This is a genomic window from Comamonas testosteroni ATCC 11996, assembly GCF_000241525.1.
Lineage (GTDB): Bacteria > Pseudomonadota > Gammaproteobacteria > Burkholderiales > Burkholderiaceae_C > Comamonas > Comamonas testosteroni.
In genome coordinates this window covers 56936-113564 of the sequence record NZ_AHIL01000033.1, presented here as the reverse complement: position 1 = coordinate 113564, position 56629 = coordinate 56936, and the positions used below count along the sequence as shown (strand labels likewise).

51 protein-coding genes (1 of these 51 only partly in view) are annotated in these 56629 nt (G+C 61.6%); 13 read left to right on the top strand and 38 right to left on the bottom strand.

Annotation, left to right across the window (positions count from 1 at the left end; translation table 11 throughout):
• The 6 genes from CTATCC11996_RS15180 to CTATCC11996_RS15155 all read right to left on the bottom strand — a co-directional run.
• Window positions 1-262 carry the 5' portion of a VOC family protein gene (locus CTATCC11996_RS15180; RefSeq protein WP_034349263.1) on the bottom strand. Its footprint begins 128 nt before the window's first position, so 262 of the gene's 390 nt are visible here — the first part of the coding sequence; the start codon lies at window positions 260-262; its stop codon lies off the left edge, out of view.
• Window positions 263-368: 106 nt separating this feature from the next.
• Window positions 369-1475, bottom strand: a complete 1107-nt coding sequence (locus CTATCC11996_RS15175) for a PepSY-associated TM helix domain-containing protein (RefSeq protein ID WP_003077704.1) — start codon at window positions 1473-1475, stop codon at window positions 369-371.
• Window positions 1476-1537: 62 nt separating this feature from the next.
• Window positions 1538-3760, bottom strand: a complete 2223-nt coding sequence (locus CTATCC11996_RS15170) for a TonB-dependent receptor family protein (protein ID WP_003077701.1) — start codon at window positions 3758-3760, stop codon at window positions 1538-1540.
• A 256-nt stretch (window positions 3761-4016) separates the two neighbouring features.
• On the bottom strand, window positions 4017-4877 hold the full coding sequence (locus CTATCC11996_RS15165; RefSeq protein ID WP_003077699.1) for a ParB N-terminal domain-containing protein: 861 nt from the start codon (window positions 4875-4877) through the stop codon (window positions 4017-4019).
• Between the two features lie 155 nt (window positions 4878-5032).
• Window positions 5033-6421 carry a prephenate-dependent tRNA uridine(34) hydroxylase TrhP gene (gene trhP / locus CTATCC11996_RS15160; RefSeq protein ID WP_003077698.1) on the bottom strand — a complete coding sequence of 463 codons (1389 nt, stop codon included), beginning with the start codon at window positions 6419-6421 and terminating at the stop codon, window positions 5033-5035.
• Between the two features lie 27 nt (window positions 6422-6448).
• Window positions 6449-7354 carry a LysR substrate-binding domain-containing protein gene (locus tag CTATCC11996_RS15155; protein WP_003077696.1) on the bottom strand — a complete coding sequence of 302 codons (906 nt, stop codon included), beginning with the start codon at window positions 7352-7354 and terminating at the stop codon, window positions 6449-6451.
• Window positions 7355-7499: 145 nt separating this feature from the next.
• Between CTATCC11996_RS15155 and CTATCC11996_RS15150 the strand changes: the two genes are divergently transcribed.
• Entirely contained in the window at window positions 7500-8258 is a 759-nt protein-coding gene (locus CTATCC11996_RS15150) for a sulfite exporter TauE/SafE family protein (protein ID WP_003077693.1), read from the top strand.
• Between the two features lie 130 nt (window positions 8259-8388).
• Here the strand turns inward: CTATCC11996_RS15150 and prfH are convergent, their stop codons facing one another.
• The 25 genes from prfH to CTATCC11996_RS15025 form a co-directional block, all read right to left on the bottom strand.
• The gene (gene prfH, locus CTATCC11996_RS15145) at window positions 8389-8976 is read right to left on the bottom strand and encodes a peptide chain release factor H (RefSeq protein WP_003077689.1); all 588 of its coding nucleotides are present in this window, start codon (window positions 8974-8976) and stop codon (window positions 8389-8391) included.
• Window positions 8967-10121, bottom strand: coding sequence for an RNA ligase RtcB family protein (locus tag CTATCC11996_RS15140; protein WP_003077686.1), 1155 nt, complete (start codon window positions 10119-10121; stop codon window positions 8967-8969). Before CTATCC11996_RS15140 ends, prfH begins: the two co-directional genes overlap by 10 nt.
• A 391-nt stretch (window positions 10122-10512) precedes the next feature.
• The gene (gene tolA, locus CTATCC11996_RS15135; RefSeq protein ID WP_003077684.1) at window positions 10513-11685 is read right to left on the bottom strand and encodes a cell envelope integrity protein TolA; all 1173 of its coding nucleotides are present in this window, start codon (window positions 11683-11685) and stop codon (window positions 10513-10515) included.
• Between the two features lie 76 nt (window positions 11686-11761).
• Window positions 11762-12193, bottom strand: a complete 432-nt coding sequence (locus tag CTATCC11996_RS15130; protein ID WP_003077683.1) for a biopolymer transporter ExbD — start codon at window positions 12191-12193, stop codon at window positions 11762-11764.
• A gap of 144 nt (window positions 12194-12337) precedes the next feature.
• Entirely contained in the window at window positions 12338-13042 is a 705-nt protein-coding gene (tolQ, locus tag CTATCC11996_RS15125; protein ID WP_003077681.1) for a protein TolQ, read from the bottom strand.
• Window positions 13039-13473 (bottom strand): tol-pal system-associated acyl-CoA thioesterase, encoded by a 435-nt coding sequence (gene ybgC / locus CTATCC11996_RS15120; protein ID WP_034349281.1) that lies wholly within the window; start codon window positions 13471-13473, stop codon window positions 13039-13041. The genes tolQ and ybgC overlap by 4 nt, the downstream gene beginning before the upstream one ends.
• A gap of 52 nt (window positions 13474-13525) precedes the next feature.
• Window positions 13526-14719: a pyridoxal phosphate-dependent aminotransferase gene (locus CTATCC11996_RS15115; RefSeq protein WP_003077677.1), complete on the bottom strand. Its 1194-nt coding sequence runs from the start codon at window positions 14717-14719 to the stop codon at window positions 13526-13528.
• A gap of 206 nt (window positions 14720-14925) precedes the next feature.
• The gene (gene nusB, locus CTATCC11996_RS15110; RefSeq protein WP_003077675.1) at window positions 14926-15462 is read right to left on the bottom strand and encodes a transcription antitermination factor NusB; all 537 of its coding nucleotides are present in this window, start codon (window positions 15460-15462) and stop codon (window positions 14926-14928) included.
• Window positions 15455-15928 carry a 6,7-dimethyl-8-ribityllumazine synthase gene (gene ribH / locus CTATCC11996_RS15105; RefSeq protein WP_003063913.1) on the bottom strand — a complete coding sequence of 158 codons (474 nt, stop codon included), beginning with the start codon at window positions 15926-15928 and terminating at the stop codon, window positions 15455-15457. The genes nusB and ribH overlap by 8 nt, the downstream gene beginning before the upstream one ends.
• Window positions 15929-15943: 15 nt before the next feature.
• Window positions 15944-17065 (bottom strand): bifunctional 3,4-dihydroxy-2-butanone-4-phosphate synthase/GTP cyclohydrolase II, encoded by a 1122-nt coding sequence (gene ribBA, locus CTATCC11996_RS15100; protein ID WP_003077673.1) that lies wholly within the window; start codon window positions 17063-17065, stop codon window positions 15944-15946.
• A gap of 360 nt (window positions 17066-17425) precedes the next feature.
• Complete coding sequence (locus CTATCC11996_RS15095) at window positions 17426-17731, bottom strand: 2Fe-2S iron-sulfur cluster-binding protein (protein ID WP_003077671.1); 306 nt, start codon at window positions 17729-17731, stop codon at window positions 17426-17428.
• 578 nt (window positions 17732-18309) lie between these two features.
• Window positions 18310-19731: an amidohydrolase family protein gene (locus CTATCC11996_RS15090; RefSeq protein WP_003077668.1), complete on the bottom strand. Its 1422-nt coding sequence runs from the start codon at window positions 19729-19731 to the stop codon at window positions 18310-18312.
• Between the two features lie 7 nt (window positions 19732-19738).
• Window positions 19739-20854, bottom strand: coding sequence for a BMP family ABC transporter substrate-binding protein (locus CTATCC11996_RS15085; RefSeq protein WP_003077666.1), 1116 nt, complete (start codon window positions 20852-20854; stop codon window positions 19739-19741).
• A 49-nt stretch (window positions 20855-20903) separates the two neighbouring features.
• Window positions 20904-21836 (bottom strand): ABC transporter permease, encoded by a 933-nt coding sequence (locus CTATCC11996_RS15080; protein WP_003077664.1) that lies wholly within the window; start codon window positions 21834-21836, stop codon window positions 20904-20906.
• A gap of 2 nt (window positions 21837-21838) precedes the next feature.
• Entirely contained in the window at window positions 21839-22870 is a 1032-nt protein-coding gene (locus CTATCC11996_RS15075) for an ABC transporter permease (RefSeq protein WP_080569882.1), read from the bottom strand.
• Between the two features lie 25 nt (window positions 22871-22895).
• Window positions 22896-24509, bottom strand: coding sequence for an ABC transporter ATP-binding protein (locus CTATCC11996_RS15070; RefSeq protein WP_003077660.1), 1614 nt, complete (start codon window positions 24507-24509; stop codon window positions 22896-22898).
• A 1-nt stretch (window position 24510) separates the two neighbouring features.
• The gene (locus CTATCC11996_RS15065) at window positions 24511-25902 is read right to left on the bottom strand and encodes a nucleobase:cation symporter-2 family protein (protein WP_034349261.1); all 1392 of its coding nucleotides are present in this window, start codon (window positions 25900-25902) and stop codon (window positions 24511-24513) included.
• 84 nt (window positions 25903-25986) lie between these two features.
• A complete protein-coding gene (locus CTATCC11996_RS15060) occupies window positions 25987-27384 on the bottom strand; it encodes a UbiD family decarboxylase (RefSeq protein ID WP_034349260.1) in 1398 nt (465 codons plus the stop codon).
• Between the two features lie 99 nt (window positions 27385-27483).
• Window positions 27484-28431 carry an amidohydrolase family protein gene (locus CTATCC11996_RS15055; protein WP_003077654.1) on the bottom strand — a complete coding sequence of 316 codons (948 nt, stop codon included), beginning with the start codon at window positions 28429-28431 and terminating at the stop codon, window positions 27484-27486.
• 20 nt (window positions 28432-28451) lie between these two features.
• Window positions 28452-29387, bottom strand: a complete 936-nt coding sequence (locus CTATCC11996_RS15050) for an amidohydrolase family protein (RefSeq protein WP_003077653.1) — start codon at window positions 29385-29387, stop codon at window positions 28452-28454.
• 34 nt (window positions 29388-29421) lie between these two features.
• A complete protein-coding gene (locus tag CTATCC11996_RS15045; protein WP_003077652.1) occupies window positions 29422-30534 on the bottom strand; it encodes a CobW family GTP-binding protein in 1113 nt (370 codons plus the stop codon).
• On the bottom strand, window positions 30531-32825 hold the full coding sequence (locus CTATCC11996_RS15040; protein ID WP_003077650.1) for a xanthine dehydrogenase family protein molybdopterin-binding subunit: 2295 nt from the start codon (window positions 32823-32825) through the stop codon (window positions 30531-30533). The genes CTATCC11996_RS15045 and CTATCC11996_RS15040 overlap by 4 nt, the downstream gene beginning before the upstream one ends.
• Window positions 32822-33310, bottom strand: coding sequence for a (2Fe-2S)-binding protein (locus CTATCC11996_RS15035; protein ID WP_003077648.1), 489 nt, complete (start codon window positions 33308-33310; stop codon window positions 32822-32824). The genes CTATCC11996_RS15040 and CTATCC11996_RS15035 overlap by 4 nt, the downstream gene beginning before the upstream one ends.
• Complete coding sequence (locus CTATCC11996_RS15030; protein WP_003077646.1) at window positions 33307-34176, bottom strand: FAD binding domain-containing protein; 870 nt, start codon at window positions 34174-34176, stop codon at window positions 33307-33309. Before CTATCC11996_RS15030 ends, CTATCC11996_RS15035 begins: the two co-directional genes overlap by 4 nt.
• A 16-nt stretch (window positions 34177-34192) precedes the next feature.
• Window positions 34193-34801, bottom strand: a complete 609-nt coding sequence (locus tag CTATCC11996_RS15025; protein WP_003077644.1) for a UbiX family flavin prenyltransferase — start codon at window positions 34799-34801, stop codon at window positions 34193-34195.
• A 26-nt stretch (window positions 34802-34827) separates the two neighbouring features.
• Between CTATCC11996_RS15025 and CTATCC11996_RS15020 the strand changes: the two genes are divergently transcribed.
• The 5 genes from CTATCC11996_RS15020 (at window position 34828) to CTATCC11996_RS15000 (ending at window position 41745) form a co-directional block, all read left to right on the top strand.
• A complete protein-coding gene (locus CTATCC11996_RS15020; RefSeq protein WP_157999247.1) occupies window positions 34828-35229 on the top strand; it encodes a TIGR02444 family protein in 402 nt (133 codons plus the stop codon).
• A 178-nt stretch (window positions 35230-35407) separates the two neighbouring features.
• A complete protein-coding gene (locus tag CTATCC11996_RS15015) occupies window positions 35408-36388 on the top strand; it encodes a LysR family transcriptional regulator (RefSeq protein WP_003077640.1) in 981 nt (326 codons plus the stop codon).
• A 792-nt stretch (window positions 36389-37180) separates the two neighbouring features.
• Window positions 37181-38092, top strand: coding sequence for an SDR family NAD(P)-dependent oxidoreductase (locus CTATCC11996_RS15010; RefSeq protein WP_034349259.1), 912 nt, complete (start codon window positions 37181-37183; stop codon window positions 38090-38092).
• 317 nt (window positions 38093-38409) lie between these two features.
• On the top strand, window positions 38410-39936 hold the full coding sequence (gene gshA, locus CTATCC11996_RS15005) for a glutamate--cysteine ligase (RefSeq protein WP_003077636.1): 1527 nt from the start codon (window positions 38410-38412) through the stop codon (window positions 39934-39936).
• A 156-nt stretch (window positions 39937-40092) separates the two neighbouring features.
• Window positions 40093-41745, top strand: a complete 1653-nt coding sequence (locus tag CTATCC11996_RS15000) for a methyl-accepting chemotaxis protein (RefSeq protein WP_034349254.1) — start codon at window positions 40093-40095, stop codon at window positions 41743-41745.
• A gap of 35 nt (window positions 41746-41780) precedes the next feature.
• Here the strand turns inward: CTATCC11996_RS15000 and CTATCC11996_RS14995 are convergent, their stop codons facing one another.
• Together CTATCC11996_RS14995 and CTATCC11996_RS14990 are read right to left on the bottom strand one after the other, a co-directional pair.
• Window positions 41781-41999, bottom strand: a complete 219-nt coding sequence (locus tag CTATCC11996_RS14995) for an oxidoreductase-like domain-containing protein (protein ID WP_003077632.1) — start codon at window positions 41997-41999, stop codon at window positions 41781-41783.
• Entirely contained in the window at window positions 41996-42220 is a 225-nt protein-coding gene (locus CTATCC11996_RS14990; RefSeq protein ID WP_003063898.1) for a hypothetical protein, read from the bottom strand. The genes CTATCC11996_RS14995 and CTATCC11996_RS14990 overlap by 4 nt, the downstream gene beginning before the upstream one ends.
• Window positions 42221-42343: 123 nt before the next feature.
• Between CTATCC11996_RS14990 and ylqF the strand changes: the two genes are divergently transcribed.
• Window positions 42344-43291, top strand: a complete 948-nt coding sequence (ylqF, locus tag CTATCC11996_RS14985; protein WP_003077630.1) for a ribosome biogenesis GTPase YlqF — start codon at window positions 42344-42346, stop codon at window positions 43289-43291.
• A 159-nt stretch (window positions 43292-43450) separates the two neighbouring features.
• Window positions 43451-45736, top strand: coding sequence for a GGDEF domain-containing phosphodiesterase (locus CTATCC11996_RS14980; RefSeq protein ID WP_003077628.1), 2286 nt, complete (start codon window positions 43451-43453; stop codon window positions 45734-45736).
• A 65-nt stretch (window positions 45737-45801) separates the two neighbouring features.
• Here CTATCC11996_RS14980 and CTATCC11996_RS14975 read toward each other — a convergent pair whose 3' ends face one another.
• Entirely contained in the window at window positions 45802-46998 is a 1197-nt protein-coding gene (locus CTATCC11996_RS14975; RefSeq protein ID WP_003077626.1) for a M20 aminoacylase family protein, read from the bottom strand.
• A gap of 338 nt (window positions 46999-47336) precedes the next feature.
• Here CTATCC11996_RS14975 and CTATCC11996_RS14970 point away from each other — a divergent pair, with 338 nt between their 5' ends.
• Window positions 47337-48356, top strand: a complete 1020-nt coding sequence (locus CTATCC11996_RS14970) for a DHH family phosphoesterase (RefSeq protein WP_003063891.1) — start codon at window positions 47337-47339, stop codon at window positions 48354-48356.
• Between the two features lie 54 nt (window positions 48357-48410).
• Here the strand turns inward: CTATCC11996_RS14970 and CTATCC11996_RS14965 are convergent, their stop codons facing one another.
• Window positions 48411-49181, bottom strand: coding sequence for a pseudouridine synthase (locus tag CTATCC11996_RS14965; RefSeq protein WP_003077624.1), 771 nt, complete (start codon window positions 49179-49181; stop codon window positions 48411-48413).
• Window positions 49182-49384: 203 nt separating this feature from the next.
• Between CTATCC11996_RS14965 and rarD the strand changes: the two genes are divergently transcribed.
• Window positions 49385-50275, top strand: a complete 891-nt coding sequence (gene rarD, locus CTATCC11996_RS14960; protein ID WP_003077622.1) for an EamA family transporter RarD — start codon at window positions 49385-49387, stop codon at window positions 50273-50275.
• A gap of 81 nt (window positions 50276-50356) precedes the next feature.
• Window positions 50357-51352, top strand: coding sequence for a diaminopimelate dehydrogenase (locus CTATCC11996_RS14955; protein ID WP_003077619.1), 996 nt, complete (start codon window positions 50357-50359; stop codon window positions 51350-51352).
• Between the two features lie 91 nt (window positions 51353-51443).
• Here CTATCC11996_RS14955 and CTATCC11996_RS14950 read toward each other — a convergent pair whose 3' ends face one another.
• A complete protein-coding gene (locus tag CTATCC11996_RS14950; RefSeq protein ID WP_003077617.1) occupies window positions 51444-52748 on the bottom strand; it encodes an MFS transporter in 1305 nt (434 codons plus the stop codon).
• Between the two features lie 344 nt (window positions 52749-53092).
• On the opposite strand from CTATCC11996_RS14950, the gene CTATCC11996_RS14945 reads away from it, so the two are divergent.
• Complete coding sequence (locus CTATCC11996_RS14945; protein ID WP_003053278.1) at window positions 53093-53440, top strand: MoaF-related domain-containing protein; 348 nt, start codon at window positions 53093-53095, stop codon at window positions 53438-53440.
• A 440-nt stretch (window positions 53441-53880) separates the two neighbouring features.
• Here CTATCC11996_RS14945 and CTATCC11996_RS14940 read toward each other — a convergent pair whose 3' ends face one another.
• Window positions 53881-54702: an META and DUF4377 domain-containing protein gene (locus CTATCC11996_RS14940; RefSeq protein WP_003077615.1), complete on the bottom strand. Its 822-nt coding sequence runs from the start codon at window positions 54700-54702 to the stop codon at window positions 53881-53883.
• A gap of 437 nt (window positions 54703-55139) precedes the next feature.
• Between CTATCC11996_RS14940 and CTATCC11996_RS14935 the strand changes: the two genes are divergently transcribed.
• On the top strand, window positions 55140-55598 hold the full coding sequence (locus CTATCC11996_RS14935) for a DUF2242 domain-containing protein (RefSeq protein ID WP_003077613.1): 459 nt from the start codon (window positions 55140-55142) through the stop codon (window positions 55596-55598).
• A 111-nt stretch (window positions 55599-55709) separates the two neighbouring features.
• Here CTATCC11996_RS14935 and CTATCC11996_RS14930 read toward each other — a convergent pair whose 3' ends face one another.
• Window positions 55710-56591: a M23 family metallopeptidase gene (locus tag CTATCC11996_RS14930; RefSeq protein WP_003077612.1), complete on the bottom strand. Its 882-nt coding sequence runs from the start codon at window positions 56589-56591 to the stop codon at window positions 55710-55712.
• Between the last annotated feature and the right edge of the window lie 38 nt (window positions 56592-56629).

The window sequence follows — 56629 nt, the reverse complement described above, 5'->3', positions numbered from 1 at the left end:
GCTCGGCGCAGTCTTCACAGACGAAATAGACCAGCGTGCCGCCGCCGCCAGAGGGGCATTCGGGCATGCGGACCAGCGCCCCGGTGGCGCCGGCATTATCTGGCTGTCCGGGAAATGTCCACATTTCCATATCGGGGTGCTCGCCGCCTTCCGGCATGGCCAGCGCTTGCAGCTGACAGCCCAGAACGGATTCGTAGAAGCTTCTGGCGCGCGACATGTCCTGCACGTAGATCTCGAACCAGCCAACGGGATTCATAGCCATCTTCAGCTCCTTGTCTGCTCATCGGTGGAAGTCCAGATGCTGAGGCCGCAGAGGCTGTGATGCAAGCAGACCCGACCCTGAACAGGGGCATCCGAGCGCGGATCCCTCAGGGCTTTCTCTGGGCCGCAAGCTTTCTGGCCTTGCGGCGGTGCCACCAGAGCCAGATTCCGCTGATTCCCAAGCCGCCCAGCACCAGACCGTTGAGGCCGGCCAGGATTTCCATCAGCACGCCCCCCAGCTCTCCCGTGTGCAGCGGATAGGCCACGGCCACTGCCGCAGCGCCGGTGTCGAGTTCATTCCAGCGCCTGACGTCCAGCACGGCACCGTTGCGCGGGTCCAGCCATACCGAGCTGATGCCGTTGGGGTGCGGCTCGCCGGGGGCGCGAAATCGGATGCGCACGGCCTGTTTGGCATTGGGCGGCAGCTGCACGAAGCTGGCCTGGGCATCGGGCATGGCCGCACGGGCCGAGGCCAGCATGGCGTCCACATTGGCGGGCAGGGTGCCTTCCTCTGCCAGTGCGGGCAGCTTGGGCGGCTTGATTGCCGTGCTGTTGCTGAGCACATTGAGCCAGTCGCCCAGCGGTCGCCAAGCCATATAGGCACCGGTGACGACCGACACCGCGATCAGCAGGCCCATGATCACGCCGCCGATGCGGTGCATGTCGAACAGGGCGCGCACCAGGCTTTTGTTGAGTTCTATGCGCCAGTTGCCTGGCCAGCGCTTGGGCCACCAGAGAATGACGCCCGTCAGCAGCAGCAGCACATAGGCCAGCGTGGTCCAGGCCAGTATGGCCTTGCCATTGGCGTCGAGCAGCAAGGTGCTGTGCAGCTTGAACAGCGTGTTGACAAAGCCCTCGGTCTCGCCGCGCCGGCCCTGCTCCTGTCCGGTGACGGGGTCCAGGTAAATGGTGCCGCGCCAGTTGGCCGCCTGAACGCGCAGCCACAGGCTGTCGAGCCTCTCCTGAGGCAGTCGGAAGCGCAAAGTGGCTTTGCTGCCGAACTCCTCATGGGCTCTTGCCAGTATCGGCGTCAGCGCTGCGGCCTGCTGCGCATGCGTCGTACGGGCCTGGAACAGCTCGGGGTGTGCCATGCGGTCCAGCGGCTGGCCGATGATGAGCAGGGTGCCGGTGAGCCCGGCCAGAATCAGGATCCAGCCCAGGCCCAGGGCAAACCAGCGATGCAGCCGCAGCCACAGAGAACGGAGCGAAGTCATTGCGCGTGATGGTGTGATGCCCCACGAGACCGGCCTTGAGGGTGGACTCGCGGGGCCGCCGCTTAGAACGGCAGGGTGGCCTGAACGTACAGGGTGCGTGGCATGCCAACGTATTTGCCGCCGCCGTTGTTGTCGGTGGAGCGGGTGAAATAGCGGCGGTCAAAAACGTTCTTCATGCCCACGGTCAGGCGCAGATTGTTCAGCTCCTTGCCCGCCTGGTAGCTGGTGCGCAGGCCCAGAATGGCAAAGCCGGGGATATCACCCAGATTGCCGTTGGCGTCTTCCTGCGTGATGTAGGGATTGGGCTTGGCGCTGGTGCCGGGCGTGCCGGGCGAGCGCTGCTTGGACTGGGCGTTCAGATCGGCATTGAAGGTCCAGCGCTCCATCGCGTAACGTGCCGACAGGCCGGCCGTGTGGCGCGAATAAAGCGGCAGGTCGCGGCCTGCGAAGGGGCCAGCCTGGCTGGTGGCCTGGGTGAAGGTATAGCTCATGCCCAGCGACAGGCCCTTGAGTGCCGGGTAGTTCTTGCCGAAGTCATAGCGCAGCGCCGATTCCAGACCACGGTGGCGCGTGGCACCCAGATCGGTCCAGATGCCGTTGCCGGTGCCGTCGCCCGGGCGATCCAGGAACAGCTCCTTGTTGAAGTCGATGTTGAACAGCGTCAGCTCGCCATTCCAGGTATCGCTCTTGTAGTGCGTGCCCAGTTCATAGGTCTTGGCCGATTCGGGATAGAGCTGGTTGTTGGACGACTGGGCCAGCTGTGCGTACTGCTGGGGCCCGAAGGACTTGCCGGCATTGGCGAACACCGACCAGTGGCTGTCGACGCGGTAGAGCACCGACAGCGTGGGCAGTAGTTCGTTGGCGGCCGCCGTCGGGTAGATGGCCGCTGCGGTCGCGCCCTTGTAGTCCACCACATTGTTGAAGGAGCGGATGCGCTCGTAGCGCACGCCGGGCGTGATGGTCCAGTTGCCCACATCGATGCGGTTGTCGATATAGAAGGCATTGGCCGTGGTGCCGCCCTGGCTGGTCTGGGTGGTGTTCAGCGGCAGGGCCATGGCATCGACCTTGCCGGGCACATAGAAGCCGGAAGTGGCCAGCGCCGTTTCGGAGCTCTTTTCCTTCAGGTAGCGATAGCCAACGCTGACTTCCTGCACCACGGAGCCGGTCTCGAAAATGCGCGAGTAGCGCGGCTCCACGCCGTAGTAGCTGTAGTCGCGCGGTGCGGCCGTGAGGCTGCGCTTGCCGGCATTGGCGCCGGTGGCGTCGCGTTCGATATAGCTGCCGCGGAAGGAGTCCACGTAGTAGCTGAGCACTTCGAAGTTGTTGCGACCGTCCTTGTAGCTGTACTTGAGCGAGCCGTCGGTGCGGCGGCCCGTGAACTGGTCATAGTTGCGCGTGCTCTGGAACGGGTCGGCTGCGTACTGGGCCGTGGTCAGGCCGCCGGGCATCTGGCCCTTGCCCTCGAAGTGGTGCAGCGAAGCGGAAATACTGCTGTTGTTGCTGAGCTTGTAGCTGCCCTTGACCAGCAGATCGTCGATGTCGGTCTTGTCGTTGCTGCTGCGCCAGCCCTTGCCGTGCGTGCCCGAATACAGCACGGCCAGGCCCAGGCCCGACTCGTTGGTGCCGCCCACAAAGAAGCTGGGCGTGGTCTTCACATTGCCGCCGTGGCTGTAGATCTCGGTGCCGATGGAGGCTTCGGCTGCAAAGGTCTTGGGAATGGCACGCGTCGTGAAGTTGATGATGCCGCCCACATTCTGCGGGCCGTAGCGCACCGAGCCCGCGCCGCGCACCACGTCGATGGAGTCCAGATTGCCCAGCGCCACGGGCGCCAGCGATAGCTGAGGCTGACCGTAGGGAGCGTAGGAGACGGGCACGCCGTCCTGCAGCACATAGGAGCGTGGCGACAGGCGCGCGGTCAGCCCGCGCACGCTCAGGTTCAGAGAGATATCGCTGCCGCCCGTGCCGTTGCTGTCCTGAACCTGCACACCGGGCACCAGGCGCAGCGCTTCGCGCAAGGTGGCCGCGCCGCTTTCCTGAATGCGCTCGCGCTCGACGATGGTGCGGGCACCTGGATGCTCCAGAACCTTCTCGGCACTGGACATATCGCCATCCAGCCAGTTGCCGGTGACGGTGACCGAGTCCAGGGCCGCTTCGGCAGCGGCGGCGGTGGCGCTGGCCGTTTGTGCATGAACGGGGCTGGCGAGCACGCCAAGGGCTGCGGCAACGGCAGCGGCGGCGCTGCTCAGGCGAAAAGCGGGGGAGTCGGAAAGATGGAGGTTAGCCATAGGTGTTGTAGAGGAAGGCACACAGCACCTGGCTGGCATGAACAGCGCGCTGCCCCAGCCTTGCGCTGGCGGCATCTCTTGTCTTCAGTCGGGGCCGGAGGGGTCTATGTGGCGTTTATTGGCAGGCGCGAATATTAATGAGAATGGCTGTCATTTGGCTGTGTGTGGTTATGTTGAGACACAAAAAAACAGCCTCCCCGTCCGGCAATCTGGCCGTCCGGGGAAGCTGCATGTGGGAGCCGGGCGAGAGGGCTACTTAACCCTGTTCTGCCAGCAGGTCCTGCAAGGTCTTGACCTGCAGGCGCAGGCGCTCGTTCTCGGCCTCAAGCTCGGTGACGCGGGCCTGCAGCTCTTCGGGGCTGGCGGCTGGCGCGGCCTCTGCCGATTCTTCGGCTTCGGGCTTGGCGGCCTTGGGCTTTTTCTTGGCATCGCGCACGCGCTTGGCGGCCTGCTTGAGCGCGTCGGCGCCTTCGGCGGCCACGGCCTGCTGCTCTTCCTCGGGCAGGGTGGCGACCACTGCTGCGGCATTGAGCGAGAGCTCACCAGCTTTGACCGCGGCCACGACTTCGGGCGCTGCCTTTTCCTGGATGGTCTCGATCATCTTGACCTGGCCGGCCGACAGGCGGGCGGCGCGGGCCAGGGCTTCACGCGTGTCCAGCGCTTCGTCGGGCACCTTGGCCACGCTGGCCAGAGCCTGGGCCACCACGGGGTCGGTCTCGCCTTCCCAGGGGGCTTCCTCGCTGGCCGGCTGTGCGGCCTTGGCGGCGTTCACGGCAGCGGCTGCCGCAGCGCGTCGCTCGGCAATGATCTCGCGCTTGCGCAGCGCCAGCACGCCGCGCTGGAAGTCGGAGACCGAGCGGCGGCCCAGATGCTGGTCGATCATCCACAGATGCACGTCGTCCATGTTCTTGAACTGCGTGGCCTGCACGGTGTTGAAGGGCAGGCCGTGCTTCTGGCAGATGCCGTAGCGGTTGTGGCCGTCGATGAGCAGATCGCCCCAGACCACCAGGGAGTCGCGGCAGCCTTCGGCGAGGATGCTGCGCTCCAGCGATTCGTGCTCGTCCGGGGTCAGAGGGTCGATATAGGCCTTCAGGCCTTCGTCAATCTTCAGTTCCATGTGTGTTCTTTAAATTGAGGAGCTACTTGCGCTTGTTGGTATTCGTTTTCAGCATGAAATCAATGTGAATTCAAGAGAGGGAGAGCGAAAGTAGCTATAGATAAAAGAGCAACGCCCCAGTGTATGGGGCGTTGGAAATGCAAAGCTGCTTGAGCTTACAGCAGACGCGAAATCAGCGCACCTTCCACAGGGCCTTCCAGCGGAATGCGCACGCGCACGGGGTTGCCTTGTGCGACTTCCACGGGCTGGCCTTCGAGGTTGAACATTTTCTCCAGCTTGACCTGTCGGTTGCCCTGGGGATGAATCACTTCGATGGTGTCGCCCACGGCGAAACGGTTCATGGTTTCAATCTCGGCCATGCCGTCGGCCCAGCCGCGCACCGCGCCCACGAAGTGGCTGCGCTGCAGCACGCTGTGGCCGGTTTCGTAGTTCTGGTAGTCGTTGGCAGGGCGGCGCTCCAGCAGGCCGCCGGTATAGCCGCGGTTGGCCAGGCCTTCGAGCTCGGTGATCAGATGCGGGTTGAACGGGCGTCCGGCCACGGCGTCGTCGATGGCGCGGCGGTAGGTCTGGGCCGTGCGGGCCACGTAGTACAGGCTCTTGGTGCGGCCTTCGATCTTGAGCGAGTCCACGCCGATCCTGGTCAGGCGCTCCACATGCTCCACGGCGCGCAGGTCCTTGGAGTTCATGATGTAGGTGCCGTGCTCATCTTCCATGATGGGCATCATCTCGCCGGGGCGGCCCTTTTCCTCGAGCAGATAGATGGCATCGGCCTTGGGGTGGCGCTGCTGGTCGCCGCAGGTACTGGTGAACTGGTTGTCCAGATCGTTCTTGGCTTCTTCGAAGTTGAAGCCGTTTTCCATGGTCTGGCCCAGGGCCTCGCCGGTGTTGGGGTCCACGGCCGCGTCATGCGTCTTGTAGTCCCAGCGGCAGGCGTTGGTGCAGGTGCCCTGGTTGGGGTCGCGGCGGTTGAAGTAGCCCGACAGCAGACAGCGGCCCGAGTAGGCGATGCACAGCGCGCCGTGCACAAACACTTCCAGCTCCATGTCGGGGCATTCCTGGCGGATCTTCTCGATCTCGTCCAGGCTCAGCTCGCGCGACAGGATGATGCGGGAGACGCCCATCTTCTGCCAGAACTTCACGGTGGCGTGGTTGGTGGTGTTGGCCTGTACGGACAGGTGAATTTCCTGCTCGGGCCATTTTTCCTTGACCATCATGATGAGCCCGGGGTCGGCCATGATCATGGCGTCGGGCTTCATGGCGATGATGGGCTCGATATCGCGGATATAGGTGCGCACCTTGTCGTTGTGCGCAATCAGATTGCTGGTCAGGAAGAACTTCTTGCCGCGTGCATGCGCCTCGGCAATGCCCTGGCCGATCTGCTCCAGGCGGAATTCGTTGTTGCGCGCGCGCAAGCTGTAGCGCGGCTGGCCGGCGTAGACGGCGTCGGCACCAAAGTCGTAGGCGGCGCGCATCTTGTCGAGCGAGCCGGCAGGCAGCAGCAGTTCGGGGGCTTTGAGGGTCATGATGGCGCTATTGTCCCGCATAGCGCTTTTCACCGTGGCTTGCTAAGGCTACGCGGTCTGTAGCAGTTGCGTGTGCAACTGCCGCGCAGGCAATGACAGGGAGGCCGTCGCGGCGGGCGTGCACAGCAGCAGCTGGCGCTGCGCCCAGGCGTCGGACAGCGGCACGGCCACCACGCCGGTGGCGGCGCCGTGGCGCTGCACGGCGGCCAGCGGCAGCACGGCAATGCCCACGCCCTGGCCCACGAGCTGGCACAGTCCCTCGAAATGCTGCAGCTGGACCTGGATGCGCAGAAGCCGGTCATTGATCTGCAAGGCCTGTTTCTGCAGCAGCTGCTGCAGGGCGGATTCGCGTGGCAGGCCGACCCAGTTCTCGTGCAGTAGCTCGGCCAGTTTCAGTTGCGAGCGTCCGGCCAGCGCATGGCCCAGCGGCAAGGCGGCGGCCAGCGGGTCCTGTCTCCAGGGCTGGCAGTGCGGGCCTGCCAGCGCCGCCGCGTCTTCGGCATCCCAGGCGGCCACGCCGATATCGCACAGGCCCTGGCGCAGTCCGGCCAGCACTTCGCTGCTGGGACATTCCTGAAGCTCCAACGCAATCTGCGGGTGCTGGCGCAGAAAGCCGCTGACGGCCAGCGGCAGGTGCTCGCGCACGGCCGAGGTATTGCCGCGCAGCCGGATCTGCCCGGCCAGGCCGGCGCCGAACTCGCCCATGGCTCCGCGCAGGAGCTGCATCTGGCTGAGCACCTGGCGCGCATGCTGGCCCAGGGTGTGGCCCGCAGCCGTGGGCTGCACGCCGCGTGCCTTGCGAATGAGCAGTGCCGTGCCCAGAAGCTGCTCCATGCCGCGCACGCGCTCGCTGGCCGAGGCCAGCGTGAGATGGCTGAGCTGTGCCGCTGCCGTCAGCGTGCCGCTGTCGAGGATGTGCACAAACAGCTGGAGGTCGGTCAGGTCAAAGCGCATGGGTTCAAGCCTAAGGTTTTTACGAAGTCTGGTTTTGGTAAATCCCGCTGGTCAAGCATCTTTCATCGCTGGATTATCAATGCTAGGCAAGAGAGCAATGATTCTTGCCGATGTTTGATGGTTCGGACAATACGAAGGATAGATGATGTGGAATGAAGGCTGGATGGCTGCGGCAGCCATTGCCGTGTTTGGACTGGCGGGCTGTGTCAAAGGCGTGGTGGGTCTGGGCCTGCCCACGGTTTCCATGGCCTTGCTGGCGGTGTTCATGCCGCCCGCGCAGGCGGCGGCCCTGCTGCTTTTGCCCTCGCTGGTGACGAATCTGGTGCAGATGCGGCCAGTGGCGGGTTTGCAGCCCTTGCTGCAGCGTCTTGGCTGGATGCAGCTGGGCATCGTGCTGGGCACGCTGGGTGGTGTGGCCCTCTGGGGCGGAGTCGGCAGCCTGCCTGCCGCCAGGCCGGCCTTGGGCCTGGCGCTGGTGATATACGCCCTGTGGGGGCTGTCGGGCCTGCGCTGGCAGACGCCGGCACCGCACCAGGCCTGGCTGGGGGCGGCATGCGGCCTGCTGACGGGCGCCATCACTGCGGTGACTGGTGTCTTTGTCGTGCCGGCCGTGGCCTTTTTGCAGTCGCTGGGCCTGTCCCGTCCCGCACTCATGCAGGCCATGGGTCTGTGCTTTACCACTTCCACGCTGGCCCTGGGGGCCGGCTTGCTCTGGCAGGGCCAAGGCCTGGGCGCGCAGGCGCAGGAGATGGGGCTGGGACTGCTGGCTTCGGCGCTGATGCTGATTCCGGCGCTGGCCGGCATGCACTGGGGCGAGCTGCTGCGCGAAAAGCTCTCGCCCGAGCTTTTCCGGAAGCTGCTGATGCTCAGTCTGCTGGCCCTGGGGGCCTACCTGTGCTTCTGAGTGGCCGGGCCGTAGTTGCAAGGGGTGCAGGCCCAGCCACAGGCTGCCGAGCAGCAGCCCGGTAGGCCGCTGCGACATTGCCGCCATCCCCGCGTTCGGGAGGAGGGACGACAATGTCCTCCCGGTGTGGTTACAGGCGGAAGACCTTGACGGCCTGACCGCGCTCGACTTCCCAATGCTGCTGGCTGCGCAGGCGCTGAGCCTGCCCCTGGCTGCGCGCATTGTGCTGCGCCAGCTTGATGGCCAGCAGCTCGCGTGCCAGCCGCTTGTTGGCATGCTGGCTGCGTTCGCTCATGACCTTGACAGCAATACCGCTGGGCACATGCAGGGCATGGACGGCCGAGTCCGTGGTGTTGACATGCTGGCCGCCCTTGCCTGAAGCCTTGCAGGACTGGAACTGGATTTCGCCGTCCATGGCCAGCTGGCGCGGCGGCTCGCAGCGCTGAACGGCGACGAACCAGTTCTTGCGCGGATGCCGGGGGCGGAAAGGGCTGGCGAAAATCCACTGGATGGTGCCCAGCCATTCACGCAGGGCCGGCGTCTCGCGCTCGCAGCGCAGCAGCACCGACCTGTAGCCGGCCGGGGTACAGGACTCCTCCAGCACCTCGACCGCGAGATCCTCGGCAGCGCAGGCCTGCAGCAGCTTGCGCAGAGTCAGCCGCAGCGCGTATTCACACTCGGCGGGGCCGTGGGCGGAGCTCAGTTGCATCAGCAGCATTGCATGGCTCCTTTCTTGTAGGTCAGCAGGGGTTTGAGGCGCGCGACCAGCTCCACCAGGCCGGCCTCCTGCAGGCAGGCGACCACGGAGTCCACATCCTTGTAGGCCTGGGGAGCCTCCTCGTAGACCAGCTCGCGGTCGGCGCAGACCACGGCGCTGCCGAAGCGCGTGCGCAGCAGCTCGTCCAGCGTGAAGCGGGGCCGCAGCCGGCCCATGCAGTCCGTGCGCGCCCATTTGCGGCCGGCGCCGTGAGCCAGCGAATCCAGGGCCTCGTGCCGGCCGGTGACGGGCCGCACCAGATAGCTGTAGTCGCCGCGCGAGCCCGGAATGACGACCAGGCCCCGGTCTGCCGGCGTGGCGCCCTTGCGGTGCAGAAAGCCGTCCTGGCCCTGCCAGTGGTGGGGCAGCACATGGTTGTGCGTGATGTCGAGCACGGCTTCTGCCTGGGTGCGGATCGCGCGCAGCAGGCGCTGGGCGATGCTGCGGCGGTTGAGCTGCGCATAGTCGATGGCGGCATCGTGCTGCAGCAGGTATTGCCTTGCGGCTTCGCTGCCGGCGGCCAGACCGTCGTGGCTGAAGCGCTGCACATGCTCGCGCAGTATGGAGCCGCCAAGGCCCCGCGAGCCGCTGTGCACCATGAGGTGCACGCGCTTTTTGTCGAGCGCGCCTTCCTCGTAGAGGGTCTCGATCTGCTGCAGTTCGGCAAAGTGGTTGCCGCCTCCGATGGTGCCCAGACTCTGCAGCAGATAGGCCAGATCGGCGACGCCGCTGGTCTGCGCGATCTGTTGCAGGTGCTCCATGTCCACTGTCTCCAGCAGTTCCTGAGGCAGAGGGCCGTCGATATTGCCCACGGCTTTTTCAAGCTTGGCGGCCGAGGTCTTGTGCACGGCGAGATCGGTGGCGTGCAGCGACATGCCGCAGCCTATGTCGCCACCGACCAGGGCCGGGTAGAAGCGTCCTGTCGAAAAGAAGGCCGCGCCTACGGGATAGCCCCGGCCCGGATGCAGGTCGGGCAGACCCACGGCGGCGCGGATGCCGTCCAGATTGGCGGCTGTGGTGTGAAGTTGCTGGATGGCAGCGTCCTCGATCCAGACGCTGCGGTTGGCGAACACCTTGATATAGGTGTCCGAAAAAGAATTGCCCATGAATGGCCCTTGGTCGAATGCATGAAATCAGCGATGGGGCAGTCGCGACATGCTCGGCCAAGAGGCATCCGGAAATTCACGCGCAGCGCAAAGCCTGACTCCATGTCATTCCATGGGCCGGCCAGGGTCTGCAGCGTGGCGGGAAGCGCTAGAAGGCTTTAGGCGTGCACGACTGCAAAGGGATTTGTCGTCTGGGACATGGCTCTCTCCTTTGCGTGAGTGGGTGAGGCGCGCAATCCTGCATGGAGTGCGGCAAAGAAAGGCATGCTATGGACTGGCGGGCGGCGGCGCAAGCCGTGCAGCTCGGTGCGTTGTGTATTGGCCACAGATATGAAAAAGCCCCGCAGGCCATGCCTGCGGGGCTTGGAGGGAAGCGCGGGCATGGCCTGCGTCAGTCCTGGGGTCTGAAGCCGATGACCAGATCGGAGGGCACCTTGCCGTCGATATCGCGCGGCAGCTTGTCGGTCTTGTGCAGGGCGCGGACCACGGCCTCATCCCAGGCCGCGTTGCCGCTGGACTTGGAGATCGTGGCACTGGTGATGGTGCCGTCCGGTGCCGTGCGCACGCGAACCTCGGCACGCGGATTGCCGCTGACCGCATCGGGGTAGACGATGTTGGGCTTGACGCGTGCGGCCACCTTGGCACCGTAGCCGGCCGATGGGCCGCCGCTGGCACTGCTGCCCGCACCGCCGGTGCGACTGCCGCCAGCGCCGCTGTGATCGCTGCCACCGCTGCCACCAGCATTGCCGGAGCCGCCGGCCAGCCCTTGCAGGCGTGCCAGCTCGGCCTTGCGGCGATCATCGGCTGCCTTGGCATCCCTGGCGTCCTTGGCTGCCTTCTCCTTGGCTTCCTTGGCCGCTTTTTCCTTTTCAGCCTTGTCCTTCTCGGCTTTTTCCCTGGCAGCCTTGTCCTTGGCTGCTTTCTCGGCTTTCTCTTTCTCAGCCTTTTCCGCTTTTTCCTTTTCGGCCTTGTCCTTGGCCGCCTTCTCGGCCTTTTCCTTTTTCTCGTGCTCGAGCTTTTCCTTGCGTTCCTTTTCCGCTTTTTCAGCCTTCTCGGCCTTTTGCTTTTCCAGCTGCGCCTTTTCGGCCTTTTCCTTTTCGGCCTTGTCCTTCTCGGCTTTTTCCTTGCGCTCCTTTTCCCGCTGTTCGCGGGCTTCCTGCTCGGCCTTTTCCTTCTTCAACTGCTCCTGCTTTTTCTTTTTGGCCAGGGCAATCTCGGCCTCATGATCGTCGTCATGGGCCTGAGCCTTGGGGGCCGGCGCAGGAGGAGGCAGCGGTGCCACCACGGGCTCCGGCGGAGGAGGTGGCGGCTCGGGAGCCGGGGCAGGCTCCGGCGTGGGCTCCGGAGCGGGAGGCGGCGGTGTCACGGCGGCTGCGGAAGCCGGGGCAGAGCTGCTCCAGACCTCGGCTTCGACCATGGCTTCGTCGGCTTCCTTGGGGGGGCGCACCGTCCACAGCAGGGCCGCGATCAGCAACCCGTGCGCGGCCAGGGCGAGCGACCATGAGCGCGCCCGGCCTTTGGGGCGGGGCGGGGCAAACTGATCGCGATCTTGCTGGTTAGGCATGGTGAATTGGTGGTCTGTGCGGGCTACGGCTTCAAAGCATCAAAGTCGCGGCTGGCGGCAGAGCTTCATGTATGGGTCAATTGCTGGAAGAGGAAACAACGCCGAAGGCTATGCGCTTGACGCCAGCCTTGGACAGCGTGGTATGCGCCTTCATGACGTCATCGAAGGGCAGACCCTTGTCGGCGATGATCTGGATGGCGCTGTCCTCGCCCTGGCCTTGCTGCCAGGACTGGGCCAGGCCCATGAGGTCGCCAGGCTTGATGGTCTGGGTATTGCTGCCGTTCTTGAACTGGATGCTGCCGTCCTTGTCGAGCAATACATAGGCAATGTTCTTGGTCGGCGGGCGCGAGGACTTGCCTGCGCTGGGCACGTTGATGGAGCCGGGCGTGAGCATGGGGGCCGTCACCATGAAGATGATGAGCAGCACCAGCATCACGTCGATGAAGGGCACCATATTGATTTCGTTGACGGTGCGGCGATTGCGACCGCGTGAACTCATGGCTGGCATGGATCACACTCCTTACAAATAGGCTGCTTGGCGCGCAGCCGTCCTGCTTGTGCAAGTTTCAATCCAGAGGCGCAGTGCAAAGGCCCGCAGGCCTTGTGCCCTGCCAAGGCCAGAGGCCTGAAGCGACTCGGGAACAGTTTCATCTCAATGGCCGGAGGCAGAGCCGCTGGCGGTGGAGCCGACATTGCGCTGCAAGATATTGGAGAACTCTTCGATGAAGGTTTCTTCCTGGCTGGCGATGCGGTCGATGTGGTGGGCGTAGCGGTTATAGGCCGTCACGGCGGGGATGGCCGCAAACAGACCCATGGCGGTGGCCACCAGCGCCTCGGCAATGCCGGGGGCCACGGTGGCCAGCGTGATCTGCTCCATGTTGGCAAAGCCGGTGAAGGCGTGCATCACGCCCCATACGGTGCCGAACAGGCCGACGTAGGGCGAGACCGAGGCCACCGTGCCCAGGAAGGACAGGCCGGATTCGATCTCGTCGAGTTCGCGCTGAAAGCTCGCGCGCATGGCTCGGCGTGTGCCGTCCATCAGCGTGGCGACATCGCCGATGCGGCGCTCGCGCAGCTTCTGGTATTCACGCATGCCGCTGGCAAAGATGCGCTCCATGGGGCCGCCGGTCTTGGCGTTCTGCGCGGCAGAGGCGTAGAGGTCGTTGAGACTGGTGCCCGACCAGAAGTCCTGCTCGAAGTTGTCGTTGAGCGAGCGCACGCGCTTCAAGGTCTGGGCCTTGCGAAAAATGGTGGCCCAGCTCGCTATGGATGCGATCACCAGGATCAGCATGACCAGTTGCACCACCCAGCTGGCCTGCATGATGAGGCTGAGGATGGACATGTCTTGGGAGTTCATGAAAGTTGCTCCAGGATATGGTTCGGAATTCTCGCGGGGCGCATGGTCGTGCCATCCACCCACCCAATTCGGATGGAGCCCGTGCACAGTGGCGTGGGCTCTTGGGCTTGACTGTTGGAATGGACCAGCAGCGCCTGCTGCTCGATTGTGAGCGAAGCGCGGCCGGCACTTTTCAAGCTAGCGGTAACAAAGAGTTGGTCATCGAGTCGCGCCGGGTGCAGATATTCAAGCTGCGCAGACGTTACGACAAAGATGCCGCCGGTTTGTTCCCGCAGCTTTTGCTGGGCGATGCCCAGCGAGCGCAACCACTCGGTGCGGGCACGCTCGAAGAACTTCAGGTAGTTGGCATAGAACACGACGCCGCCGGCATCGGTGTCTTCCCAGTAAACGCGCATCGGGAATGTGAACACCCCGGCTGCGGCGGCTTGCATGGCATCGGTCCCGTCAGGCAATGGCGCTGGTTGGCTCTGCATCATCACGGATTCAGCACAAGAGCTTTTTCATGCGAGCAATCGCTTCCTGCAACTGCTCCATGGAGTTGGCGGTGGAAAAGCGCACATAGTTTGCCGTCTCGGCCTGACCGAAGTCGCGGCCGGGGGTGATGGCCAGGTGAGCCTGGTTCATCAGCGCATAGGCAAAGTCCCAGCTGCCCTTGACGCCGAGCTTTTCGGCAGCGGCGCGGCAGTCGGCCCAGGCGTAGAAGGCGCCGTCGGGCTTGACGGGCACGGGCATGCCGATCGATTCGAGAGCCGGGATGAAGTAGTCGCGGCGGGCCTTGAACTCGGCGCGGCGGCGTTCGTATTCGGCAATGCTTTCAGGCTCGAAGCAGGCCAGGGCCGCATATTGCGACACAGTGCTGGCGCAGATGAACAGATGCTGGGCCAGCATCTCGATGGGCGCGACCAGCGATTCGGGCACCACCATCCAGCCCAGGCGCCAGCCCGTCATGTTGAAGTATTTGCTGAAGCTGTTGATGGAGATGATGTCGTCGCCAAGAGTCAGGGCCGATTGGCCGAAGGCTTCGTCGTAGGACAGGCCCAGATAGATTTCGTCGACGATGGTCAACCCGCCTTTGGCGCGCACGACTTCGTGGATGCGGCGCAGCTCATCGGGCGCAATCGAGGTGCCCGTGGGGTTGGACGGCGAGGCCAGCATCACGCCGCGCGTGCGCTCACCCCAGGCCGCTTCGACCTTGGCTGCGCTGAGCTGAAAGCGCTCCGCCGCCGAGGAGGGGATCAGCACCGGCTTGCCCTCGGCTGCTGAGACAAAGTGGCGGTTGCAGGGGTAGCTGGGGTCGGGCATCAGCACCTCGTCGCCCTCGTCGATCAGTGCCAGGCAGGCCAGCTGCAGTGCAGCCGAGGCGCCGGCCGTGATGATGATGCGGCGCGCCGGCACGTCCACGCCGAAGCGGCTGGCGTACCAGGCGCTGATGCGCTCGCGCAGCTCGGGCAGGCCAGGTGCCTGGGTGTACTGGGTGCGACCGCCGCGGATGGCGCGTTCAGCGGCTTGCTGCACCAGAGGCGGGGCGCTGAAGTCCGGCTCGCCAATGTTCAGATAGATCATGGGCGTGCCGCTGGCGCTGGATTGGCGGGCCACTTCCTGCGCGTGCTTGGCCATTTCCATGACGTAGAACGGCTCGATGCGCTGGGCGCGGCGGGAAAGCTCGATGGCGGACATGGACGACGTTATTCTTTCAATCAATCAGCGTTCGGGAGCAGTCGGGCAACTGCGCAGCAAGTGGTGCAGCAGCTTTGCGCCCATAAAAAAACTGCAACCAGCCAGCCGGTGCACGATAGCACCTGCGGCCCTGTTGCAGTATTTGCATTGACTATGCATGTGGCGCCAGCAGGGCCGCGCAGGCACGGCGCTGCAGCTCAAACGGTTCAGCTGGCAGACTTGCTCGCGCGGTCATGCGCCACTTCGGTGGCGCGCATCTCGGGAGCCAGTCCGTTGAGCACGGCGTTGACATACTTGTGACCGTCGGTGCCGCCGAATTCCTTGGCCAGCTCGATGCACTCGTTGAGCACCACGCGCCAGGGCACGTCGGGGCAGTTCTGGAATTCATATACGCCAATCCACATGCAGGCATGTTCGATGGGCGAGATCTCGGTCAGGCCGCGATCGAGCTTGGGCGTGATCAGTGCATCCAGTGCTGCCTCGTTTTCCACGCAGCCGCGCAGCAGTGCGTCGTAGTGCACCACGTCGGCCTTGTGAAAGCCGGCCAGATCGCGCGTGAAGCGGTCGATGTCAAGCACCGCATTGCGGCCCACGATGTGCTGATACAGACCTTGCAGTGCGAATTCGCGTGCGCGGCTGCGGTTGGACTTGGAGCCCGCCTTGCGTGCGCCGGTGCTGGTCAGGCCGGTGCGCTTTTGGGGAGGGCGGCGCGAGCCGGACTCGCTGGATTGTTCTTCACTCATGATCGTCGTAGGAGTTGAGCAGATTGGCCATTTCCACGGCGACCTGGGCTGCGTCGCGGCCCTTGTCTACCTGGCGGGCAATGGCTTGCTCCATGTTTTCAGTGGTGATGATCGCGTTGGCGATCGGCAGTCGGTAGTCCAGGGACAGGCGTGTCACGCCTGCGCCCGATTCGTTGGCTACCAGCTCGAAGTGGTATGTCTCCCCACGGATGATGCAGCCCAGCGCCACCAGGGCGTCGTACTGATCGGTGTCGGCCAGTGTCTGAAGCGCCACGGGCACTTCGAGTGCGCCGGGGACTGTGACATGGTCGATGTTCTCGCTCTTCACACCCAGTGCCAGCAGCTCGTCGCGGCAGGAGGCAAACAGGGTGTTGGTAATGCTTTCGTTGAAGCGTGCCTGCACGATGCCGATCTTCAGCTCGGCGCCGTTGAGGTTCTGGCCTTGGCCTTTTTCTGCGTTTTGCATCTGGTGTTCCGTCTCTTATTCTTTGGGGATGTAACCCGTGATTTCCAGGCCGTAGCCTGCCATGCTGGGCATGCGGCGGGGCTGGCCCATGAGGTGCATCTTGCTCACGCCCAGCTCGCGCAGGATTTGAGCGCCCACGCCATAGGTGCGCAGGTCCATGCGGCCGCGCTCGGGTGCCTGGGCCGAACGGGCCTTGCCTTCGAACTGGGTCAGCAGCTGCTCGCCGGACTCGCTGCAGTTGAGCAGCACGGCCACGCCCTGGCCATTGCCGTTGATGTACTTGAGGCTCTCGTCCAGGCACCAGGAATGCTGGTTGCGGCCGATTTCAAGCGCATCGAGCACCGACAGCGGCTCGTGCACGCGCACGGGCACGGTGGTGTCGGGCTGCCATTCGCCCTTGACCAGTGCCAGGTGCACGGAGCCACTGGGCACGTCGCGGAAGGCGTGGGCGATGAATTCGCCATGGGCCGTCTGCATGGGACGGCTGCCCACTTTCTGCAGCAGCGATTCGTTGCGGCTGCGGTATTCGATGAGGTCGGCAATCGTGCCGATCTTGATGCCATGCTCGGCGCAGAACAGCTGCAGATCGGGCAGGCGGGCCATGGTGCCGTCGTCCTTCATGATCTCGCAGATCACGGCCGAGGGCGTGCAGCCTGCCAGCGCGGCCAGGTCGCAACCAGCCTCGGTATGGCCGGCGCGCATGAGCACGCCGCCGTCCACGGCCTGCAGCGGGAAGATATGGCCGGGTTGCACCAGGTCGCTGGGCTGGCTGTTCTTGTTCACGGCCACCTGGATGGTGCGCGCGCGGTCGGCGGCCGAGATGCCGGTGGTCACGCCTTCGGCGGCTTCGATGGAGATCGTGAAGGCCGTGCTGTACACGGTGCCGTTGCGCGCGGCCATGGGCGGCAGCTTGAGGAATTCGCAGCGCTCGCGGGTCAGCGTCAGGCAGATCAGGCCACGGCCGAAGCGGGCCATGAAGTTGATGGCCTCCGCTGTGACATGGTCGGACGCCAGAACCAGATCGCCTTCGTTCTCGCGGTCCTCTTCGTCAACGAGAACGACCATGCGGCCGGCACGCATTTCCGCCACGATTTCTTCGACGGGCGAGATGGGCACGGGTTGGAGGGAGCTGTTCATGGAATGCCTTCTTGGACGTGAACTGGATGCGATGCACTGCAGTCGGCGGCTGGCGCATGACACGCACCAGTGAGGCATTGCCGACGCCGCCACGGGCGCAGGCAGGACTTCCAAAGAACGTGTGAGGCGGGAAGCCGCCTGGGCGGAGCCGCTTTCTGCAGGACAGGGCCTTGCGGAAAGCGCTCATTCTATTGCAGAGCGAGCTTTGAGCGCGCGAGCCGACCCTGAAACCATGATGCAGTGCAAGAACTGGACGCAGCTCCAAGGCATGGCATCGAGCAAGAGCCGCCCCGCCGCATGGCCCGCTCCAGCCATGATGCCGTCCCCCTTGGGGCAAGCGGCAAGGCCGCTCAGAGGGGCTTACAAATACTCGTGATCCTTGAGCACCACATCGCTGTCGGGATAGGCGCAGCAGGGCAGCACATAGCCTTCGGCCTGTTCCTCGCTCGTCACGCCCGGCCACTCGATGTCGTAGTGCACGCTGCCCGATACCAGCTGTCCCATGCAGGTGCGGCAGGTGCCGTTGCGGCAGGAGCTGGGCCAGTTCACGCCGCCGCTCTCCAGCGAGTCCAGCAGCGACTGGTCGGCCCAGGCATCGACCTGCTGGCCGCTGGGCTCGCACTTGGCGATGAAGAAGGGAGGGGCAAATGCGGAGTCGTTGGACATGAGGCGCTGTGGAGATTCTTTGCAAAACCCGTTGTTGTAGCCGGTTTGCCAAGGCCGTGGGTCCGGTGCGGGTTGCCTGTTTTTTCAGCGCCTGGAAATGAGTCGTTTTAAATCAAGGACTTGCCCGACTTATTCATGGGGCTGGTGCAGTTGTTCACAAGGATGTCCAGCGTAGGACGGGATAAGTGGCTGTCTGTCGGAGGGGATCTGATCAAAAAACAGGCAGTTTGAAAAATCCCTGAAAAATCAAATGCTTGAAGCATTGCTGCAAAAGCTATTCAGGCTTGTCCACAGGCTTGTTGAGAAAAATTGGGGAAAAGCCTGGCGCTTGTATTTCGGGTAATGAAAGTCGTAGACCCAAGCTTGTTTGGATGATGTTGGTCCATGAAATTCACGTGAAGCACATTGCGGCAGTGTGCTTTGATGCTATGAAAATTGCTTTGTTGGAGCGCTTTTTCTTTTGGGTACGTGATTCCTCCTCGAATCTCCGTACCCCCTAAAAGCAGAGAATGCTTCAACGGGCGCTTCTGCTGCGGCTCTTCATAGGAGCGCCACCACTACGCCAGCACGAACTTGGCTCAGTTCTGCAGTACCAGCAATGCTTGGACTTCCGCCCTGGCCTGTATCCCGAGTCGCTCCAGATCAAGGCCTGTTGGTAAGTCATCTTCGAGGATGACCTTGCCAGCACACAGCACCCACTTGAGGTGGGGGCGCCCGCCGCTGGCGATGGGGCCGATGGCAGGGTCGTGCAGTCCAAAATATCGGGGGTCATCGAGTGCATATACGGCCAGATCAGCAGCCATACCCGCTGATAGATGGCCGACACCTTCAAAGCCGAGCATCTGCGCGCCGCTCTGGCTGGCCCAGTGGATGATTTGCTCCACGGTGGTGGCGTCGCCGCCTTCTTCGCCTAGCCCTTCGGGTCTGGCGCGGGAAAGCGCGCCAGCTTGGGCGCGGTGTAGCATCCACGCAAAATGCAGCTCGCTGATCATGTCTGCGGCTTCGTTGGAGGCCGCGCCATCGACGCCCATCGTAACGGGGGAGCCCATTTTGGCCAGCGCAGGTGCGGGCGCGATTCCGTCGGCTAGGCGGGCATTGCTTTGCGGACAGTGGGCAATGCCGGTACGGCTTTCTCCCAGCATCCTGATTTCCTCGGGGCTTAGGTGTACCAGGTGGGCCAGCCATACATCGGGCCCCAGCCACTCGTTGCGGGCAAGATATTCAATGGGTAGACAACCGAATTTTTCACGGCAATGCTCGATATAGGCCACGGACTCCGACATATGGCTGTGCAGTCGCAAGCCCATGGAACGCGCGGCTCTGGCCACTTCCTTGAGCTCCTGTTTTGGCAGCGAGACATGGACAGAGGTGGGTGCCATGGCCACTTTGCTCATGGCCATGGGGGTGGTCTGGTGGAAATACTTGGCCGTGGCTTGTACCGAGCTCAGCATCTGATCCAGTGTTTCGGTGGCCTGTAACAGCTTTTCATCGGCCTCCAGCTTGCGGGTGACGGTGGCACCGCCGCGCAGCAACATGAAGCGCATGCCCAGCGCGTGGGCTTCCTCGAAAAGAATGGCAGCAGCATCAAAGTCCTGTCCGGGCTGGAACAGGTAATGATGGTCGGCTACGGTGGTGCAGCCTGAGCGCAGCAGCTCCACCAGGCCAATGCGCACGGCTATGCGCAAACGCTTTTCATCAAAGCCGCGCCGGTAGCTGAAGGGCACAGCCTGCAGCCACGGGCTCAGCGTCAGATTGATGCCTGCAGGCACACCTTTGAGTAAAGACTGGAACAGGTGGTGGTGGGTATTGACCCAGCCGGGATAGATGACGCAATTGCTAGCATCGAGCTGCTCTTCGTCGGGCAGGGGCGGTAGCCCGTTGCCCATCTCGGTGATGACGCCGCTCTCTATGCGGATGTCGCGGGCAGAGCTTCTGGCCTTGCTTCCCGGCAGCCCCGTCATGATGGCTGCCGCATTGCGGATCAGAATGTTATTGTTCATGGGGCTCTCAGTTCTTGGGCATCAGGCCGTCCACGCCTTGGACCAGATAGTTCATGTTGGCCAGATCATCGGGCGAGATATGCTGGCCCGCTGGAACGCGTGTCGTGCCTTGCTGATCGACCAAAGGGCCGGTGAAAATCTGGCGCTGACCTGAAGCAATTTCCTTGGTGAGGGTTTCAACTTGGTTGCGCACCTCGGCAGGAATGGCTGAGTTCAGCGGTGCCAGCTTGATGATGCCGTCACTGAGGCTGCCCATGACGCTTTCGGGCTTCCATTTATCCGCCAGTACTTCGTTGACGACCTTGATGTAGAAGTTGCCCCAGTTTTGGGTAATAGAGGTGAGGTTGGTCGTGGGGCCGAACTTGGACATGTTCGAGTAGTAGCCCAGGGTGTAGACCTTTTTCTCTTCGCCTGTGGTGACGATGGAAACGCCCGAGGTGGCATAGGCAAGGGTGTCTGAGCCCAGCTTGATGAGGGCATTGGCGGCATCGCGCTCCTTGCCCGGGTCATACCAGGAATTTACCCAGATCAGGCGCAACTGAGCTTTGGGATTAGCGCTTTTCATGCCTAGTGCGAAAGCGTTCACGCCTTGCAGCACCTCGGGGATAGGGAAGGCGCCCACATAGCCGACCACATTGTTCTTGGTCATATGACCGGCGATCACACCTTCCAGATAACGGCCCTCATACCAGCGGGCGTTGTAGGTGCCGACATTGGTTGCTGTCTTGTAGCCGGTGCCGTTCATGAAGATGATTTTGGGAGCGGTGCGCGCCACCTTGAGCGTGGGCTCCATGAAGCCAAAGGAGGGCGTGAAGATTAGTTTGCAGCCGTCTTTCACAAAATTGCGTACAACGCGCTCTGCGTCTGGGCCTTCTGCTATGTTTTCTACGTATTTGGTGCTGATTTTGGCGCCGAGGGCAGCGACCAGTTCCTTGCGCGCCAGCTCATGCTGATAGGTCCAGCCGCTTTCTCCAATCGGGTTGGAATAGAGAAAACAGACTTTGAGTGGCTCGGCGGCAGAGGCGCTGCTCAGGCCCAGCATAAAGAGCGACGCTGCGCTGCATGCCGCAAGACAGGGAAATGCGGTCGATCGGTGCGTGTAGCGCACGTTGTTGCTGTTCATGGTCATGCCTCCTTGGTTTTAGTCGTAGGGAACGCGATGCTTTGAAACTTCAACTTTCCGGCTTGTAGCTCTGTCCCAGCGAGGCGGGAGAGTTCAGCTTGATCGTGGTCTTGTTGCGCGATATCAGCACCAACACGACGATGGTGGCGATATAGGGCAGTGCGGACAGCCATTGCGAAGGGAGCTCCAGCGCCAGGCCTGAGCCTTGGACAAACAGCTGGGAGACCAGCACGCCGCCGAACAGATAGGCGCCGACCAGAATGCGCAGGGGGCGCCAGGTGGCAAAAACCACCAGTGCCAGCGCAATCCAGCCCCGGCCTGCGACCATGCCGTCCGCCCACAGTGGCGTGTAGAACACGGACAGAAACGCTCCGCCCAGACCGGCCATGGCTCCGCCATAGAGCACTGCCATGTAGCGGATGGCGATCACCGGGTAGCCAATGGCGTGGGCCGCGGTGGGTGATTCTCCGACGGCGCGCAGCACCAGACCTCCACGGCTGCGATCCAGAAACCAGGCGGTTGCGGCTACCAGTACCCACGAACCGTAGACTAGCCAGTGCTGGTGAAACAATGCGGTGCCCAGAAACGGTATGTCCCCAAGTATGGGAATGGTGGGGACGGGCACGGCCGTCAGTGGCGCGGATTCATAGGACTTGCCCAAAAAGGCCGACAGACCCACTCCGAAGATGGCCAGGGCCAGCCCGCTGGCGACCTGGTTGGCCTGCATGGTCAGGCACAGATAGCCGAAGATTAGCGCCAGCGCTGCACCTGCGAGCATGCCCACTGCGGCCGCGGTCCAGGGGCCAGCTCCTGTAAAGGCAGCTGCAAAAGCAGCAACCGCGCCCACGGACATCATGCCTTCTGCGCCAAGGTTGAGCACACCAGAGCGTTCGACGATCAGCTCGCCCAGTGCGACGATGATCAGTGGTGTGCCTGCGACCAAGGTGGCCGCCAGGATGGAGGAAATCAGCGAGGTATCCATGGTCAGGTCCTTTGGAGACCGCCTTGCCAGCGCAGACGGTAAGCAATGAACAGATCCGAGGCCAGCAGGAAAAACAGCAGCATTCCCTGGAAAACCTTGGAGATGGAGGACGGCAGGTTCAGTTGTTGCTGGGCTTGCTCGCCGCCCAGAAAGAACAAGGCCATGATCAGGCTGCTGGCCAGAATACCCACGGGGTGCAGGCGTCCGACAAAGGCCACGATGATGGCGGCAAAGCCATAGCCGGCGGAGATTTGCGCCGTCAACTGGCCCATGGGACCTGAAGCCTCGGTCATCCCGGCCACGCCGGCCAGCGCCCCGCCAGCCAGTAGCCCGACCCAGATGGCCTGCTTTCCCGAAAAACCGGCATAGCGTGCGGCATCAGGTGCCTGACCACCGACGTGCATGCGAAAGCCCTGCATGCTCAATTGCAGAAACACATAGCCTGCCAGCAGTACAAACAACGCCAGAATGAAGCCAGCATGCAGGCGTGTACCTTCGATCAGCACAGGCAACAGCGCACTGTCGCCAAAGCTGCGGGTTTGGGGAAAGTTGTAGCCGTCAGGGTCCTTCCATGGGCCATAGATCAGCCAAGATGCCAGCAACTGGGCTACATAGACCAGCATCAGCGACACCAGGATCTCATTGGTGCCAAAGCGTGTGCGCAACCAGGCTGGGATGGCTGCCCACAGCGCGCCGCCACAGGCACCGGCCAGCACTATCGCGGGCATGGCCCAGAAAGCGCTTCGGTCGCCCACCATCAGCGCAATGCCGGTGGCAAACACGGCGCCAAGAATGAACTGACCTTCTGCGCCGATATTCCAGACTCCAGCACGAAAGCCGATGGCCAGCCCCATGCTGATCAGCATGAGCGGTGTGGCCTTGAGCAGCAGCTCGCTCAGGCCATACAGGTCACTGATGGGCTGAATGAAGAAGGCATGAATGCCTTGCAGCGGTTTTTGACCCAGCGCAGCAAAAAGCAGTGCTCCGCTGAGCACGGTAAGCAGCACGGCCAGCAGTGGCGAAAGCCAGCGCATGGAGCGCGAGGCTTCGGGACGTTTTTCAAGCTTGAGCCACACGGTAGACCTCTCTTTCTGTATGAAGAGTGGGCGGTACAGCATGGGGAAGGGAGGCACTCTCATGAGGCCACATTCCGCTCATCCACAGGCCTATGGTCTCGACATCGGTCTCGTCAATGGCAACCACGGGAGATAGGCGGCCATCAGCAATCACGGCGATGCGGTCGCAGATTTCGAATAGCTCATCCAGCTCTTCGGAGACCACCAGCAGGCTGGCGCCGCTGTTTCTCAGCTCAATCAGCGACTGGCGAATGAAAGCTGCTGCTCCCACATCCACGCCCCAGGTGGGCTGGGCCGCGATGAGTACTTGAGGCTTCTGCATCAGCTCCCTTCCCACGATGAACTTTTGCAGATTGCCGCCCGAGAGCGAGTTGGCAGGCGCTTGCGGTCCTGAGCATTTGACGTGAAAGCCCGCGATACAGTTCTGCGCAAGCTGGGTCACCGCATCTCTGCGAATCAGACCACGCTGCAGCAGGCCTTGGTCATAGGCAGTCAGCAAGGTGTTTTCGGCCAGGCTCATGGCTGGAACCGCTCCACGACCCAGACGTTCCTCCGGAATAAAGCCCAAGCCTTGTGTGCGGCGGCTGGCGCTGTTCAGGTGCGCGACTGGCTGGCCATTGAGATGAATCATGGCGGCATCGCGCGGCGGAAGCGGGTCTTCTCCTGATAGGGCAAACATCAGCTCCTGCTGGCCGTTGCCTGACACTCCGGCAATTCCCAGGATTTCGCCGGGCTTGAGGGTAAAGCTGATGTCCTGTAACGCAGTGCCAAAAGGATGGCTGGCAGCGCGGGACAGAGAATGGACCTGTAACCTGGCAGTGTCTGTCGTATTTGCCATGGGCTTGGGGCGCTGGCAGGGCACCAGCTCCTTGCCAATCATCATGCGGGCCATGGAGGCTGGTGTCTCCTGGGCCGGAATGCAATGGCTCGTCACGCGGCCGCTTCGCAAAACAGTAGCACTGTGGCAAAGCTCTTGAACTTCATCCAGCTTGTGGCTGATGTAGAGAATGCTGCAGCCTTCATCGGCCAGCTGGCGCAGGGTTTCAAATAGCTTGCGCACGGCCTGCGGCGTGAGTACCGAGGTCGGCTCATCCATGATGAGCAGCTTTGGATTTTGAAGCAGGCAGCGGATGATTTCCACGCGCTGGCGCTCGCCGACGGAGAGGGTGTGCACCAGCCGCAGCGGGTCTATGGGCAAGCCATAGCGCTGGCCGACCGCATGAATGCGCTGACACAGGTCAGCCAGGTCGGGGCGACCCGGCAAGGCGAGGGCCACGTTCTGCACAACGGTCAGTGTCTCGAACAGCTGAAAATGCTGAAACACCATGCCAATGCCCAGTGCGCGAGCCAGGCCGGGGCTGCCCATCTGCACGCGCTCGCTCTGCCAGTAGATCTCTCCGTCGGTTGGAGCCGTCACTCCGTAGATGATTTTCATCAGCGTGGATTTCCCCGCGCCGTTTTCGCCAAGGATGGCTTGAATTTCACCGGGTGCCACGACCAGGTCGATGCCATCATTGGCAACCACGGAGGAATAGACCTTGCGAATGCCTCGCAGCTCCAGCTGGGGTTTGCCTTGAGAAGGAATGAGGCTTGGCATATCAGGCCGCCTTTTCTAGAGCGTGAAGGGATTGCTCCTGGCTGGCGCTGGCGTTAAACAGAACGTTCAGCAGCACGGCGGTGAAGGTGCCCAGCAAAATACCGTTCTGGCAGAATTTGGCCAGCAGGTCTGGCAGGCGCATGAAGAAGCGGTCCGCGACCAGAGGAATCATGCCCATGGCCAGGCTGATGGCCACGATGTAGGCGTTCTTGCGGTTTTCGACAAAATCCACATGGCTGAGAATGCGCACGCCCGTGGCTGCCACCATGCCGAACATCACCATGGCTGCGCCGCCCAGAACATACTGGGGAATGGATGCGGCGATGAAAGACAGTTTGGGAAAGCTGCTGATCACGATCAGCATTACCCCGGCTGTTACGCAGACCCAGCGGCTGCGTACCCCGGTGACCTGCACCAGTCCGATGTTTTGCGCATAGGAGGTGTATGTGAACGTGTTGAAGATGCCACCCACGATGGCTCCAACACCATCGGCGCGGAGGCCGCGGGCGATATCGTCTTTCTCCAACGGACGCTCCACCACTTCTGAAAGGGCCAGGAATTGACCCACGCCCTCGATCATGATGACAACCATCACCACGCACAGCGTGACCGTGGTCATCACGTCAACGGTGGGAATGCCAAAGTGAAATGGCGTGATGATGCGTACCCACTGTGTGGATTGCATGCCCACGAAGTTGACCTGGCCTGATGCCAGCGTGATCAAAAAGCCAACGGCGATGCCGATCAGGACGGCAATGTTTGACAGAAAACCCTTGCACCAGGCGATGATGAAGAGAATCGTCATCAGCACAATGCCGGAGATGGCTATGTGCGAAGGAATGCCATAGGCTGGGTTGTTGATGGGGCCGTTGGGGCCGGGGATGGTGGGGTTTCCACCCGCTGCCCAGTTGATTCCCACGCGCATCAGCGAAATGCCAATGATCAGAACGACGGAGCCGGTGACCACGGGTGGAAACCAGCGCAGTAGACGGCTGACATAAGGAGCAACTAGTAGCGTGAATATGCCCGCTATGATGACTCCGCCAAAAACCGCTCTAAGACCCAGCCCTGGTGTGCTGCCTGCTGCAATAATAGGAGCGACTGCGGTGAAGGTCACTCCCATCATCATGGGCAGGCGTATGCCCACCTTGCCAATGCCCATGCTCTGGATGATAGTCACCAGCCCGCAGCAGAACAGGTCTGCTGCGATCAGGAATGCTGTGTCTTCCTTGGTGAGCTTGAGGGCGCTTCCAATGATGAGGGGAACGGCAATCGCCCCCGCATACATGACCAGCACATGCTGCAGTCCCAGTGCTGCTAGTTGGGGCAAAGGCAGTTTTTCATCGACCGGATGTACTGCGGGCGGACTATGGTTCGTGGTGCTCGTCGTCATGGTTTGTCTCCTGAACAGGTTTCGAGCGGTCTGGAAACACCTGGCTTTTTCAGCTCTGTGTGTCCCAGACGGTTTATGGCTGTCTCATGTTTCGTTGCGCAGGCTGGAGAGAATCAAGGGTTGAACACGCTGCATGGCTTCGGGGCTGATGCGTGCCCGCAAGCCGTCGAACCTGGGTCCCCGCGTGGCATCGATGCCAAGGCGTGAGGTGGTTCCATCGGCGGAAGAGGACGGGTCCAGCGGGCTGCCGGGTAGTCCGTCCACCATGAACAGATCTTGGTGCGGCTGGAAATGCGTTGCCATGGCCCAGAGCACTTCTTCATCGCGGGTGATGTCCACATCCTCGTCAACGGCAAACACTGTCTTCAGATATGGGTCCCAGCCCAGCAGGCCCAGCATGACCTGGCGTGCTTCTCCGGGGCGTGATTGCTTGAGCGCGATATAGGCGTGGAAGTGCGTTCCGGAATTGGGGTAGTGCACCGCAGTGACGCCGGGAAAGCGCTCCTTGAGCTTTTCCACCATCTCGGACTCTCTGGGGATACGGCCCAGATTCAGGTGCTCGGCCGAATTGCCTCCCACCACATCGAGCAGCCAGGCATCGCTGCGCTGCATCAGGGCCTCGACCTTGAAGACGTTGTTGGTGGATCGGTCCGAGGAGTAGCCGGTGAACTCGCCGAAAGGCCCTTCTTCGGCGCGCATGCTGGGGTCAATCACGCCTTCAAGAACGAACTCCGCATGGGCAGGCACGGAAATGCCGTACTTTGGAGTTTTGACGACTTGCAGCGGAGCACCGATCAGCCCTCCCGCCACGTGGCGCTCATCGATGCCATAAGGCAGGCGTGCAGCCGCGGCCAGCATGAACAGCGGATGTGCACCGATGACCATGGCCACTGGCAGGGGTTTGCCTTGGGTTTCGGCGGCCCGCAACATGCGCCACAGGTGACCGCGCGAGTGCAGGCTGGTGGCGATCTCCGTGTCTGAGTGAACCATGGAGCGGTGATAGCTCACATTACTTATGCCATCGAACTCGGAAATCAGAATGGAGTTGGTGATGTAGGGGCCGCGATCACTGGCGAAATGCTTGATGGTTGGGATGTCGGTATGCAGATTGATCTGGCTGCTCTTGATTTGCTGCAGGACTTTGCCGTCCTGAATCAACTGCGGCTGCAGCAGGTTTCTGCTGCGAGCTTGGTATTCGGCGTGTAGGCCTGCTGCGCCCACTCCGCCCAGCATGCGGCCCACGCGTTCACGTGAGGCAAACAGATTGGTAATTAATGGGCGCTGCAGGTCGTCAATCTGGTTGAAGCGTAGCAAGGGGTGAAGACCTTGAGCGGCGAGGGACCAGACGATGGCAGTGACATCCTGGTCACGACCGGCGGGGTGGTCGATGGACAGAACATCCTCCGGCCAGCTGTCGGCATAGGCTGCATAGAAGTCGTGCAAATCCTGACCGGTGTCCATCATTGTTGTTCTGGCATTCATCGAGTGCCTCCTCGGCAAAGCGAAACGGGGAGCCAGTGATTGCTGGCACTTTCTCTGTATGGGGTGCCCACCGCCCGTAGGCGATGGGCGAGAGCCGCACTACTTGGCTGCGGCGAAGGTCATGGCTTCTTTTCTTTCGACGCCTGCGTAGGTGTCTTTCAGACGGGCCTTTGCGTCTTCCTGGCTTTTTGGCGGAGGTGTGGTTTCAATGCCCACCAGACGTGCAATGTTGTTGCCCAGGTAGTCTTCCAGCGTGTCCTCGTCGAGGTCGATTCCGTGCGGTGCGGGGCGGCACAGCATTTCCAGCTCGCGAAGCCACATGCCGGGCTCGTTGGGAGGGCTGTCCGTGCCGAACACCAGCTTGTTGCGCGGCAGTTCCTTGGCAAACTCGGCAATGCGCGCCTGGAAGCACCAGCCGGATTCGACATAGACATTGGGAGTGTCCATGGCCATCCAGAAGGTCTCGAACGAATAGTTGCCACCGGTCTGAATGCCAAAGTGCGCGATCACGAAGTTCACCATGGGGAACTCGCGAATGATCGGGTAGAACATCGTGGGAATGGTGAACGGGCCGTCACCGGTGTGGATCAGCACAACGATGTTGTACTTGGCGCAGACCTTCATCGCCGGGCGCAGCCATTCCAGCGCGCGATCAGGCCGGTAGCCATGCATATTGGCGTGCAGCTTGATCATCTTGAAGCCATAGGCCAGATGGTGGTACTCGATTTCGGCAGCACCGTTTTCGGGACCCCAGCGGGGGTTGTAGGTGAAGTTGCCGATGAAACGGTCAGGGTACTTCTGAGTGAGCTCGGCAATGTAAGACATATAGTCACGGATGCCGTCACGGCCGCGGCGGTTGCCATCACGGTAGCCGGTATTACCGGGTGGGGGCTGGATGAAGCCCATGTCGATGCGGCGCGGCTTGCCGTTGATCATGTAGGGACCATCCATGAGCTTGAGCATGCGCTCGCCATTGAAGGGCGTACCTGTGTGGCGCCACGCCTCGTCCACCAGATTGGTGGGGTGCAGGTGAGTGTCGATAATCATTTTGTGTCTCCGGGCTTGAATCAGTACAGTTCGATCACGGGCTGGCGCTCGGCCTTGTGGCCCAGCATCTGCTCAGCCTCTTCAAAGGTGCGAGGGGCTGGCGTGGGTTCGATGCCGATCATTCGGGCGATGTTGTTGCCCAGGTAGTCCTCTAACGTTTCCTCGTCGAGGTTCATGCCCTGTGGGGGGTTGGTACACAGCACTTCCAGCAGGCGCAGCCACATGCCGGGCTCGTTGGGTGGGGTGTCGGTGCCAAAAATGATCTTGTGCTTGGGCAGTACCTTGGCAAACTCCACAATGCGCGACTGCAGGCACCAGCCGGATTCGCAATAGACATTGGGCAGATCCATGGCGGCTTGAAAAGGCTCAAAGCAATAGACACCGCCGGTCTGCACGCCGAAGTGGGCCATGATGAAGTTCACATTGGGGAACTCCTGAATCATGGGAATCCATTCGGAGGGGATGCTGTAGGGGCCGTCGCCCGTATGCAGCTTTACCGGCACACCCAGCTCGGCGCATTTTTCGAAAGCCGGGCGCACCCAGTCCAACGCGCGGTCGGGCCGGTAGGCATGCATATTGGCCTGCATCTGAACCATCTTGAAGCCATGCTCCTTGACATAGCGCTCTATGGCTTCGACGCCGTTCTTGACGCCGCAGCGAGGGTTGTAGACAAAGCAGCCAATGAAGCGGTCGGGATGCTCCTGCACGCATTTGAGTGTGTAAGCCATGTAATCGTCGATGGACTCGCGGCCCGACTTCTCACCGTCGCTCCATGTGTAGATGGTGTTGCCCTGGGGCGGCTGAATGAAGGCCTTGTCGATACGGCGGGGTTTGCCATTGACGTAGTAGGGGCCATCCATGGTTTTGAGCAGCCGGTCCACGGTATAGGGTTTGCCGTCGTGCCACCAAGCCAGGTCAACCTGGTCGGTGGGGTAGCAGCTGATGTCGATGATCATGTGTCTCTCCTTCTGTGATGACGGTTGAAGCGCTTCAGGCGGCTTCCTGAGCCTCGATGGAAACCAGGTGGCGAGTGAGTGCGCTTCGCAGCTGCGAGGCATTGAGATGGCGACCAATGAAGACCAGCTTGCTGCCGGGTGCTTCATCCCACCAGGGCAGGGCGGGCTTGAGTTCGAGCAGGCGGTGAACCCCTTGCAGCACATGGCGGCGGTCATCGCCTTGCACATGCAAAATTCCTTTGACGCGGTAGATGTCGTCGCCGTGTTCGCTCAGCAGTGCATTCAGCGTGGGCATCAGGGCATCGATATCGAAGGGCCGGTCAAAGGTGAACGACACAGAGTTCACGGACGGGTCGTGCGTGTGAGCATGGTCAGCGGACTGGCTAATGGCCGGCAGATGATCGTGTTCCTGGTGCGTGCAATGCTCGTCGCAGAGATGGGCGCCGATAGGGCCGCCAATGGCTGGCTTGTGCAGAAAGTCGGGGTCTGTCATGGACAGGGCATCGGACTCATATGTCTGCAATCCCAGAATCTGGGATAGGTCCACTTGGGCCTGCACAGTGCGCATCACAGGCGCAATGCTGTTGAGTGTGCGGATGCGGCGCTCCAGCTCCTTGAGCTCGGACTCTCCGACCAGATCGGACTTGTTCAGCAGGATTCGGTCTGCAACCACAATTTGCGTGACGGCCTGGTTGTCATACTCGGCCAAGGCTGGATCGTCCAGGTGAGGCTGGACGTGTACGGCATCTACCAGAGTTACGATGCCGTCCAGCATCACTTTCTTGGCCACGTCGTTGTCCATGAAGAAGGTGGCGGCCACGGGCGAGGGGTCCGCCAGTCCGCTGGTCTCCACCAGGATGTGGTCAAACTGGTCCTTGCGCTCGAGCAGCTTCTGCAGAATCTGCACCAGATCGTTGCGCACATCGACCACGCAGCAGATGCATCCATTGGCGACCTGGAAGATTTCCTCTTCGGAGGCCATCACCAGATCGGAGTCCACATCTATTTCGCCGAACTCGTTTTCGATCACAGCGATGCGGTGACCATGCTTTTCCGTGAGGATGTGATTGAGCAGCGTCGTCTTGCCTGCCCCCAGAAAGCCAGTGAGTATGGTGACGGGAATGGGGCGTTGAGAGGTCGAGGTCATGTGTAAGCTCCTTCTGTGACACGGTGGCTTTGCGCAGTCCGGGCTTTGAGCGCTTGCAGCACTTGCTCGGGACGGATGGGGTAGTGACGAAAGCGCACGCCGATGGCGTCATACACGGCGTTCACGATGGCCGGACCGATGGCGATGATGGGGTCCTCGCCCACGCCTTTGGCGCCATACGGCCCGCCTGGATCGGGCGCGGTCTCCAGCAGCACGGTGCGTATCTGAGGCATGTCCATGGACAGCGGCATCTTGTAGTCGACAAAGTTGGCATTCAGTGAGCGCCCGGTACTCATGTCGATCTGGTAGTCCTCGTAAAGCGTGTGACCTATGCCCTGCTGTATGCCGCCTTCGATCTGGCCGGCAGCCGCAATCGGATGGATAACCTTGCCAATTTCATGCACGGGTACAACCTGCAGTACCGTGATCTGGCCGGTTTCGGTGTCTACGCTGACCTCGGCAAAGTGGGCCGCGAAGGAATAGGCCTTGGTCGGGTGGTAGGTGGCTGTGCCCACCAGTTGCGCAGCCGGAATGCCTTTGCGCGCTGCGACGGCATCACGCACGCTCATGCTTTTGCCATCGGGGCCACATATCACGCCTTGTGACACCTGGAGGTTGGAGGCAGCAGTGTCAAGATAGCCTGCAGCGCGCTCCAGCAGTTGCTCTTTGACCTTCGCTGCCGCCATCTGGGCTGCTCGCCCACCCATATAGGTTGTGTGGCTGGCAAATGCGCCAATGTCCCAGGGAACGACGTCGGTGTCTCCATGCATGACGCTGACGGCTTCAAAGCACAGTCCCAGCTCCTGGGCCACGATTTGTGCCAGCGCCGTATGAGCGCCTGTGCCCAGACCGGCGGTGCCCGTCAGCAGTACTACCGTGCCGTCTTCATTCATCTTGACGATGGCATTGCCTTGCTCCTTGATGCCGGGGTAGGCGCTGCTGCCATGCATTTCGCAGCCCATGCCCCAGCCTCGGCGTACCGGGCCCTCTTTCGGACTTGAGCCACGCGGCCAGTGCACCTCTTCCATGCCGCGGCGTATGCAGTCGGGCAAGCCGTGGCCTACGATGGGGTGGCCCGAAGGGGCCAGATCGCCCTGGCTGACGGCATTCATCAGCTTGAGCTCTGCCGGGTTCATGCCCAAGACCTGCGCCGCTTCATCAAGCTGCAGGTCCAGCGCAAAATAGGTCTGAACGACGCCATAGCCGCGAAACGCGCCAGCGATGGGGCTATTGGTATAGACGCACAACCCTTCCAGGTCCACGTTCTCGCAGCGGTACAGCGATGTCAGGGATGCTGTGCCCACGTTGGTCACGCCCGGGCCATGTGAGCCGTAGGCACCTGAGTTGAAGACCACGCGGGCCTGGCGCGCGGTGATGCTGCCGTCCTTGCGAAAACCCTGTTTGAGCCAGATCTTGAAGGGGTGTCGGGTGCGGCCTCCGAGGAAGGTTTCTTCCCGCGAGAACTCCATGCGCACAGGACGGCGCGTCTGTTTGGCTAGCAGTGCGCAGAGAAACTCGCTCTGGAACAAGTCCTGCTTGGCGCCGAAACCACCGCCCATATGGTCAACCAGCACGCGCACCTTGTGCAGCGGCAGGCCCAGCACTTCGGCCATGATGCCGCGCACCATGAAAGCCGTCTGCGTGGAGATCCAGACCGTGAGATTGCCGTTGCCATCCCACTGGCACATGCAGGCGTTGGGCTCCATATAGGCGGGAGTAGGGCGGCCGCCTTCATACTCGCCTTCGAGGACAAAGTCGGCTTCCTCAAAGCCTTTGACGATATCCCCGCGCTGTACCCGAACCGGTGGCAGCACCAGGTTGCCACCAGGCTCTCGGTCGTGAATGAGTTGGGAGGCCGGTGCGGCCAGAGCTTCTTCGGTGGTGAAAAAAGCCGGAAGTAGCTCATATTCGATATCAATGAGATCAAGAGCCTGCTCTGCAATTTCTTCGCTTGTTGCCGCGACCACAGCAACACTTTCGCCCCAGTACCTGACCTTGCTGTCCAGAATGTACTGATCGCAGGTGACCGATGCAGAGCGTGGGTGTGGTGAGCCTGCGTGCAGTACGCGGGGTACGTTCTCATGGGTCAGAACGGCTTTCACTCCCGGCAGGGCCAGAGCCCGGCTGGTGTCGATCTTCACGATGCGGGCATGGGCGACATTGCTGCGCTTGGTCCTGGCATACAGCAGGCCGGGCAGATGCATGTCAGCCACATATTTGGCGTCGCCTGTGACCTTGGCCAGCAAGTCGTTGCGCTTGACGCTGGTTCCGATGATGGATTTTTGGCTCATGATGCGCTGGCCTCCTGTGCGACGGGGGCGGCTGCAGCAATGGCGTCCAGAATTTTGGTGTATCCCGTGCAGCGACAGATGTTGCCGGCGATGGCAAAGCGGATGTCTTCGGTGCTGGGGCAGGGGTTCTCGTCCAGCAAGGCTTTGGCTGCGACCAGAATGCCGGGTGTGCAGAAGCCGCATTGCGCCGCGCCGCATTGCATAAAGCATTCCTGCAAGGGATGAAGCTTGCCGTCTGCACCTTGCAGACCTTCAACGGTGGTGATTTCGGCTCCCTGGGCTTCTGCAGCCAGAATCAGGCAGGCGTTGGCAGGGCGGCCATTGAACAAGATGGTGCAGGAGCCACATTCGCCCACATCGCAGCCTTTTTTGGTGCCTGTGAGGCCCATCTCGGTGCGCAGCGCGTCCAGCAGACTGCGGTTGGGTGCGACATCGAAGTCCAGCAGGTCTCCATTGACCGTGCAGGAAACATTGAGCTTGTTCATTGTTGTGCCTCCTTGATGGCTTGTGTCAGTGAGCGAGCAGTCAGCACGCGCACCATGTCCCGGCGGTAGCCAGCGCTGGCGCGCACATCGCTGATGGGCGTCGCTGCAGTAGCTGCCGCCAGACTTGCTGCTGCGATATCCTGTTCATCAGGTATGCGCCCCTTGAGCAGAGCCTCTGCGGCCGCAGCCCGCAAAGGCGTGGGCCCCACTGCGGCAAGAACAATGGATATGGAATCCACTTTTCCTGCGGCGTTGAGCGTCACGCTGACCGCCACGCCGACGGTGGCCAACTCCATCTGGCTGCGCCGGCCATGCTTGATGTAGACCTTGCCGGTGCGCGGAGCAGGGGCGGGAAGTTGGATATGGGTGACGATTTCGTCGGTCGCCAAAGTGGTGCGCCCCCTGCCTTGCAGAAAATCTTCTACCCGGCATTGGCGCTGCCCTTGCGTGCCGTAGATGTGCAGCACGGCACCGTCGGCAATCAGCGGCGGCAGGCTGTCTGCCGAAGGCGAGGCACGGCAGACATTGCCCACCAGCGTGGCGCGGTTGCGGACCTGGATGGAGGCGAAGTCTGTGCAGGCCTTGGCCAGACTGGCGTAATGCTTGAGTGCGATGTCCGAGGTCTCGATCTGTCGGGTGGTCACCAGTGCGCCCAGGCACAGACCGCCTTCCCAAGTGAAACTGAAGTCATCCAGGCCCGGAATCTTCTTGATGTTGACCACATGCGACGGTGCTCGCACATGCTCTTTCATCATCACCAGCAAATCCGTACCTCCGGCCATCAGGCTGGCAGTGCCTGCGCAGCTTTGCAGCAGTTCTGCGGTCTCCTGCAGGCTGGTGGGTTCTGCATACTCAAAGAACTTCATGCTTGTGACTCCTGTTTCATGAGACTTCGCTGCGGCGGATGGCTGAAAGCCCTTGCCAGCGCTTGACGGTGTTCACTTCGATGTCGAAAAGATCCAGGACACGGCCCAGCGAGTGGTCCACCATCTCGTCGAGATTGGCTGGGCGGGTGTAGAAAGCGGGCACCGGCGGGGTGACGATGGCGCCCATTTCCGTCACGGCCAGCATGTTTTTGAGGTGGGTGAGTGTCAGCGGCGTCTCTCTTGCCATCAGCACCAGGCGGCGGCGCTCCTTGAGCATCACGTCGGCAGCGCGAGAAATCAGCGTGGAGCCAATGCCGTTGGCAATCTCGGCCAGCGTCTTCATCGAGCAAGGTGCAATCACCATGCCCAGTGATTTGCAGGAGCCGCTGGCAACGCAGGCGCCGATGTCCTCGTTCTTGTGAACCTGTGCCGCCAATGCAGTGACCTGAGACAGCTTGAGATCGGTTTCCGCGCCCATGGTGATTAGCGCGGCGCGGCTCAGGATCAGGTGCACATCAATGTCCGTACCCTGCAAAAGCTGTAGTAGCCTGTAGCCATAGATGAATCCGGATGCTCCGGAGATGGCCACGATCAGACGCTGACGGTTGACCTGCTGCATCTTCATGAAACTCTCCCAGACATATGAAAGCCATGACCCCGGAACAGGCCTGGAAGGAAATCGGTGAGCGCTATGCGGTTCCCGGTCGTGCGGCTGAGCTGCTGCAGCAGCAGAACGAGCGCGGGGTGGATGTGGTCCTGGAGCTTTTCTGCGAATGTGCGCAGGCTCGTGGATTCCGGCTCGATGCCCGGGTCAGGCAAGAGGCTGATGATTGCGTGCGCGATTGGCGTGCGCAGGTGGTGCAGCCACTGCGTCAGGTTCGCCATGCGCTGAAGCCCATGATGGAGCGGGTGAGCGATGCTGCGCAACTCAGAGCCCAGATTCAAGCGTCCGAGCTGCAAGCCGAACGCGTGCAAGTGGGGATGCTTTGCGAGTGGCTCGATAAATACCTGGCTCGATCTGCTGCGGCGAGTGCCGCTGGCTGCAAGATCTGAAGCTCCCCTTGAGAACGTTAGGGTAGAGCGCAGCATCCTGGCCTCCTGCTTAGGAAAACCGACCCGACGAAGCCCTTTCGTCACGGGGATGAGTTAATGCTGGCAGAAGGTGAAGCTTTGTAAAACTATCGAGGGCTTATATATTCATTGCTGATTCATATGATTTGGCGATAAATATATGTCGATTACCCTACGTCAGCTGGAAGTGTTTGTCGCGGTTTCTGAGGAGGGGAGTCTCACCAGGGCCGGTGAATCGCTGGGCTTGCCGCAGTCCAGCATCAGCACGCAACTCAAGGAACTGGAGGGGTTGCTCGGCCTCAAGCTCTTTGATCGTCACACGCGCATGCTGCGTCTGACCGAGGGCGGCATGCAGATACTGCCGCTGGCGCGCAAAACACTGGCAGATCTGGCGGCCATGCTCGACGGCTCAGCGCAGCTCAAGACGCTGGAGAGGGGGCGGGTTTCGATTGCGGCTTCTTCCATGCAGGCGGCTCTGGTGCTTCCCCGAATGGTCAAGTTCTTCAGCGAGATGCATCCGGGCATCAAGATTGAGCTGCTCGATGTTACCCAGGACGATGTCATCCAGATGGTCAAAGGCGGTGCTGTGGATTTTGGCGTGGGTACGGCCTTTGGTGACCATGGAGATCTGTCTATGAAAACACTGTGGTCAGAACCTTTTTTTGCCGTGATGCCGCATGACCATGCTTTGGCGAAAAAAAGAAGCGTGACCTGGAAGGAGTTGCAAAAACACCCCTTGATAGGATCTCGCAAGGGAAATCCAGTGAGAACGGCGCTGGAGTTTTCCCTGGCGAGTGAAGGCGTTTCGCTGAAATACGTGCATGAAGTTGCACTGCCGTTGACCATTGTCGGTATGGTTGCAGGGGGACTGGGTGTGGGCGTTCTGACGGGCTCTACACGCCGCCTTTCGGAGTCGATGGGATTGGTGCTTAAGCCTATTTCCCAACCTCGACTGGAGCGAGAAGTTGTGCTGGTGCTTCATGCCGCGCGTTCACTGTCTCCTGCCGCAAAGAAGTTCAGTGACGCATTGGTGAGTTGGACGAGTCTTAAAAGATCGCGCTATAACGAAGATGACAATGATGGTCATTGGTTCTGCAATGTTTGCTATCAATTTGGATGCGCACTAAACCATCAGATGTGATTCAGGCCAGAGTTTTCTCCATGGTTTTCAGGGCCCTGCTGATTGCGCACGTTCTTGCCCAATAGAACAGGTACTTTCATCTTCAAGGTGTTGAGTGTGGGTTCAACTGATCAATGCAATGCAACGACTGAGGCACGAAGCAAGGGCGGTGGATTCACGACACTGAAGTTCAGAAAATACTCGTGTGGTATCGCTGAAAAGCTGGCGATAGCTTGCACGAGACCGGCAAGCAGTTTGGCTGAGCACACCTCCGTTCACTCCATCCTGAGTGGACCGTCCATCTGCGAAACACCGCTCGCGCTTGGCGCAGTCTCTGGCCGAGAGAGAATCAACCGGCTGACACTGCGGACAGCGAATCGGGAGGTTGGCACCATCAAATTCTTGACAGCGAACCACCTGAAAGGCATCAACTTGAAAAAGATTCGCGAATGTGGCTTTTTGTAGGTGATTGCTTTGATTGACTCTGGATGGTGTTTACGACTTTAGTTCGACAGGGCTGCGCAAGTGATGCTCTGGAAGGTGCATGGATGCTCGGTCTGTGTTTACGACTTTAATGACCCAGAACATCGCCTGTGGATGGTTGACTTGCTATTTAAAAAATAGCGTTTAGAGAATGTATGCATTGAAACTTGAATGCTTTTAATATTGAAAGTAAGTAATAGATTGAGGTAATTGCTTCCATATTAATAGCATTCTCCTGACTTACCCGCAGGCAGTCGCAAACGCTACGCTGCGCTGCAGCATGGGCGCTTAAAGTGGCTGCATCAATGCACAAGCAAGGAGCAGGACATCATGGCAATGGATTTTCAAGGTCGTGTGGCCATCGTGACGGGAGCGGGCGGTGGTCTGGGGCGTCTGCATGCGCTGGCCCTGGCCAGGCGCGGCGCCAAGGTGGTGGTCAACGATCTGGGCGGCGCGGTGGACGGCTCGGGCGGCTCGGCCACGGCGGCGCAACAGGTAGTGGATGAAATCCGTGCGGCGGGCGGCGAGGCGATTGCCAACGCGGCCTCCGTGACCGACTTCGAAGCCGTGCAGGCCATGGTCAAGCAGGCCATCACCGCCTGGGGGCGCGTGGACATTCTGGTCAACAACGCCGGCATTCTGCGCGACAAGAGCTTTGCCAAGATGGACATGGCGGACTTTCGCCTGGTCGTCGACGTGCACCTGATGGGCGCGGCCAATTGCTGCAAGGCGGTCTGGCCCTATATGCAGGAGCAGAACTATGGCCGCATCGTGATGACGACTTCGTCGACAGGCCTCTATGGCAATTTCGGCCAGGCCAACTATGGCGCGGCAAAGCTGGCCCAGGTGGGCCTGATGCAGACGCTGGCCATCGAAGGGGCCAAACACAATATCCGGGTCAACGCGCTGGCCCCCACGGCGGCCACGCGCATGACGGCGGGATTGCTGCCCGAGCCGGTGCTGGAAGCCCTGAAGCCGGAGGCCGTGGTGCCTGCCATGCTGGTGCTGGCGCACGAGAGCGCGCCTACGCGCACCATTGTCTGCGCCGGTGCCGGCGGTTTCGAGGCGGCGCACATTACCATGACCGAAGGCATTTATCTGGGCATGGGCGAGGCCGTCCCTGAGGAGTTGGCCGCGCGCCTGGCCGAGGTCACTGCCAGCGAGGGCCAGCAGGTGCCGGCCAGCGGCGCCGTCCAGGGACAGGTGGAAGTGGGCAAGGCCATGAAGGCGCATGGACATTGATCAAGGCCAAAGTCGCCGCATTTTTTGCCCTGTACGAGCGGCAAGAGCGGCTGGCGGTTGCGATTAGCACAGCTGAAAAAAGCCCTCTCGCGAGGGCTTTTTCTGTTTTGGAGTGAGCATGTGCTCATGTTTGGGTTGCTGTTAACCTGACAAATTTCTGGAAGATGCCCTGGCTCTTAGCTGCTCAACAGGCCGAAAAACGTGGTTAAGCGGCCAGCCGCCATCGCGTTGCGTCTTGTTTCTCTATCATTCGCCGTCTGGGCGCGATTGGGCAGACGAAGTTTGTCGTCAGCGTCTTCACTAAGAAGGTAAGAACAATGAAGACATCGCAGGCCGCCGTGAATATGCCCACCGCCGAGAGGCTGCTGGGCATTCGTCGCGGCATCGAGAAAGAGGGACTGCGGGCATTGGCTACAGGCTCGCTGGCCCTGACTCCGCACCCGGCGGAACTGGGTTCGGCTCTCACGCACCCGCACATCACCACCGATTACAGCGAGTCCCAGCTGGAACTCATCACCGGCGCACGCCTGGGTGTCGAGGAGTGCCTGGACGAGCTGACTGAAGTCCATCAGTTCGTGCTGCGCAACCTCAGCGAAAGCGGCGAGCTGATGTGGAACTCCAGCATGCCCTGCCGCCTGCCTACGGATGAGACGATTCCGCTGGGCCGCTATGGCAGTTCGCACTCGGGCCGTTCCAAGAGTGTGTACCGCATGGGTCTGGGCCACCGCTATGGCCGCCGCATGCAGACCATCTCGGGGATTCATTACAACTGGTCGCTGCCCGGAGTGAGCAGCGACCAGTACTTTGCGCTGATCCGTAACTTCCGCCGCAACGCCTTTGTGCTGCTGTATCTGTATGGCGCCTCTCCCGCGCTGTGTCCCTGCTTTGTGGAAGGGCGCGAGCATCGCCTGCAACCGCTGGGCGACGGCAGGCATGCGCTGTACCTGCCCTATGCCACATCGCTGCGCATGGGGCGCCTGGGCTATCAGAGCGATGCGCAGTCCAGCATCAATGTCAGCTACAACGGACTCGAGGGCTATGCGGACTCGCTGCATGAGGCGCTGACCCGTCCTTACCCGGCCTACGAGCAACTGGGCGTGAGAAACCCCGGTGGCGACTACAACCAGCTGGGCACGGGCCTGCTGCAGATCGAGAACGAGTTCTACGGCACCATCCGCCCCAAGCGCACCGTCAAGAGCGGCGAGCGCCCCCTTCACGCGCTGCGCGAGCGCGGCGTGGAATATGTGGAAGTGCGGCTCATGGATATCGATCCCTATGAAACCGTGGGCATTGCCCCGGCCACCATGCGCATGATCGACGTCTTCCTGCTGCACTGCCTGCACAGCGACAGCCCTGATGACACGCCCCAGGAAATTGCCGACCTCAAGCACAACCAGCATCTGGCCGCAGAACAGGGCCGCGAGCCGGGCCTGACGCTGGTGCGCAACGGCCAGCAGGTGCTGCTGACCGACTGGGCGCAGGATGTGCTCGAGCAATGCCGTCCCTATGCCCAGGCTCTGGACGCTGCTCACGGCACAAGCGACTACAGCGCTGCGCTGGATCAGGCCCTGGCCCGAGTGCAGGATGCGCAGTCCACGCCCTCGGCCCATGTGCTCAAGGAGCTCACCGGCGCCTATGACAACCGTTTCATCGACTTCATGACCATGCAGTCCGCTAAGGCGCGCGATGCCTTGCTGGCCATGCCCTGGACGGCCGAGCAGCAGGCGCGCTACGAGCAGATGAGCCAGGAGTCGGTGACCGCGCAGCAAGCCATCGAGGCTGCCGACACCATGACGTTCGAAGAATGGCGCCAGCGCTATATGGACCCGGCCAGTCTGCGCTGATTCTCCGAATTCGATAGCTGAAAGCGCTTGTGGCTTCTGGGCTGCAAGCGCTTTTTCTTTTATGAGCAGGCTGCGATGTCACAGCCTCGTCATCTGTGTTTCATATCGTAACGACGAGCGGGGCACTGCGCTCCGCGCTTGATCGGCGGTGTGCTCATGTTGTTGAAGAAATTCCAGAACCTTTCGGTGGCTCGCAAGATGTGGGCCTTGTTCCTGGGGCTGTTGCTGTGCAATGTGCTGGTGGCGGGCGGCTTGTTCAGCTATTTGCAGAATGTGGAGCAGCGGGTCAGCGCTGCTGTTCAGGCCACGGACAAGCGCATCAATCTTGCGCTGCGCTGGCAGGCACTGACGCTGCAGAGCGTGGAGGCGGCTCTGGCCAGCGTGCTCTCTTCGGAAGAGCATCTGATTGCTCAGCTTTCTCAGAAAGCGCGTGGGCTGATGCAGCAGGCAGGTGGTCTGCAGCAACAGGTGCAGGCCGATGCGCAAAGCGAAGTCGATCGCAGCGGCCTGGCCAGGGTGGAGCAGGAACGCAAGGCAGTGCTCGATATCTACGAGCAGGCCTATCAGGCGCGTGATCTGGGCAAGGCCTGGGAGGCGCAGAAGCTGGTGGACGAACAACTGATCCCCGCTTCCAGGCGCTATGTCCAGGCGCAGGATGCCTTTATCGAGGCCCAGCAGCAGCAGCGCCTGGACGCCGAGCAGCATGGTCGTGAGCAAACCGCCATCGCCAAGCGCATGGCCATGGGCGTGGGCCTGTTCATGGGGCTGTTGGGAGCATTGCTGTCGCTGGCGACGATTCGCTCCATCACCACGCCCCTGAGCGAGGCAGTGCAGCTGGCGCAGACCATTGCGGCGGGCGATCTCAGCTATGCACCGCCGTCGACTGGGCGCAGCGACGAGCTGGGTCGGCTCATGCAGTCGCTGGCGCTGATGACGCGCCAGCTGCGTGGCCTGGTGGGCGAGGTGCAGGGCGGCGTGGAGGCCGTGGCCGCCGCATCCAGCCAGATGGCGCAGGACAACAGCGACCTCTCCGATCGCACAGCCCATGCAGCAGAGCAGCTCAAGGCCACGGTCAGCAGCATAGAAAACATGGTCACCCTGGTCACCCATTCGACCGACAGTGCGCGCCATGCCGACCAGAGCGCGCGCAGCGCCGCCGAGGCTGCGGCCAGCGGCGGCAGCGTGGTGCAGGAGGTGGTTCGCAATATGGAGCACATGGCGCAAAGCAGCCAGCAGGTGGCGGCCATCGTGGGGGTGATTGACGGCATTGCCTTCCAGACCAATATCCTGGCGCTGAATGCAGCCGTGGAAGCGGCGCGGGCAGGCACTCAGGGCCGTGGCTTTGCCGTGGTGGCGGCCGAGGTGCGCGAGCTGGCCCAGCGCAGTGCCGAAGCGGCCAAGCAGATCCGCCAGCTCATGGAGCATTCCACAAAGCAGATGAAGTCGGGACAGACATTGGCGCTGCAGGCCGGCCAGCGCATGGAGCATATCGTGCGCGATGTGCGCACGGTCAGCGGTCTGATCGCGTCGATCACCGAGGCTGCCCAGGCGCAGAACCAGGGTATCGCCCAGATCAGCGAGGCGGTGCAGGCGCTTGACCACATGACCAGCCAAAACGCTGGTCTGGTGGCTGAGTCCAGCGCGGCAGCGCGCGAGCTATTCCATCAGGCGCAAAGGCTGGAGGCCGGGGCGGGGCGCTTCCGTATCAACTATCAAGCGCAGGGTAACGAGATCGCCGATGTCGAGGTAGATGTCATGGAAGAAGTCCATGTGCCTCGCCTGGCTGCGCTGGAAGCCGAAATGGCATGAATACCGAGTAGCGGGTTTCTGGTCTCGGGTCTCAGTCAGGTCTCGGCCAGGCCTTGGGCCGCATCCTCCAGCCAGAAAGCCAGCGCACCGTAATAACCTTCCCAGACGCAGCCGTTGCAGCCGCGCCCGCAGCAACTTGTGGGCTCGGGCGGAGGCTGACGCAGCGTCACCGCCGCGGCTGCGGCGCGCTGCTGCCACAGCGCAATCTGGCTGCGAGCCTGGGTCAGCGGCTGCAGCAGGGCCGCATCGCTCATTTCTTGAAGCGAACCCAGAGAAACTGGGCGATGAAGGCCAGACCCAGCACCAGAGCAAACCAGCCCACGATATGGGACTGGGCAAACAACTGGGCAATGCCGCTTTCAGGCTTGAACACAGGAGCCAGCAAGATGATGATGCCGATCAGTGCAATCGTCAGGCCCTTGATCAGAATTTCGTTGCGGGCTTTGGACTTTTGGGGGGCGGAGGGCAAGGGCATAAGCGAGCTGGCAGGTCAGAAAAGCAGAGGGAGATTATCCTTGCGCGCCTGAATTCACTGACATAAAAGGGTGTTTGTGCCCATTGCGTGCTCGCACCCAGCAAAAAAGAAAGATCTCCGCTTATGGCCATCCAATGGTTTCCCGGTCACATGCATCTGACGCGTCAGGCCATCACGGAGCGCGTCAAGGAAATCGATGTGGTCATCGAGGTTCTGGATGCGCGCTTGCCCGGCTCCAGCGCCAACCCCTTGCTGCAGGAGATGACGGGCCACAAGCCGCGCCTGAAGATACTCAACAAGCAGGACATGGCCGATCCGGTCCAGACCAAGGCCTGGATGGACTGGTACAACGCCCAGAGCGAGACGCGCGCCATTGCGCTGGACGCCTCGGAACCTGCTCCCACCAAGCGCCTGATTGAGCAGTGCAAGCTGCTGGCACCCTCGCGTGGCGGTCTGGCCAAGCCCATGCGCGTGCTGATCTGCGGCGTGCCCAATGTGGGCAAGTCCACGCTGATCAACTCCATGAGCGGCAAGACCCAGGCCAAGACCGGCAATGAGGCCGGAGTGACCAAGCTGGAGCAGCGCATCGTGCTGGCCGATGACTTCTATCTCTGGGACACGCCCGGCATGCTGTGGCCGCGCATCATCGTGGAGAAAAGCGGCTACAACCTGGCGGCCAGCGGCGCCGTGGGACGCAATGCCTACGACGAAGACCTGGTGGCGCTGGAGCTGCTTTTGTATCTGCAAAAACACTATGCCCCGATGCTGGAGGCGCGCTACAAGCTGGGCATTTCGGCTGAAGAAATTGCGGCGCTGCACGATGACGAGTTGCTGACAATGATCGGCAAAAAGCGTGGTGCCGTGATGAGCGGAGGCCGCGTGAACCTGCAAAAGGCGGCCGAGCTGGTGCTGACCGACTTCCGTGATGTGAGCATAGGCCGCATCACGCTGGAGACTCCGGCCGAATTCGAGGCCTGGCTTGCCGAGGGCCAGCAAAAGGATGCGGAGCGCCAGGCCAGGAAGGATGCCCAGACCAAAGCGCGCCGAAGCGCGCGCCGCCGCCAGCCCTGAGCTTGCGACTAACGCCCGGCCCTTGGGCGGCGCAGGCAGGTGGCACTGGGCAGGCGGGCCTTGCGTGCAGATTTTCTGAATCAGACTTGCCTGGGCGATTGAACTAATTGGCAACTGCCCCTAGCATTCATCATTCAGTCTGAATGCCAAAGGGCTTGCATGCAGCGTCATTTCGTCGAGGCCAGATACCGGTTGCCCATGCGCCGCATGGTGTGGCTGGGCTGTCTCTGGATGTGGCTCCTGGGCGCCGCGATGAGTCTGGTCTGGTTGCTGACCCCGGCGATGGACGACTGGGATCTGGCGCTGTCCGGCGGCGTCATGCTGCTTTCGCTGCTGTGCATGGGCCTGGCCAAGGCCAGGCAGTGGGTCTGGGCCGTGTCCTGCTTTGTCTGGGGCAACTGGCTGTTGAGCTTGTTCTGGGTCTGGCACATGGGAGGGCTCTATGGGCCGGGCGTGATGGCATTTCCTGCCTGGTTGGCTGTTGCGCTCTGGGTGCAGGGCACGCGTGCCGCCCTGACGATGCTGGGGCTGTCCTCCATCGTCGTTGCCGCCCTATGGTGGCTGGCTCCTCATATCGGCACGCCGTTGGCGACTCTCTCGGCAGCCGAGCATCTGCTGGCGATGATTCATTTGCTGGGCATGATGATGCTGGTGCTCATCATTTGCTTGCAGGCAAGAGCCAGCCTGGGGCGGCGTGTGCAGAAAAGCCAGGAGATGCTGGCCGCACTGGAGGCCAGCCAGAACGAGTTGCGCAAGTTCTATCGGGCGGTCGAGCAGAACCCCGAGAGCATCGTCATCACCGATCCCGAACTGAAGGTCATCTATGTCAACGAGGCCTTTTTGCTGCGCTCGGGCTATGCGCGTGAGCAGGTGATTGGCCAATCTACCGAGCTGGTGTCCACCATGGGCATGGACCGCAGTCACCGCCAGCGTGCGCTCAAGCAACTGGCCAAGGGAACGCTATGGCGTGGCGAGATGACCAATCGCACGAGCAAGGGTGAGGCCTTGCGGGAGTCGGTGCTGGTGACGCCGATTCGCACGCCTCAGGGAGAGGTCGTCAATTATGTGGAGCTCAAGCGCGATCTCTCCGAGCGCGTTCTGGCCGAGCGACGTATCCACGACCTGGTCTATCTGGACTCGCTCACAGGGCTGCCCAACCGCCATTCGCTGACCTTGCATCTGCGCGAGCTGGCCCTGGTTCGGCAGGATGCCAGCCATGGCTTGCTGCTGCTGGATGTAGATCGATTTTCCGTCTTCAACGATGTGCATGGCATGCAACACAGCGACGAGCTGGTGCAGGCCATGGGGGCCAGACTGGTCGAGGTGCTGCCTGACGATGCCTGGATTGCGCGTATCGCGGCTGCGGAGTTTGCCATCGTCTTCGATAGCCTGCACAAGCATGCCCAGGGCGTGGAGGAGCAGCTGCAGCAGTACGCGCAGACCTTGAAGAAGGCCTTGCAAAAGCCCTTTTCCCTCAACAGCTGGGTGGAAACCGAGTTTGTCAGCTGCTGCATCGGTGGTGCAGTGCTGGAACCGGCCATCAAAGGCGGCAACAGCCATGACGTGCTGCGCTTTGCCAGCGTGGCCTTGCATGAGGCCAAGCTGGGCGGTCCGGGCAGCGTGGTGCTGTTCGAGCCGCGCATGGCCCAGGATGTGTATCGGCGCGTGCGCATTGCCAGGGATCTGTACCACGGCATCTCACAGGGCGAGCTGCGCCTTTATCTGCAGAGCCAGACCGATGCGCGCGGTCGCTGTGTGGGGGCAGAGGCACTGGTGCGCTGGCAGCATCCGGAATGGGGGCTGGTCAGTCCGGGAGAGTTCATCCCGGTGGCCGAGGAGTCCGAACTCATCGTGCGTCTGGGTGACTGGGTGCTGCGTCAGGCTTGTACGCTGCTGGCGAGACCGGCCATGGCAGAGCGCGGACTGCGTCTGTCGGTCAACGTCAGCGCCCAGCAGTTTGCGCATGACGACTTCATGGCCACGCTGGACAAGGTCTTGAGGGAAACCGGTGCCAATTCGCGCCAGCTGACACTGGAGATCACCGAAGGCACCTTGCTACGGGATCTGGATCAGGCGCGGCGGCGCATGCTGGCACTGCGCGGCCTGGGCATAGAGATTTCTCTCGATGACTTCGGGACCGGCTATTCCAGCATGTACAGCCTGCAGCACCTGCCGATTCAGGAGCTCAAGATCGACAGAAGCTTTGTCAGCGGCAGCCATCGTTCCGAAAAAGATGCAGCTCTGGTGGAAGCCATGTTGCTGGTGGCGCGCCGCTTGCAACTGCGCGTGGTGGCCGAAGGCGTGGAGCTGTCCGAGCAGGCGCTGCAGTTGACGCAGTGGAACCCTGATATCGTGCTGCAGGGCATGCTGCTCGGCATGCCCCTGCCGCAGCAGCGTTGGCTGGTCGAGGTATTGGGCGAGCCCGATGCCACCGACAAGATATGAAAAAAGCCCACAACCATTGCTGGTTGAGGGCTTTCAGCTATGAATAGCGTAGTTGTTGGCTGTCGTCAGGCGGCAGGCTGCTCAAAATAGCGACGTGCCAGCAGATCCCAGAACCTCGAGCCGCGACCGATGTTGTCATCGTTGAAGTCGTAGGCCGGATTGTGCAGGCTCACGCCGGGCTGGTCGCCCTTGGCATTGCCAATCCAGCCATAGGCGCCGGGGACGGCCTCCAGCATGAAGCCGAAGTCCTCGGAGGTCATGGCGGGCAGCACATCGTCAAAGGCGTTGTCATCGCCGACCATTTCACGCATCACGGCGGCCATGAACTTGGCTTCGCGGGCGTGGTTGGTGGTGTTGGGGTAGGCGCCGGGGCGCAGCGTGAACTCGGCCGTGCACAGATGTGCGGCTGCCACATGGCTGCTGATGCGTTTGAGGCCTTCGACAAACATCTCGCGCGTCTCCTTCTTCAGGGTACGCACGGTGCCGGCGATGATGGCGTCATCGGGAATGATGTTTTCCACGGTGCCGCTGGTGATCTTGCCCACAGTGAGCACTGCCGAGTCCAGCGGATCGGTGCTGCGCGAGACCAGGGTCTGCAACTGGCTGACGATGGCACAGGCCACGGGAATCGGGTCCAGCGTCGTGTGGGGCATGGCCGCATGGCCGCCCTTGCCGTGGACTCTGATCTGAAAGCGCAGGGTGGAGGCCATGATGGGGCCAACGCGCACCGCCATTTGACCTGCCGGCAGCGATGGCCAGTTGTGCAGCGCAAACACAGCCTCACAGGGGAATTTGTCGAACAGGCCGTCATCCATCATGGCCTTGGCGCCAGCGCCTCCTTCTTCGGCAGGCTGGAAGATCAGGTGGACTGTGCCGTCAAAGTCGGGCTGCTGAGCCAAGGTGGTGGCTGCGCCCAGCAGCATGGTGGTGTGGCCGTCGTGGCCGCAGGCATGCATGCGACCCTTGTTCTGGCTGATGTGCCCGAAGGTGTTGATTTCCGTGACGGGCAGGGCATCCATGTCGGCGCGGATGCCGATGCTGCGGCCGGGGTTGTCCTTGCTTCGGCCCTTGCCGTAGATGCTGGCGACGATGCCAGTCTGGCCCAGGCCACGATGCACGGTCAGACCCAGGGCCGTGAGGTATGCGGCGACCTTGTCGCCGGTGCGGTGCTCTTCGTATTTGAGCTCAGGATTGGCGTGCAGGTCGCGGCGAAAACTGAGCAGCGTACCGAGGTGAGGAGTGATATCGGGTGTAGATCGCATACAGGGGCCGCGGAGCACCCAGTGCTGTAACTGTCGTGGCAGGCAAGCGTTGCGGGCCTGCCGGTGACCGCAGCATTTCAATAGCAAGACCCCCATCATAGGCGTATGCGGAGAGTGGGGGCTTAGGTAGATACCGAAATCAGGGATTTCAGCGCTTGTGCTAACCGAGGAAAAAGCAAGCGGTGACTTACCAGGCGTGAGAGCTCTTGCAGGCGGCCCGATGAGCCCTGCAGGCCGTGTCTTGCAGGGCGAAACACCCGCCACGGCAGCAGTCAGTCGTGAGCCCGCAATGCCCGTGTGTCGCCTCGCTCCGGCGCAAACGGCGAAAATACCAAGTTATGACCGCACAGAACGCCAAAATTTCCCTGTTCCAGCAGTTGCTGGTGCGCCCCGATCGCAACGATCCCAAGCCCCTCATCCTCTACCACGGCCGCCGCTGCCCCGACGGCTTCGGCGCGGCGCTGGCGGCTTGGCTGTTCTATGAAGGTCAGGCCGAGTTTCGCGGTCTGGATCACGGCGAGATCCAGACAGCCGACGACCTGGGCGATCTGGCCGGTCGTGCCGTCTATGTGCTGGACTTTGCCTTCGAGCCCACGTTGATGGCCGAGATCGAGTCGCGCGTGGCCAAGCTCGTGGTGCTGGACCATCACAAGAGCGCAGCCGAGAAACTCAGCGGCTACCAGTGCCAGTGCGGCGTAGTGCATTTCGATATGAGCAAGTCCGGCGCGCGTCTGGCCTGGGAGTTTTTCCAGGCCGACAAGCCTGTGCCCGGTCTGATCCGCTACATCGAGGACCGCGATATCTGGAAATGGGAATTCCCCGAAAGTGCGGCGTTTCTCGCGGCTCTGGACATGGAGCCCGTGCGCAGCTTTGAGCGCTGGGCCGAGATTGCAGCCTTCACGCCCGAGCAGGAAACGGTCTACATGGCCCGTGGGGGTGCCATGGACGAGAAATTCCAGAAGCTTTGCGCCGATATTGCCGACGGCGCCCAGGTGCTGGTCTTCAACGGCAGGCAGGGCCTGATGGTTAACTGCCCGGGCATGTTCCACAGCCAGGTGGGCGATTTGCTGGCGCGCCAGAGTGGCAGCTTTGCCCTGATGTGGCATGCCAATCACAAGGGCACCAAGGTGGGCCTGCGCTCGCGCTCGGAGTTCAATTGCATTCCTCTGGCAGAGAGCTTTGGCGGCGGCGGCCATGCCCAGGCCTGTGGCTTCAAGATGGGCAACGAGCGTCTGGTGGAACTGCTGCAGGGTGAACTCAAGGCCGAGCCCGAAGCGCAATACGAGTTTGCGGCCGCACCGGGCCTGCAGTTCGACGAAGAGGGCAAGTGGATTCGCGCAACGCCAAAGTCGGCGTAATTCAAGAAAATCATAGCTGTCAGCGCTTGAGATACAAGCGCTGACAGCTGTTTCTTATGCTTTGGATTGCCAGCCCGGCAGCGCCAGCAGCTTTTGCCAGTCCCGCGCTTCCTGCAGCTGAGTCAGGCTGGACCAGTCGGCCTCGAAGCGCATGGGCTGCCCGCTCACGGGGTGGGCAATCTCCAGCGCTCTGGCATGAAGCCATAGTCGTTGCTGACCCAGGCGCTCGGCCCACCAGCGGTTCAGCGGTCCCTTGCCGTGGGTGGCGTCACCGATGATGGGGTGGGCCACATGCTTGAGGTGGCGGCGGATCTGGTGTCGGCGGCCTGTAGTGGGCAGGGCTTCGACCAGGCTGATGCGGGTCTCGGGGTGCCGGCCGTCATAGCTTTCGGGCCAGGACAGGCGTGCCAGACAGCGCAGGCGCGTGTGCGCCTCCTGCACCGGGGCATCCTCGGGCGCATCGTCGGGCTTGAGTGGGTGATCTACTTCCACTATTTCGGGCAGCCAGCCGCGCACCAGGGCCCGATATTCCTTGCGGGTTTCATGGGCTGCAAAGCTCGCCGCCAGGGCCTGGGCTGCGTCCTTGTGCAATGCCATGACCAGAACGCCGCAAGTGCCCTTGTCCAGCCGGTGCACGGGCCAGACATGGCGACCCAGCTGGTCGCGCAGCGTCTGCATGACAAAGCGGGTCTCGTGCGCGTCCAGGCCCGTGCGATGCACCAGCCAGCCAGCGGGTTTGTAGACCACAACCATATGCTCATCCTGCCAGAGTATGTGCAAAGGCGGATTGGCAGAAGAGCCGTCGGGCAGGGCGGTATCGGGCATGTGAAAGGCAGACAGAGGAGGGCGAGCCGCACTCTAGCGCACAGCGCAAAGCTTTGCTGACCAGGGCCTGCCTGCTGACAGACCGCTTCGTGGCCGAAAATGGGTGCGGGCCGCTCTACGTCGGCTCATTTTTTTTGGAGTAGCTGCCAGCTCTTGACGGATCAATGTTGGCAGCCATTTGGAGGCTTGATCTTGTGTCTGTGATGTTCAAGGGCGTGGTGGTTTCGGTCCTGGCGTCCGTGCTGTTCGCTTCGCTGTATTACCTCTCGCCTTTTCTTGCCCCGCTCGATGGCGAGCAGATCTTTGGCTGGCGCGTGCTGGTGACGCTGCCCTTTACCACTGCCCTGCTGTTCGCTCTCAAGGAGGTTGCGGCGGTACGCGACTTGCTGGCGAGAGCCCTGGCCCAGCCACGGTTTGGAATGCTGCTGGTGCTGAGCTCGGCGCTGCTGGGCGTGCAGCTATGGATTTTCATGTGGGCACCCATGAACGGGCGTGCGTTGCCGGTGTCGCTGGGCTATTTTCTGCTGCCGCTGGTGATGGTCGTGGCCGGGCGTGTGCTGTTTGCCGAGCGCCTGACGCCCGGCCAGAGCCTGGCTACGCTCTTGGCGGCTGCGGGCGTGGCGCATGAGTTCTGGCAGGCCGGCGGCATGTCCTGGGAGACCTGGGTGGTGGCGCTGGGTTACACGGTGTATTTCTCGCTGCGCCGCTGGCTGCAGACCGATACCCTGGCCGGTCACTGGATCGACATGGCCTTGCTGGTGCCGGTGGCCGTCGGCTTCACGCTGCGCGTGCCCGGCAGTTGGCCGCTGGTGGCGGGCCATCCCTCGCTTTGGGCCCTGCTGCCCTTGCTGGGCATCGTCAGCGCCGTAGCGCTGGCGCTGTACATGATTGCCAGTCGCTGGCTGCCGCTGGGCCTGTTCGGACTGCTGTCCTATGTGGAGCCGGCCCTGCTGGTCGTGGTGGCCTGGCTGCTGGGCGAGAGCATGGAGCCACAGCAGCAACTGAGCTATGCGCTGATCTTTGCCGCCGTGGGTCTGCTGATCGGCGACGGTTTGCGGCATTCATGGCGTGGGCGTTCACACACATCGGACTGAGATGGCTGCAGTTCCAGCCCCAAGTTGGTGCATCAAAGGACAATAATTGAAGTTTTGTTTTGTTTGAAGGAATTGCTCGTCATGGCATCGACCCCATCCCCTATCCGCGTTGCTATCGTCGGTTACGGCAATCTGGGCCGCGGCGTGGAAGCTGCTGTCGCCAAGAACCCCGATATGCAGCTCAAGGGGATTTACACCCGTCGCGACCCTTCCCAGCTCCAGCCCCTGAATGCAGGTACGCCGGTGCATTCCATGGATGTTTTGCTGTCGCACAAAGGTCAGGTCGATGTGCTGATTCTCTGCGGCGGCTCCAAGGACGATTTGCCCAGGCAGGCGCCCGAGCTGGCGGCCCATTTCAGTCTGGTCGACAGCTTTGACACCCATGCCCGCATCCCCGAACACTTTGCCAATGTGGACAAGGCCGCTCAGGGGGGGCAGTGCACGGCCCTGATCTCGGCCGGCTGGGACCCGGGCATGTTCTCCATCAACCGCGTGCTGGGTGAAGCCCTGCTGCCTGACGGCGCTACCTACACCTTCTGGGGCAAGGGCCTGAGCCAGGGGCATTCCGACGCCATCCGCCGTGTGGAAGGCGTGGCCGGCGGCGTGCAGTACACCATCCCTGTGGAGGAGGCCGTCAACAAGGTGCGCTCCGGCGTGCGCCCTGAGCTGTCCACTCGCGAGAAGCACCAGCGTGAATGTCATGTGGTGCTCAAGGATGGCGCCGACGCCGAAGCCGTGCGCAAGACCATTGTGGAAATGCCTCACTACTTCGACCAGTACGACACCACGGTCCACTTCATCAGTGCCCAAGAGCTGGCCCGTGATCACTCTTCCATGCCCCATGGCGGCTTTGTGATCCGCAGCGGCAACACCAGTGCAGAGAACAAGCAGGTCATCGAATATCGCCTGCAGCTGGACAGCAACCCCGAGTTCACTTCCAGCGTGCTTGTGGCCTATGCCCGCGCCGTGCATCGCCTGGCCCAGGCCGGCCAGCATGGCTGCAAGACCGTGTTTGATGTGGCTCCTGGCCTGCTGTCGCCCAAGAGCGCCGAACAACTGCGTGCCGAGCTGCTGTAAATCAGTCGCCAGCAGCAAAAAGCCTCGCAGAGGCTGCGAGGCTTTTTTGTGTCGAAACGGGCTGCAGCGCCAATTGCCAGATGTTTGGCAGCTATTGATTTTCAAGTGGTTGCGGGGATTCGAGGCCGCTCACGCGTGCCGCATCTTCGAGCCTGTCCACATCGCGCAGAGGTTTGAACAGCGTCATCCAGCCGCCCACCACGCCCAGCGTGCACAGGCTGCCCAGAATGGCAGCGGGAACTGCGCCGAACCATGAGGCGCTGCTGCCTGCGCGGAACTCGCCCAGCTCATTGGAGGAGCCGATGAACAGCATGTTCACCGCATTCACGCGGCCGCGCATATGGTCGGGCGTGGAAAACTGCACCAATGCGCCGCGAATATAGACGCTGACCATATCGGCTGCACCGGCCACGGCCAGTGCCAGCATGGACAGTACAAACCAGTGCGAGAGTGCAAACACCAGATTGGCCAGTCCGAACACTGCTACGGCAGCAAACATCACCTTGCCCACGCGGCGGTTGATGGGGCGCGATGCCAGCCACAGGCCCATGCAGACCTCTCCCGCAGCCATGGAGGAGCGCAGCAGGCCCAGGCCTTGCGGACCTACCTGAAGCACTTCATGCGCATAGACGGGCAGCAGGGCCACAACGCCGCCCAGCAGTACCGCAAACAGATCGAGCGAGATGGTGCCAAGGATGATGGGGCGGGTGCGCATGAAATGCAGACCTTCGGCAAAGCGTTGCCACATGGTTGTTTGCACGTCAGTGACGATCCTGGGGCTGGCAAAGTGCACGGGGACCTGGCTCAGCAGGCCTGCGCCCAGAAGCAGAGCGACGCCGCAGACCGCATAGGTCAGCACGCCGCCACCGAGCGCATACAGCAGGCCGCCCAGCACGGGAGCAGCAATCGCCGAGATACGCATCAGCATGCTGTTGGTGGCCAGGGCCTGGGCCAGTTGCTCGCGGGCTACGATCTGCGGCAGCAGGCTTTGCAGCGCCGGACCGCTGAAGGCGCGACTGCAGCCAAACAGCACCAGCACTGCATAAATCCAGTGCACATTGTGTGCGCCGCTCTCGGCCAGCAGCCACAGCAGGCCTGAGCAGACCGCGGCCACCAGCCAACTGATGCCGAGCAGGCGCTTGCGGCTCATACGGTCGCTGAGATCGCCTGCGGGAATCAGCAGACCAGCCATGGGCAGGAACTGCGCCAGCCCGACATAGGCCAGAGACAGCGGCTCGCGCGTGATGTCGTACACCTGCCAGGCCACCACCACGGCCTGCATCTGCTGGGCAAACATGGCAAGCATGCGTGCCAGCACGAAATTGACAAAAGCGGGATCGCGCAATGGCGGGATGGTGGAGGCCTGAGGCGCTGCAGAGGTGGCGGGGGTGGACAAGGTGAGATCCGTGAGTGCGGCTGGGGAGGCGGGAGTTGGCCTGGGCCGACTTCCTGCCTTGGCGACCTGAAATGTCAGAGGGTCGAGTATGCGCGATCGCCTTGTTTTCTGCAGTGCCTGTGGCCGTCCTGAGCGTCCACTTCTGTTGCGGTTCATATCCTGCAAGCAGGCTGCGGATTGACCTTCATGCCATGAAGGAGAGAAGCCTTGTTTGTCAAAAAATGTTTACCGACGAAGGCATGAGTCACTTTCCCACACGCAAAGAAACGGCGGCGATTCATCATAGCTTCACACAAATGGTTTTGCGTAATGAATAGCGAAGCTTTCTTTCAAGGAGTCACATCATGTCCATGCTTTCGATGCAATACGCAGGAACTCTTCTGGGCCGCGAAGCAGTCATTGAATTCCCGGACAGCCAGGCCCAAGTCCGCTACACCGCTAGCGGTCAGATGCGCTGGCGCGTGGTGGACTCGCAAGGACATATTTCCGAGGGCTGCGAGAACCTCAGCTATCTGCAACTGAGCGACCATCTGCATTTTTTGAACTGGATCGAGAAAACCGGCTTCACGGTCAGCCAGGTCATAGACTCGGCCAAGGGCACAGTTCAGGCTTTCTGGTCCTACGCTGACAACCAGTGTGAAAGCGGCCATCGTTCCTCCATGTTTGTGGAAGGCCGTTTCCGTCTGCGTTGAATCTGTCGGCTCTTGCCCAGGGCATGGAGCGGGGGTAAGAGCCAGCTCAATGATTTGTGTGTGTGTGAGGTCAGTGACTTTCCTCTCTTGCCGACATCCCAAAGGTGTCGGCTTTTTTCTCCGTGAAACATCGCAGGCTCCACCATCCCTGCGTATTTTTTGATCGCAGGGCCAGAAGTCAAGGCCTGTGCGGCCTGGCCCTGTTTTCCCGAGGCTTGTCCACAGGCGGTTCCACAGACGCTGGGCATAACCTGCAATCCTGTTTTCCGAACTGCTGCGTTCAGAAAACATTCCCTAAGTGGTTACTGCCAAAAGAAAAACGTCCTCTGGCAACGAATCTGATGGATGGAGCGAGGTGCGTGAAACATCGGCATTGAATGTACGCATGAAAATAGAAAAGCCGGCACCTGGGCCGGCTTTTTCAATGCCTGAGCGCTGGCTTACTTGCGCTTGTCAGCGATAGCCGAGGACACCACCATGTCCAGCACATAGACATAGCTTGAAGCATCGGCGGGAACATTTTGGCGCTTGAAGCGGTTGATGCGCAGCACATTGCTCACACCGGCTTCGTGCTTGTAGCCTTCAATCTCGCTGTAGAAGTTCTCCCACTGGCCGGTATAGGTCTTGACGCCGTTGTCGCCGTAGCGGATCTCGCGCACCTGCAGACACTGATGGCGGCCTGCACCTGCACTACAGGCCTTGCGCTCGGGGCCGACCTCGAGAAATATGCGTTCGGGCGCACCGCCGTATTGGGTCTGGGCGGTGGGCTTGCCGTTGAGCTGCCAGCGAGTGCCATCAATGAACTGCAGCGTCAGGCGAGGCTGTTCGGTAGTGGAGCCGCCGAGCTGCACGTTCCACTGCTTGGCGGTGGGCAGAATGCGCGCTACCTTCTGCTCCAGCATCATCAGCTGGTTGTCATTGCAGGCACGCAGGGTGCTCATGCCGCGCTGCAGATTGATGCGCTGGCCTTCAACGGTGTAGGCCGACGAGATGACATTGCACAGATTCTTGACGACGACGCGCTGGTCCACGAAGTCCAGCTCGATAGGTGCCTGGCTGGAGCCCAGAAACCAGCTCTGGTCCTCATTGCCAGCCGGTGTGTAGGCCTGCTGCAGTTTCCAGTGATAGGCGGTCAGCGACGCGGCATCGCCTGCGGGGCCTGTAGGGCCGGGCTTGCTTGCACCGCCGCCGCTTGTCGTACCGCAGGCGGCAAGCGTCATGGAAGCAACAAGGGGAAGGCACCAGGTCCAGCGAAATTTCATAGGGTTTCCTTAAGGTGGAATAGAGGAATACGGCAAACCGTGTCAGCAGGAGCAGAGTCTCTGTTGACCATATCAGTTCCCTGCGGGTTTTATCTGACCTTAACCCAACGTTGCAGTTGTTTTGCGCTTCGACAACCTCAGAGTGTCAACAAATGCTGCACGCTGACGGGCGGGGAAATCTGATGCGCTGCTCGGGCGTGAAGCCCCTGTAAAGATCGAAAAAATCCGTACAACTAGACAGCGCTTCGTCAAATTAGTCTTTGCCAAGCTGCTACGCTTCAAAGGTTCGGGCCATGAAGAGACTATGGCCCAGGCATCAAGGAGTTTCTGTGCGCTTAGGTGGTGTTGCTTTGTTTGGGCTGAATTGGGGGCGGCTGGGTTCTGTGGGCATATTGGCAGGTTTGCTGGGGGCATGCTCGGCAACCGCACCTCAGCATATGCCGGTCCAGGAGACCTTCGATTCCAGTTCCACGTTTTCCCGCGGCTTTGATGCGACACCGGCACAGACTTGCGAGGCCGCGCGCCGAGCCTTGTTGAGTCAGGGTTATATCGCCACGGCCAGGACGCAGGAGCTGATAGAGGGGCGCAAGAACTTCCAGCCCAATACGGAGACCAATCTGGAAATCAATTTCCGCGTGGTCTGCGTGCCGCAGACCAGCGACGGCCTGGTCAGCCTGGGCTTTGCGACGGCGCTGCAGGATCGCTATTCGCTCAAGAAAAGCGCAACCTCGGCCAGCGTGGGGGTGAGCGCTCTGGGGTCGCTGTCGCTGCCGTTTTCTTCCAGCAACGATTCGCTGGTCAAGGTGGGCAGCGAGACCGTTTCCAAACGCAGCTTCTACGACAGCTTTTTCGAGCTGGTGGAAAACTATCTGAAGCAGGATCAGGATGCACCATAGTTTTGAGCACACCAGTCTGCAGCGCATGGTAGGTGGGCGCTTGCGATTCTGATCTGGTAGCAAGAACTAAAAAGCGGCTCTGCGAGCCGCTTTTTAGTCTGCGAGATCCGTTCAGATGAACAGCGCCGGGTCCACCATGGCGCGGTTCAGCATCACGCTCCAGTGCAGGTGGGGGCCGGTCACGCGGCCAGTGGCTCCGACCTTGCAGAAGGCATCGCCTGTCTGCAACTGATCGCCCGGCTTGCAGTCCACCTGGCTCAGGTGGCAGTACATGGTCAGCAGGCCGCCACCATGGTCCAGCCAGACCGTGCCGCCGTTGAAGAAGTAGTCGCCCACATCGATCACCTTGCCCGGCAGAGGCGCGCGCACCGGCGTTCCGGTGGGGGCGGCAATGTCCATGCCGCTGTGCGGATTGCGCGACTGGCCGTTGAAGACACGACGCAGGCCGAAGCTGCTGGAGCGGCGGCCCGGCACCGGCACGCGCATGTGCAGGCTGCCGGAAGGCGGCGGCTCGGTGAAGGTGGCCATCACGGTCTTCAGGTGGGCGGCCTCGCGTTCGTAGCGGGCATTGTCTTCGGCAGACAGATCCACCGTCTTGGGCGAGACCTTGAGGCGCTGCTCCACATACTGTTTGTCGCGCACCGTATAGCTCATGCTTCGCAAGCGGCCATCGGTCTTCACGCCAATGCTCTGCTCGCCCGGTGCGGTGGCAAGCGGTATGCCCACGATTGCGGTCCATTCGATCATGTCGCCCACCACCAGAACCTCGGCTTCTGCGGCCGTGACCAGGGGGCGTGCGGAAGCCGGGCCCAGCGACAGGCGTGCGACGCCGCCGGGAACCCTGCTGTCCTGCGGCCAGAGCGCGCCGTCCGAGCTGGCGCTGCGTGCCGCCCAGGCCGGTGCGGCGGCAAACAGCGCTGTTTGTGCCATCCATTGCAGCAGGCGACGGCGTTCGGGTGGGAGAGAGGGGCTGGTGAGGTTTTCGGTCGGCATGGTGCTTATCGGGTTGTGCAGGCATTGTGCTGCATTGC

Bases quoted from the DNA above. Each gene is read 5' to 3' on its own strand.
- CTATCC11996_RS15175 (WP_003077704.1), bottom strand. From the start codon at position 1,475: ATGACTTCGCTCCGTTCTCTGTGGCTGCGGCTGCATCGCTGGTTTGCC.
- CTATCC11996_RS15170 (WP_003077701.1), bottom strand. From the start codon at position 3,760: ATGGCTAACCTCCATCTTTCCGACTCCCCCGCTTTTCGCCTGAGCAGC.
- CTATCC11996_RS15165 (WP_003077699.1), bottom strand. From the start codon at position 4,877: ATGGAACTGAAGATTGACGAAGGCCTGAAGGCCTATATCGACCCTCTG.
- trhP (WP_003077698.1), bottom strand. From the start codon at position 6,421: ATGCGGGACAATAGCGCCATCATGACCCTCAAAGCCCCCGAACTGCTG.
- CTATCC11996_RS15155 (WP_003077696.1), bottom strand. From the start codon at position 7,354: ATGCGCTTTGACCTGACCGACCTCCAGCTGTTTGTGCACATCCTCGAC.
- CTATCC11996_RS15150 (WP_003077693.1), top strand. From the start codon at position 7,500: ATGTGGAATGAAGGCTGGATGGCTGCGGCAGCCATTGCCGTGTTTGGA.
- prfH (WP_003077689.1), bottom strand. From the start codon at position 8,976: ATGCTGCTGATGCAACTGAGCTCCGCCCACGGCCCCGCCGAGTGTGAA.
- CTATCC11996_RS15140 (WP_003077686.1), bottom strand. From the start codon at position 10,121: ATGGGCAATTCTTTTTCGGACACCTATATCAAGGTGTTCGCCAACCGC.
- tolA (WP_003077684.1), bottom strand. From the start codon at position 11,685: ATGCCTAACCAGCAAGATCGCGATCAGTTTGCCCCGCCCCGCCCCAAA.
- CTATCC11996_RS15130 (WP_003077683.1), bottom strand. From the start codon at position 12,193: ATGCCAGCCATGAGTTCACGCGGTCGCAATCGCCGCACCGTCAACGAA.
- tolQ (WP_003077681.1), bottom strand. From the start codon at position 13,042: ATGAACTCCCAAGACATGTCCATCCTCAGCCTCATCATGCAGGCCAGC.
- ybgC (WP_034349281.1), bottom strand. From the start codon at position 13,473: ATGCAAGCCGCCGCAGCCGGGGTGTTCACATTCCCGATGCGCGTTTAC.
- CTATCC11996_RS15115 (WP_003077677.1), bottom strand. From the start codon at position 14,719: ATGTCCGCCATCGAGCTTTCCCGCCGCGCCCAGCGCATCGAGCCGTTC.
- nusB (WP_003077675.1), bottom strand. From the start codon at position 15,462: ATGAGTGAAGAACAATCCAGCGAGTCCGGCTCGCGCCGCCCTCCCCAA.
- ribH (WP_003063913.1), bottom strand. From the start codon at position 15,928: ATGCAAAACGCAGAAAAAGGCCAAGGCCAGAACCTCAACGGCGCCGAG.
- ribBA (WP_003077673.1), bottom strand. From the start codon at position 17,065: ATGAACAGCTCCCTCCAACCCGTGCCCATCTCGCCCGTCGAAGAAATC.
- CTATCC11996_RS15095 (WP_003077671.1), bottom strand. From the start codon at position 17,731: ATGTCCAACGACTCCGCATTTGCCCCTCCCTTCTTCATCGCCAAGTGC.
- CTATCC11996_RS15090 (WP_003077668.1), bottom strand. From the start codon at position 19,731: ATGAACAATAACATTCTGATCCGCAATGCGGCAGCCATCATGACGGGG.
- CTATCC11996_RS15085 (WP_003077666.1), bottom strand. From the start codon at position 20,854: ATGAACAGCAACAACGTGCGCTACACGCACCGATCGACCGCATTTCCC.
- CTATCC11996_RS15080 (WP_003077664.1), bottom strand. From the start codon at position 21,836: ATGGATACCTCGCTGATTTCCTCCATCCTGGCGGCCACCTTGGTCGCA.
- CTATCC11996_RS15075 (WP_080569882.1), bottom strand. From the start codon at position 22,870: ATGCGCTGGCTTTCGCCACTGCTGGCCGTGCTGCTTACCGTGCTCAGC.
- CTATCC11996_RS15070 (WP_003077660.1), bottom strand. From the start codon at position 24,509: ATGCCAAGCCTCATTCCTTCTCAAGGCAAACCCCAGCTGGAGCTGCGA.
- CTATCC11996_RS15065 (WP_034349261.1), bottom strand. From the start codon at position 25,902: ATGACGACGAGCACCACGAACCATAGTCCGCCCGCAGTACATCCGGTC.
- CTATCC11996_RS15060 (WP_034349260.1), bottom strand. From the start codon at position 27,384: ATGAATGCCAGAACAACAATGATGGACACCGGTCAGGATTTGCACGAC.
- CTATCC11996_RS15055 (WP_003077654.1), bottom strand. From the start codon at position 28,431: ATGATTATCGACACTCACCTGCACCCCACCAATCTGGTGGACGAGGCG.
- CTATCC11996_RS15050 (WP_003077653.1), bottom strand. From the start codon at position 29,387: ATGATCATCGACATCAGCTGCTACCCCACCGACCAGGTTGACCTGGCT.
- CTATCC11996_RS15045 (WP_003077652.1), bottom strand. From the start codon at position 30,534: ATGACCTCGACCTCTCAACGCCCCATTCCCGTCACCATACTCACTGGC.
- CTATCC11996_RS15040 (WP_003077650.1), bottom strand. From the start codon at position 32,825: ATGAGCCAAAAATCCATCATCGGAACCAGCGTCAAGCGCAACGACTTG.
- CTATCC11996_RS15035 (WP_003077648.1), bottom strand. From the start codon at position 33,310: ATGAACAAGCTCAATGTTTCCTGCACGGTCAATGGAGACCTGCTGGAC.
- CTATCC11996_RS15030 (WP_003077646.1), bottom strand. From the start codon at position 34,176: ATGAAGTTCTTTGAGTATGCAGAACCCACCAGCCTGCAGGAGACCGCA.
- CTATCC11996_RS15025 (WP_003077644.1), bottom strand. From the start codon at position 34,801: ATGAAGATGCAGCAGGTCAACCGTCAGCGTCTGATCGTGGCCATCTCC.
- CTATCC11996_RS15020 (WP_157999247.1), top strand. From the start codon at position 34,828: ATGACCCCGGAACAGGCCTGGAAGGAAATCGGTGAGCGCTATGCGGTT.
- CTATCC11996_RS15015 (WP_003077640.1), top strand. From the start codon at position 35,408: ATGTCGATTACCCTACGTCAGCTGGAAGTGTTTGTCGCGGTTTCTGAG.
- CTATCC11996_RS15010 (WP_034349259.1), top strand. From the start codon at position 37,181: ATGGCAATGGATTTTCAAGGTCGTGTGGCCATCGTGACGGGAGCGGGC.
- gshA (WP_003077636.1), top strand. From the start codon at position 38,410: ATGAAGACATCGCAGGCCGCCGTGAATATGCCCACCGCCGAGAGGCTG.
- CTATCC11996_RS15000 (WP_034349254.1), top strand. From the start codon at position 40,093: ATGTTGTTGAAGAAATTCCAGAACCTTTCGGTGGCTCGCAAGATGTGG.
- CTATCC11996_RS14995 (WP_003077632.1), bottom strand. From the start codon at position 41,999: ATGAGCGATGCGGCCCTGCTGCAGCCGCTGACCCAGGCTCGCAGCCAG.
- CTATCC11996_RS14990 (WP_003063898.1), bottom strand. From the start codon at position 42,220: ATGCCCTTGCCCTCCGCCCCCCAAAAGTCCAAAGCCCGCAACGAAATT.
- ylqF (WP_003077630.1), top strand. From the start codon at position 42,344: ATGGCCATCCAATGGTTTCCCGGTCACATGCATCTGACGCGTCAGGCC.
- CTATCC11996_RS14980 (WP_003077628.1), top strand. From the start codon at position 43,451: ATGCAGCGTCATTTCGTCGAGGCCAGATACCGGTTGCCCATGCGCCGC.
- CTATCC11996_RS14975 (WP_003077626.1), bottom strand. From the start codon at position 46,998: ATGCGATCTACACCCGATATCACTCCTCACCTCGGTACGCTGCTCAGT.
- CTATCC11996_RS14970 (WP_003063891.1), top strand. From the start codon at position 47,337: ATGACCGCACAGAACGCCAAAATTTCCCTGTTCCAGCAGTTGCTGGTG.
- CTATCC11996_RS14965 (WP_003077624.1), bottom strand. From the start codon at position 49,181: ATGCCCGATACCGCCCTGCCCGACGGCTCTTCTGCCAATCCGCCTTTG.
- rarD (WP_003077622.1), top strand. From the start codon at position 49,385: ATGTTCAAGGGCGTGGTGGTTTCGGTCCTGGCGTCCGTGCTGTTCGCT.
- CTATCC11996_RS14955 (WP_003077619.1), top strand. From the start codon at position 50,357: ATGGCATCGACCCCATCCCCTATCCGCGTTGCTATCGTCGGTTACGGC.
- CTATCC11996_RS14945 (WP_003053278.1), top strand. From the start codon at position 53,093: ATGTCCATGCTTTCGATGCAATACGCAGGAACTCTTCTGGGCCGCGAA.
- CTATCC11996_RS14940 (WP_003077615.1), bottom strand. From the start codon at position 54,702: ATGAAATTTCGCTGGACCTGGTGCCTTCCCCTTGTTGCTTCCATGACG.
- CTATCC11996_RS14935 (WP_003077613.1), top strand. From the start codon at position 55,140: ATGCCGGTCCAGGAGACCTTCGATTCCAGTTCCACGTTTTCCCGCGGC.
- CTATCC11996_RS14930 (WP_003077612.1), bottom strand. From the start codon at position 56,591: ATGCCGACCGAAAACCTCACCAGCCCCTCTCTCCCACCCGAACGCCGT.